Annotated in this window: 40 protein-coding genes (1 of these 40 running past the window's edge); 15 read left to right on the forward strand and 25 right to left on the reverse strand. The window is 60.6% G+C overall.

The features are described 5' to 3' along the window. Positions 1-54: 54 nt before the first annotated feature. Entirely contained in the window at positions 55-537 is a 483-nt protein-coding gene (coaD, locus tag JO015_08805) for a pantetheine-phosphate adenylyltransferase (protein ID MBV9999198.1), read from the reverse strand. 34 nt (positions 538-571) lie between these two features. Beyond that, positions 572-2155, reverse strand: coding sequence for a glutamine-hydrolyzing GMP synthase (gene guaA, locus JO015_08810; protein MBV9999199.1), 1584 nt, complete (start codon positions 2153-2155; stop codon positions 572-574). Positions 2156-2251: 96 nt separating this feature from the next. Between guaA and JO015_08815 the strand changes: the two genes are divergently transcribed. After that, positions 2252-2857 carry a leucyl/phenylalanyl-tRNA--protein transferase gene (locus JO015_08815; GenBank protein MBV9999200.1) on the forward strand — a complete coding sequence of 202 codons (606 nt, stop codon included), beginning with the start codon at positions 2252-2254 and terminating at the stop codon, positions 2855-2857. Positions 2858-2920: 63 nt separating this feature from the next. On the opposite strand, the gene JO015_08820 is transcribed toward JO015_08815, so the two are convergent. Next, positions 2921-4126, reverse strand: a complete 1206-nt coding sequence (locus tag JO015_08820; protein ID MBV9999201.1) for an MFS transporter — start codon at positions 4124-4126, stop codon at positions 2921-2923. A 187-nt stretch (positions 4127-4313) separates the two neighbouring features. On the opposite strand from JO015_08820, the gene JO015_08825 reads away from it, so the two are divergent. From JO015_08825 to JO015_08840, 4 genes are all read left to right on the forward strand, one after another. Beyond that, positions 4314-5126: an ATP-binding cassette domain-containing protein gene (locus JO015_08825; GenBank protein MBV9999202.1), complete on the forward strand. Its 813-nt coding sequence runs from the start codon at positions 4314-4316 to the stop codon at positions 5124-5126. A 393-nt stretch (positions 5127-5519) separates the two neighbouring features. Beyond that, the gene (locus JO015_08830) at positions 5520-6743 is read left to right on the forward strand and encodes an efflux RND transporter periplasmic adaptor subunit (protein ID MBV9999203.1); all 1224 of its coding nucleotides are present in this window, start codon (positions 5520-5522) and stop codon (positions 6741-6743) included. Between the two features lie 4 nt (positions 6744-6747). Continuing rightward, positions 6748-9894: an efflux RND transporter permease subunit gene (locus JO015_08835; protein MBV9999204.1), complete on the forward strand. Its 3147-nt coding sequence runs from the start codon at positions 6748-6750 to the stop codon at positions 9892-9894. 372 nt (positions 9895-10266) lie between these two features. Then, on the forward strand, positions 10267-10899 hold the full coding sequence (locus JO015_08840) for a histidine phosphatase family protein (GenBank protein ID MBV9999205.1): 633 nt from the start codon (positions 10267-10269) through the stop codon (positions 10897-10899). A 48-nt stretch (positions 10900-10947) separates the two neighbouring features. On the opposite strand, the gene serS is transcribed toward JO015_08840, so the two are convergent. From serS to JO015_08860, 4 genes are all read right to left on the reverse strand, one after another. After that, positions 10948-12225, reverse strand: coding sequence for a serine--tRNA ligase (gene serS, locus JO015_08845; GenBank protein ID MBV9999206.1), 1278 nt, complete (start codon positions 12223-12225; stop codon positions 10948-10950). Between the two features lie 340 nt (positions 12226-12565). Continuing rightward, positions 12566-13513, reverse strand: a complete 948-nt coding sequence (locus JO015_08850; protein MBV9999207.1) for a DUF72 domain-containing protein — start codon at positions 13511-13513, stop codon at positions 12566-12568. A gap of 12 nt (positions 13514-13525) precedes the next feature. Further along, the gene (locus JO015_08855; GenBank protein MBV9999208.1) at positions 13526-14305 is read right to left on the reverse strand and encodes a C40 family peptidase; all 780 of its coding nucleotides are present in this window, start codon (positions 14303-14305) and stop codon (positions 13526-13528) included. A gap of 362 nt (positions 14306-14667) precedes the next feature. Beyond that, positions 14668-15999: a dipeptidase gene (locus tag JO015_08860; GenBank protein ID MBV9999209.1), complete on the reverse strand. Its 1332-nt coding sequence runs from the start codon at positions 15997-15999 to the stop codon at positions 14668-14670. Between the two features lie 482 nt (positions 16000-16481). On the opposite strand from JO015_08860, the gene smc reads away from it, so the two are divergent. Further along, entirely contained in the window at positions 16482-20228 is a 3747-nt protein-coding gene (smc, locus tag JO015_08865; protein MBV9999210.1) for a chromosome segregation protein SMC, read from the forward strand. Positions 20229-20450: 222 nt separating this feature from the next. On the opposite strand, the gene JO015_08870 is transcribed toward smc, so the two are convergent. The 14 genes from JO015_08870 to JO015_08935 all read right to left on the reverse strand — a co-directional run bounded on the left by JO015_08870 (position 20451) and on the right by JO015_08935 (position 36468). Further along, on the reverse strand, positions 20451-21257 hold the full coding sequence (locus JO015_08870) for an ABC transporter ATP-binding protein (GenBank protein ID MBV9999211.1): 807 nt from the start codon (positions 21255-21257) through the stop codon (positions 20451-20453). Then, a complete protein-coding gene (locus JO015_08875) occupies positions 21251-22291 on the reverse strand; it encodes an ABC transporter permease subunit (protein MBV9999212.1) in 1041 nt (346 codons plus the stop codon). The genes JO015_08870 and JO015_08875 overlap by 7 nt, the downstream gene beginning before the upstream one ends. Next, positions 22288-23424, reverse strand: a complete 1137-nt coding sequence (locus JO015_08880) for an ABC transporter substrate-binding protein (GenBank protein MBV9999213.1) — start codon at positions 23422-23424, stop codon at positions 22288-22290. The genes JO015_08875 and JO015_08880 overlap by 4 nt, the downstream gene beginning before the upstream one ends. Positions 23425-23591: 167 nt before the next feature. Then, positions 23592-24317 (reverse strand): UPF0149 family protein, encoded by a 726-nt coding sequence (locus JO015_08885; protein ID MBV9999214.1) that lies wholly within the window; start codon positions 24315-24317, stop codon positions 23592-23594. A 100-nt stretch (positions 24318-24417) separates the two neighbouring features. Beyond that, on the reverse strand, positions 24418-26226 hold the full coding sequence (ispG, locus tag JO015_08890) for a (E)-4-hydroxy-3-methylbut-2-enyl-diphosphate synthase (GenBank protein MBV9999215.1): 1809 nt from the start codon (positions 26224-26226) through the stop codon (positions 24418-24420). A 3-nt stretch (positions 26227-26229) separates the two neighbouring features. Further along, positions 26230-27879, reverse strand: a complete 1650-nt coding sequence (gene rseP / locus JO015_08895; GenBank protein MBV9999216.1) for an RIP metalloprotease RseP — start codon at positions 27877-27879, stop codon at positions 26230-26232. Positions 27880-27891: 12 nt separating this feature from the next. Continuing rightward, entirely contained in the window at positions 27892-29049 is a 1158-nt protein-coding gene (locus tag JO015_08900) for a 1-deoxy-D-xylulose-5-phosphate reductoisomerase (protein ID MBV9999217.1), read from the reverse strand. After that, a complete protein-coding gene (locus tag JO015_08905; protein MBV9999218.1) occupies positions 29046-29909 on the reverse strand; it encodes a phosphatidate cytidylyltransferase in 864 nt (287 codons plus the stop codon). The genes JO015_08900 and JO015_08905 overlap by 4 nt, the downstream gene beginning before the upstream one ends. Further along, positions 29906-31633 carry a dynamin family protein gene (locus JO015_08910; protein MBV9999219.1) on the reverse strand — a complete coding sequence of 576 codons (1728 nt, stop codon included), beginning with the start codon at positions 31631-31633 and terminating at the stop codon, positions 29906-29908. Before JO015_08910 ends, JO015_08905 begins: the two co-directional genes overlap by 4 nt. Positions 31634-31665: 32 nt before the next feature. Further along, positions 31666-32523 carry a polysaccharide deacetylase family protein gene (locus JO015_08915; GenBank protein MBV9999220.1) on the reverse strand — a complete coding sequence of 286 codons (858 nt, stop codon included), beginning with the start codon at positions 32521-32523 and terminating at the stop codon, positions 31666-31668. A gap of 39 nt (positions 32524-32562) precedes the next feature. Further along, complete coding sequence (gene mtnP / locus JO015_08920; GenBank protein MBV9999221.1) at positions 32563-33426, reverse strand: S-methyl-5'-thioadenosine phosphorylase; 864 nt, start codon at positions 33424-33426, stop codon at positions 32563-32565. 413 nt (positions 33427-33839) lie between these two features. Then, positions 33840-34355, reverse strand: coding sequence for a dihydrofolate reductase (locus tag JO015_08925; GenBank protein MBV9999222.1), 516 nt, complete (start codon positions 34353-34355; stop codon positions 33840-33842). Positions 34356-34675: 320 nt separating this feature from the next. Continuing rightward, entirely contained in the window at positions 34676-35167 is a 492-nt protein-coding gene (locus JO015_08930; GenBank protein MBV9999223.1) for a tetratricopeptide repeat protein, read from the reverse strand. An 11-nt stretch (positions 35168-35178) separates the two neighbouring features. After that, positions 35179-36468: a glucose-1-phosphate adenylyltransferase gene (locus JO015_08935; protein MBV9999224.1), complete on the reverse strand. Its 1290-nt coding sequence runs from the start codon at positions 36466-36468 to the stop codon at positions 35179-35181. A 96-nt stretch (positions 36469-36564) separates the two neighbouring features. Between JO015_08935 and glmS the strand changes: the two genes are divergently transcribed. Beyond that, a complete protein-coding gene (gene glmS / locus JO015_08940; protein MBV9999225.1) occupies positions 36565-38415 on the forward strand; it encodes a glutamine--fructose-6-phosphate transaminase (isomerizing) in 1851 nt (616 codons plus the stop codon). Between the two features lie 676 nt (positions 38416-39091). Here glmS and JO015_08945 read toward each other — a convergent pair. The 4 genes from JO015_08945 to JO015_08960 all read right to left on the reverse strand — a co-directional run bounded on the left by JO015_08945 (position 39092) and on the right by JO015_08960 (position 43771). Then, positions 39092-39715, reverse strand: coding sequence for a hypothetical protein (locus JO015_08945; GenBank protein MBV9999226.1), 624 nt, complete (start codon positions 39713-39715; stop codon positions 39092-39094). 43 nt (positions 39716-39758) lie between these two features. Then, positions 39759-40187 carry a hypothetical protein gene (locus tag JO015_08950; protein ID MBV9999227.1) on the reverse strand — a complete coding sequence of 143 codons (429 nt, stop codon included), beginning with the start codon at positions 40185-40187 and terminating at the stop codon, positions 39759-39761. Between the two features lie 1724 nt (positions 40188-41911). Next, complete coding sequence (locus JO015_08955; protein ID MBV9999228.1) at positions 41912-42421, reverse strand: hypothetical protein; 510 nt, start codon at positions 42419-42421, stop codon at positions 41912-41914. Positions 42422-42715: 294 nt separating this feature from the next. Next, a complete protein-coding gene (locus JO015_08960; protein ID MBV9999229.1) occupies positions 42716-43771 on the reverse strand; it encodes a hypothetical protein in 1056 nt (351 codons plus the stop codon). A gap of 1665 nt (positions 43772-45436) precedes the next feature. On the opposite strand from JO015_08960, the gene JO015_08965 reads away from it, so the two are divergent. The 8 genes from JO015_08965 to asnB all read left to right on the forward strand — a co-directional run. Next, on the forward strand, positions 45437-46879 hold the full coding sequence (locus JO015_08965; protein MBV9999230.1) for an aminotransferase class I/II-fold pyridoxal phosphate-dependent enzyme: 1443 nt from the start codon (positions 45437-45439) through the stop codon (positions 46877-46879). An 11-nt stretch (positions 46880-46890) separates the two neighbouring features. Continuing rightward, entirely contained in the window at positions 46891-48888 is a 1998-nt protein-coding gene (locus tag JO015_08970; protein MBV9999231.1) for a polysaccharide biosynthesis protein, read from the forward strand. A 206-nt stretch (positions 48889-49094) separates the two neighbouring features. Continuing rightward, complete coding sequence (locus tag JO015_08975; GenBank protein MBV9999232.1) at positions 49095-51269, forward strand: polysaccharide biosynthesis tyrosine autokinase; 2175 nt, start codon at positions 49095-49097, stop codon at positions 51267-51269. Between the two features lie 59 nt (positions 51270-51328). Next, entirely contained in the window at positions 51329-52678 is a 1350-nt protein-coding gene (locus JO015_08980) for an oligosaccharide flippase family protein (GenBank protein ID MBV9999233.1), read from the forward strand. 1 nt (position 52679) lies between these two features. Beyond that, positions 52680-53876 (forward strand): glycosyltransferase, encoded by a 1197-nt coding sequence (locus JO015_08985; protein ID MBV9999234.1) that lies wholly within the window; start codon positions 52680-52682, stop codon positions 53874-53876. Positions 53877-53911: 35 nt separating this feature from the next. Then, entirely contained in the window at positions 53912-55465 is a 1554-nt protein-coding gene (locus JO015_08990; protein MBV9999235.1) for a hypothetical protein, read from the forward strand. Positions 55466-55486: 21 nt separating this feature from the next. Continuing rightward, positions 55487-56722, forward strand: coding sequence for a glycosyltransferase family 4 protein (locus JO015_08995; protein MBV9999236.1), 1236 nt, complete (start codon positions 55487-55489; stop codon positions 56720-56722). Between the two features lie 90 nt (positions 56723-56812). Next, positions 56813-57671 carry the 5' portion of an asparagine synthase (glutamine-hydrolyzing) gene (asnB, locus tag JO015_09000; protein MBV9999237.1) on the forward strand. It continues 998 nt past the right edge of the window, so 859 of the gene's 1857 nt are visible here — the first part of the coding sequence; it begins with the start codon at positions 56813-56815; its stop codon lies beyond the right edge, outside the window.

Consider the following 57671-nt stretch of genomic DNA (forward strand, 5'->3'; position numbering starts at 1 on the left):
CGACACCCTCTTCCATTTGTGGCATTTTTTCACTTGTGGCATTTGTGGCATTTCCTAGGATCTGAGTTTCGCGTCCAGGGCTTTGGCCACGCAGGACGGGACGAAAGCGTCCACGCTGCCGCCCAGACGTGCAATTTCCTTGATGAGGCTGGAGCTCAGGTAGGTGTACTCCTCGCGCGGCATGAGAAAGACGGTTTCGACGCCGGGTTCCATTTTACGATTCATGAGGGCCATCTGGAATTCGAATTCGAAATCGGACACCGCCCGGAGGCCCCGCAGGATGGCACTGGCCTCTTTCCGGCGCGCGAAGTCGACGAGCAACCCATCGAAGTGATCGACGACGACGTTCCGGGCCTCCCGGCACACCTGCTCGATGAGGTCGACGCGTTCGGCAAACGAGAAGAGGCTGGTTTTCTTTTGTTCGTTTGAGGCGACGGCTACGATCAATTCATCGAACAACCGGCTTGCACGGCAGATGACGTCGAGGTGCCCGTTGGTGATCGGGTCGAAGCTTCCAGGGTAGATGGCGCGACGCATGAAATGGGAATCGATGGGCGTCTTTTTCTTTTTATTACTCCCACTCGATCGTGCTGGGGGGTTTGCTGGAGATGTCGTAGCAAACGCGGTTTACGCCCTTCACCTCATTGATGATGCGGGTGGAGAGCCGGGCAAGGATCTCGTACGGAATCCGGACCCAATCGGCCGTCATTCCGTCCTGGCTTTCGACGATGCGCACCGCCACGGTGTTATCGTACGTCCGCTGGTCGCCCATTACCCCGACGGAGCGTATGGGGAGCAGAATGGCGAAGGATTGCCAGACCTTGTAGTACCAATCGGCGGCCTTCATCTCACTGACGACGATCTCATCGGCCTGCCGCAGAATGGAAAGCCGTTCTTCGGTGATTTCACCCAGGATTCGAACGCCGAGGCCGGGCCCTGGAAAGGGCTGGCGGAACACGATTTCGCGCGGCAGCTCAAGCTCGAGCCCGACCTGCCTGACTTCGTCCTTGAACAGCTGGCGCAGCGGTTCGAGGAGCTCGAAGTCCATCTTTTCGGGTAATCCACCGACGTTATGATGGCTTTTGATCAGGGCGGCCGGGTTGCCGGCGATGGCGACGCTTTCGATCACGTCCGGATAGAGCGTGCCCTGGGCCAGGTAATGGTAGCGGCCCTCCGGGCCGGAGTCATGCGCCTTTAATTCGCGCGTCGTCTCCTCGAAGACGCGAATGAATTCCTCGCCGATGATTTTGCGTTTTTGTTCCGGGTCGGTCACGCCGCGCAACCTGGCCAGGAAACGCTGGGAAGCGTCCACGTAGCGCAGTTTGATATGGAAATTTTCGCCGAAAACCCTTTGCACCGTTTCGGCCTCGCGCGCCCGCAACAACCCGTTATTGACGAAAATGCACGTCAGGCGATCCCCCAGCGCGCGGTGGAGGAGGGCGGCGGCCACGGATGAATCGACACCGCCCGATAGGCCAAGCACGGCCTTGTCCCGGCCAACGCGGGCGCTGATTTCGCGGCAGGTTTGCTCGATGAAGGAACCCATGGTCCAGTCGCCGCGGCAGCCGCAGATACGGTAGAGAAAATTCTCCAGGATTTCCTTGCCCAGCGGCGTGTGCGCGACCTCCGGATGGAACTGCAGGCCGTAGAGTCTGCGCTCGATGTCCGCGATGGCGGCATACGGTGAATTCTCGGTGACGCCGATAGCCGAAAATTCCGGGGGCAACGCGGTGATCTTATCCCCATGGCTGTTCCAGACCTGGAACTCGTCGGGTAATCCCTCGAAAAGGGGGTTCAGGCCGGTGGTCCTCAGGTGGCCCGGACCATACTCCCGGCGTTCCGAATACTCGACCCGGCCGCCTAGAAAATGGGCAAACAGCTGGACGCCGTAACAGATGCCGAGGATCGGCAGGCCAAGGTCGAAAATTTCCGGATTCAGCAAGGGCGCATGGGCGGAAAAAACGCTGGCCGGGCCGCCGGAGAGGATGATACCCTTCGCCCCTTTGTCGCGGATCGTTTTCGGGTTGGCATTAAACGGCAGGATTTCGGAATACACCCGGCATTCGCGCACCCGCCGCGCGATGACTTGCGTGTATTGCGATCCGAAATCCAGGATCGCCACTTTTGAACCGGAGAAAGCTTCGCCGCTGCTCATCGGAGAAAAGGATTACGGGTTACCCGTTACTGGTGTACCCGGTTCGCGCAAACGTTTTTGTTGATTGATTTGTTGGTCTATAATGGGTGCTAAGTAATGGGTGTTAAGTTGCGAGTAAGAGGAAAGTCTAAAGTGATTCCGCCTGCACTCCTTCTGGAAGGGTACTGCAGCGGCATTTTCCCGATGGGGACTGACCACGGCGAAATCGCGTGGTTTTCGCCGGACCCGCGCGGCATCATCCCGTTGGACGGGTTTCACATTCCGCACGGCCTCAAGCGAACCTTGAAAAAGGGGCTTTTTGAAGTGCGGATAAATCAGGCGTTCGAAGAGGTGATTCGTGCGTGCGCCGCCCGGAACGAGACGTGGATCAGCAAGGAAATCATTGCCAGTTACCTTAACCTGCACCAACTGGGTTATGCGCACTCGGTGGAGACCTGGCGGGAGGGGCGCCTGGCGGGCGGCCTTTACGGCGTAGGCCTTTACGGGGCATTTTTTGGCGAGTCGATGTTTCACTACGAAACCGACGCTTCGAAGGTTGCCTTGGTGGCGCTGGTTCACCGTTTGCAGGAGCGCCAATACCGGCTCCTTGATACCCAGTACATTACCCCTCACCTTCAGACCTTCGGTGCAGTGGAAATTTCCCGGACCAAGTACCTGCGCTTGCTCCGGCAAGCCCTGGTACTCGACTGCAGGTTTGTGTAACGCGTAACCGGTGCCAGGCGAAACCTTACGCCGCGTGCGGTCCTCTCCGAAACCCGCTACCCGTTACTCGTTACCCGTTACCTTCTTCTTCTCCAGCGGCCACCATATCCGGAAAGGCAGCGAGATCAGCAGGCTGATCGCGGCGATATGAATGGCGTTCTCGAGTCCCGCGGTCGTGGCCACGGCGGCCCAGATCAGGCCCCCTAATGCCATCGCCCCGCTGCCGGTCATCATCAGGATGGCGTTGATCCTGCCGCGTGAGGCGTCCGGGGTCGCCCGCTGGCCGACTGCCCAGATCTCGGTGGCCGCCAGCGTCCAGGAACCACCGGCTACGGCGGCAACCGCCAAAAAGAGAGCTCTCTGCCGGACGAAGCCGATCAAATAAAAGACGATGATCAACAAGGCGCACGCCACCACGGTGATGGCGTTGGGTGAGAGTTTCTTCTGCAGGATCGGCACCATGAGGATGCCCCCGACGACGGATCCGATCCCGAGCGCGGTAAAAAGCAGCCCGAGTTCGCCGGAACTCATTTTAAGCACTTGCAACGCGAAGGTCGGGAGCAACGCCGGGACGAGCGAAATGAAGAAGTTGAAGAGAAGGTTCCGAAAGAGCACCGTCCGAATCTGAGCGCGGCGCTCGATGACGCGTTTAACTTCCGCGACCGCCTCCTTCAGGGTAGGCGGATGTGCCGGCGGCCCTCTCCGCCCTTCCGGCAGGAATTTCATGGAAAGCGACACGCCCACGAAGGTCATGGCGCCGGCCAAAAAGATCGACCTGGGACCGAGTTGCGACAGCAGCAACCCGGCCAACGCCGGTCCCAGGATACCGGAAAGGTTAACCTGCACCCCGCTCAGGGCCACCGCCGCCTCCACGTCCGGTTCATCCACGATTTCCACGAACAAGGCCGCCCAGACCGGGGCACTCAAGGCCAGCCCGGCGCCGGAGACCAGCGACAAGCACAAGATTAATTGGGCCGGCAGGTTTGGAATCGCGCTGACGGCGGCAAGTATCGCCGACGCCAACCCAAGCCCAATGTAAACCAGACGAAGCAGCCGTTTTCGAGGCCAGCGATCAGCCAGGATCCCGCCTGGAAACGTGACCAGGAAGAACGCTATGGACGACACGCTCGGTATGATCGACAGCAGGAACGTAGAGGCTGAAACCCGGTGCACCAGCCAGCGCACCGCGACCTCCTGCGCCGACACAAGGCTGCCCGAAGTACAGCTGAACAGCCATAAAAGCCCGAAGGCCCGGTTCCTGATCGGCAACCAGGTATTCGCAGTTTTGCTGGGAGGCGGCGGAGGGTTTTGCGGATCAGAACGGTTCGAAGTGTCCAACGCCGGTCTGATCGTTTCTGGATGCTTGCAAGGTTTGGTGCCCACAGCCGGGAGCTGGTAACCGATCAAAATACCGTTACGCTCACGTGGTCATCATTTGCCAGCGAGAACCTTTGCTATGCCTATCATTTCCGTTCGCGACCTGCTTGTCCAACGAAGCGGCAACATCATTCTGGAAGGCCTGAACTGGGAGGTACAGGAAAACGAACATTGGGTGGTGCTGGGCGCCAACGGCTCAGGCAAGACCAGCCTGTTGAGCTGCGTTACGGGGTACCTGACGCCATCCCGCGGCAGGATCTGCGTTCTGGGCCGGGAATACGGCCACAGCGACTGGCGTGAACTGCGCAAGGAGGTAGGTCTGGTGAGCTCAAGCATCCGGCACTTTATTGAGGATGGACAGACGGCGCTGGAGGTTGTCGCCAGCGGCCGCACGGCGGAACTGAACCTGTGGCATAAGCCTAAGGCGGCTCTTCGCGAAGCCGCCTTATCGGTTCTCCGCCAGGTTGAGGCTGAACCGCTGGCCGGCCGTCCCTGGCTTTACCTTTCCCAAGGGGAACGCCAACGCACCCTGATCGGCCGTGCGCTGATGGCGCAGTTTCGAATCCTGATTCTCGACGAGCCTTGCGCCGGGCTTGACCCGGTGGCGCGGGAACGCTTCCTGGACTTCATCCGCCGCCTGGCCCTCGCACCCGAAACTCCCAACCTGGTCATGGTTACCCATCACGTGGAAGAAATTTTGCCCTGTTTCTCGAGAGCCCTCGTCCTGCACCGGGGAAAGATCCTGGTGCAGGGTCCGTCGAACAAAGTGATTACCTCGCCAGTGCTCTCGACGGCATTTGAAGCGGAGATCAAGGTGCTCCGGCGCCAGGCCCGCTTTGAATTGCAAGTGGGCACACGGCGGGCACAGCGGGAGAATGCGGGCACAACGTAAGAGTTCACACGGCGAACACGGCGAACCACGGCGACCACGGCGGGAAGACAAAATTACCCAGCACCCGATGTTCGGCCCCGAATTCGGCTCCCGGCAAGGATTACGCCGTCTTTGCCCCGGAGCGGCGGGCGCCTGGAACGTTAATGCCGAGTACGCTCGCCGCTCCGGGGCAAAGACGGCGTAGATTCTCGCGTGCCTGACGAGCCGCCCTCACTGCTGGCATTCCTCTTCCCTCCGTGTTCGCCGTGGTTCGCCGTGTTCGCCGTGTGAACTCTTACGTTGTGCCCGCCGGATCGCTGTGCCCGCCGTGTGACCGTGTGACCGACACCCTGCAAACTAAATCTTCGCAAAGGCTGCGGACGTAGCGCATCTTGCAACCCTATTGTGCGTTGTATGCTGCGCCCGCGATTCCCCCTGTTTTTGATTCCCCTGGCTCTCCTTCCCGGCTGCGGCGAGCGACCACCACCGGGCGCGACGGGCCAGGCACCGCCCCCTAAGAACGTGCTCGTGACGCAGGTCAGCACTCAGGACGTGCCGATCCAGTTGCATGAATTCGGCCGGATCACGTCGCCGGAATCAGTTGACGTAAAGCCGCAGGTGAGCGGGCGAATTACCGAAGTGCATTTCAAGGATGGCCAGGAGGTGAAAAAGGGAGACCCGCTTTTCGTCATCGATCCGCGGCCGTTCCAGGCTGATCTTGAGCAGTCCCAAGGCCAATTGGAGGCCGACCAGGGGCAACTGCAGCTGGCGCAGCGCAACCTGCAACGGGATGAGCAGATCGGCAAACAACGGTTTGTGTCGGAGCAGCAGATCGACCAGGACCGCACCCAGGTTCAGAACTTTCAGGGCGCCATAACCAAGGATCAAGCGGCCATTGAACTGGCCAGGCTCAACCTGGAGTACAGCCAGGTGCGTGCGCCGGTGGACGGGCGGACCGGCAGACGGTTGGTGGACATGGGCAATTACGTGGCGACGGGCGGGGCAACGCTGGTAAACATTCAACGGCAAGACCCGGTCTACGTCGACTTCAACATTTCGGAGAACGATCTGGCGCGGCTTCGAGAAAATCTGGCGGGCCATACCCTTAGGGTCGACGTGGACTCACCGGCGAAACCGGAGGTCACGAAATCGGGTTCATTAAGTTTTCTCGACAACGCGGTCTCGACGCAAGCCGGGACGGTGCTGTTGCGGGCGACGATCCCGAATGAAGACCGTTACCTCTGGCCGGGACAGTATGTGAACGTGGCCCTGACCCTGCAGGTGCTGAGAAGCGCCTTGGTGGTTCCGAGCCAGACGGTCCAGTTGGGCGGCAAAGGGCCTTTCCTTTTCGTGATCAAGCCGGATCATACCGCTGAGCAACGGCTGGTGACGCAGGGTCCGCATTTCGGCGACGCGACGGTGGTTTCGAAGGGCGTGCAGGCAGGTGAAACCGTGGTGGTTGAGGGTCAGCTCGCGCTCGCCAACGGCATGAAGGTTAACCCGGCGCCCTATAAGGCGAATGGGTCCGAAACGCCTCCTCCGGACGGGGGACACGACGTGACGGAAAACAATCCGGGCACCGGTCCTGATCAGCGGCCGAAACCGACCCCGGCCCAGGAGGTCAAGTCGGCGCTGTGAGCCTATGAACTTTTCCGAACTTTTTATCAGACGGCCGATCATGACGTTGCTGCTCACGATCAGCGTCACCGTTTTCGGTATCCAGGTCTTTCGCCAGTTGCCGGTCAACGACCTGCCGGCCGTGGATTACCCGGTGATCCAGGTCCAGGTGAGCTACCCTGGGGCGAGTCCGGAGACGATGGCCAACACGGTCGCTACGCCGTTGGAGAAACAATTTTTGCAAATCCCGGGGCTTCAGCTGGCGACCTCGAACAATCAGACGGGCCAGAGCACTTTGGTATTGCAGTTCGGCCTGGATAAGAGCCTGGGGGATGCCGCCACCGACGTGCAGGCGGCGATTTCGCGCGCAACAGGTTTTCTGCCGACCGACCTGCCGCAGCCGCCGTCGTTTCAGAAGACCAACCCGAACGACCAGCCGATCTTCTACCTTGCACTGGTGAGCGACACCCTCACCGAAGGCGCGCTTTACGACTACGGCAACACCCAGCTGGGCCAGCAGATCGCGATCATCAACGGGGTAAGTCAGGTCAACGTTTACGGCGCGAAGCGGGCGATTCGGATCAAGGTCGACGTCAACAAGCTTTCCTCCCTGAATCTCACGATGACCGACGTGACGAACGCGGTCGGCCAGAGCACGGCCTATCAGGGCGCCGGGCAATTTGACGGCAAGTACCAGACTTTTCTGCTCCGGCCGAACGGGCAACTCTCGACTGCAGTCCAGTACGCCGAAGTCATCATCGCGCGTCCGAATGGCCAACCGGTTTACCTTAAGGACGTTGCGCGCGTCGTGGAGTCGGTTGACGACGAGCGTATCAGCCGCAACTTCTGGGCCCGCAGCTACGGCGAGGCGCCGACCGAGGTGGTCCTGGCGGTCAGCCGGCAAGCCGGCGCCAATGCGGTTGAGGTGGCCCGCAAAGTCAGGGAGTTGCTGCCGGCTTTCGAAGCCCAGTTGCCCGGTTCGGTCAAGCTGATTCCGCTCTACGACCGCTCCAAGACGATTGTGGCCAACGCGGAGGAAGTCGAGCGCACCTTGATGATCGCCTTCGCCCTGGTCGTGATCGTCATTTTCGTCTTTCTCGGGCGCGCGACGGACACGCTGATTCCCTCCGTGGCCTTACCCCTTTCGCTGCTCATCACGTTCATCGTCATGGGCGCGCTCAACTTCAGCCTGAATAACCTGACGCTGATGGCGTTGACGCTGGCGATCGGGTTCCTGGTCGACGACGCGATCGTCTTTCTTGAAAACACGGTGCGGCTGATCGAAGGCGGCGAGAAGCCGATGGACGCGGCGATCCACAGCGCCCGCCAGATTACCTTCACCATCATTGCGATGACGGTGTCGCTGGCGGTGGTCTTCCTGCCTTTGGTGATGGTGACGGGCATCATCGGGCGCATTTTCCGGGAGTTCTCCGTGACCATCATCGTGGCGATCTTTGCCTCGGGACTCGTGTCCATCACCCTCACGCCGATGATGTGCTCGCGGATCCTGGGCCAGCGCAGCCACGAGAACAAAACCTGGATGGAACGCCATGTCGGCGGCCTGTTTCGCCGGATTGCCGAAGGCTACGGGCGGACCCTTTACTTTTTCCTGCACCACCGCTGGATTTCAGCGGTAACCTGGGTGGCGTGCCTGGGGCTCACGGTCTGGCTGTTCGGGCTTTTGCCCAAAACGTTTATCCCGCCGGGGGACAGCAGCTTCATCCGGGGGGTAGGCATCGCCGTCGAGGGGATTTCACCTAACCGCATCAAGCAAATCCAGCGTCAGGTCGATGCCATTTTGCGAAAGAACGATGCGGTCGACGAAACCTTTACCCTATGCGGTTTTTCAAAAGGTTTGCCGTCGAATCAGATGCTGATCCTGGCATTCTTGAAAGACCCGGGTAAGCGTCCGCCGATCAATGCGGTCGCCGCTGACCTGATGCGCGACCTGCGCCAGATCCCGGGCATCCTTCCGCTGCTCCGACCGGACCCGGTGTTGCAGATCAGCACGGGCGCAACCAAGAACAACCAGGGCCAATACGCTTACGCCATTTCCGGCGTTAACGCAGACCAGGTCTATGCGGCGGCCCAGCAGTTGGTGGCGAAGTGCCGCGAATTCCCGGGGTTCCAAAATGTTTCGTCGGATTACTTCGCGAACACGCCGACCCTGGGCATCGACGTCAATTTTCTTCAGGCGCAATCCTACGGTCTGAACAATGCCGACATTGAGCGGCTTTTGAAAAACGCGTACTCCCAGAATTACACCTACCTGATCAAGACCCCCATTGACCAGTACCAGGTGATCGTGGAAGCGGCGGACCGGGAGCGGGCCGAACCTTCGAATCTCAACCAGTTGTACTACAAGCCGGGTTCAAGTCAGGTCACCATCCCGAATGAAACGGTGGTCAGCCCGTCGCCTTACGTCGGGATGCTTTCGGTCAATCACATCAACCAGTTTCCGGCCGTCACGCTGTTCTTTAACTTAAAGCCGGGCGCCTCGACGGGCGCGGCGACCGAATTCATTCAGCGGGCCGGGGCGGAGATCCTGCCGCCGACGGTTCGCGGCCAGCTGCAGGGCGAAGCGCAGACGTTCAGCGAGACTTTCTCGCAACTGAGCGTGCTTCTGCTGGTGGCGGTTTTCATCATGTACGTGATCCTGGGGATCCTGTACGAAAGCTGGTTTCACCCGATTACGGTGCTGTCATCACTTCCGGTTGCTACCGTGGGTGGTTTGCTGACCTTGTTGCTGTTCCACTCGGAACTTTCCCTTTATTCGTACATCGGGCTGTTCATGCTGATCGGGATCGTGAAGAAGAACGGCATCATCATGGTCGACTTCGCGATCGAACAACGGCGCGCCGGCAAGACGGCGGTCGAAGCCGTGCATGAAGCCAGCGTGGAGCGGTTTCGGCCCATCATCATGACCACGCTTGCCGCCCTGATGGGGGCGGTACCGATCGCCGTCGGCATGGGTGCCGATGCGTCCTCGCGCCAGCCGCTGGGGTTGGTGCTCGTGGGCGGGTTGATCGTATCCCAATTCATCACCTTGTACGTGACTCCCGCGCTCTACCTGTACCTCGAAGGGGTCCAGGAACGGCTGAACGCGCTCTATGACCGGTTGCGGCACGCTGGAGCCCGCAGTCCGGTCACACGGCAGCCGCAGCAGGCTTAGCGGGCACGGCGATCTGGCGGGCACAACTTAAGAGTTCACACGGTCACACGCCGGCCGCAGCGGAGGAGGGCGGGCACGACGTAAGAGTTCACACGGCGAACACGGCGCGCCACGGCGAACACGGCGAACACGTAGAAGGACGCAGAAAAGAGACAAATCGTCCACAGATTACGCAGATTACACAGATTCAAGACATCCAAACCCTGCCCGCGTGAGGTATGGATGCCTTCCTTTGCGTGTTCTGCGGATGATTCCTGTCTTCCCGCCGTGTTCGCCGTGGTCCGCCGTGTTCGCCGTGTGAACTCCGTCGCCGTGCCCGCCAAATCGCCGTGGTCGCCCAATCCGTTTTGACCGCCGTGTCGAACCACGTGAATGGCAGAACAGTCGAGCAACCAGCAGGTCTACTTGATCCGGCATGGCGAAACGGAATGGTCGCGGACCGGACGTCATACCGGCCGGAGTGATATTCCCCTTACCGAGACAGGAAAGGAACAGGCAGAGTTCCTCAGGCCCATTTTTGAAGGCGTCAGGTTTGTAAAAATCCTAAGCAGCCCTTTACAACGAGCGCTGGCGACGGCGCACCTGGCTGGATTGGTCGACCGGGTGGAGACGACGGATGACCTCACGGAATGGGACTACGGGGATTACGAGGGGATCACGACCAAGGAGATCCGAAAATCGGTTCCGGACTGGACGGTGTGGACGCATCCGTGCCCAAACGGTGAAACGATTGAACAGGTTGCGGCGCGTGCTGACCGGGTCGTGCAGAAAGTCCGGGAGGTTAAAGGCGACGTTGGGCTATTTTCCCACGGGCATTTTCTCCGTGTGCTGGCAGCGCGCTGGCTCGGGATGGATCCGGCGGCCGGGAAGCATTTGGTTCTTGATACCAGCACCCTGTCGATCCTGAGCTACGAGCACGAAGATCCGGCGCTCAAAACGTGGAACGGACCGCTTGTCACTGCGGCATGCGCCGTGCCGTGGACAGAGGCGAGCGCCGCGCGCTAGAATCCTTGAGAAGCAAGATTCAATCGACCGTACATGAGTCACCCTTGCTCAGGCGGCGCGAATTTCCTTGGCCCGCACGTAATCGCGCAGTGGTTCCGGAATGATCACGGAACCGTCCGCCTGCTGGTAAGTTTCGAGCAATGCCACGTAGAGACGGGCGAGGGCTGTTCCTGAACCGTTCAAGGTATGGCAAAAGCGGTTCTTACCCTCCGCATCCTTGAATTTCAGATTCATCCGGCGTGCTTGGAAATCCTCGCAATTTGAGCAGCTGGACACTTCCAGAAACCGATTCTGGCCGGGAGCCCACACTTCGAGGTCGTACGTCTTCGAGGCTGCAAAGCCGATGTCGCCCGTGCAGAGTTCGATCACACGGTAGTGCAACCCGAGCAGCTGCAGGACCCGTTCGGCGTCAGCCGTCATTTTCTCGAGCTCGGCAAAGGAGGTTTCGGGTGTAGTGATTTTCACCAGTTCGACTTTGTCGAACTGGTGCACCCGGATCATGCCGCGGGTGTCTTTGCCCGCAGATCCCGCTTCACGCCGGAAGCAAGGCGTATGCGCCACGAAACGTTTCGGCAACTCGCCGGCGGACAGGGTTTCTTCCCGGTGGAGGTTGGTCACCGGCACCTCAGCGGTAGGAATCAAAAAGAGCTGGCTATCTTCGGTGGCATAAGCGTCCTCTTCGAATTTGGGGAGCTGGCCGGTGCCGATCATGCAATCCCGGCGGACCAGGTAAGGCGGGCTTACCTCGGTGTAGCCGTGCTGGACAGTATGAAGGTCGAGCAGAAATTGGATCAGCGCGCGCTGGAGCCGCGCGCCGAGACCATGGAAGAACACAAAACCGGTGCCGCTGAGCTTGGTTGCCCGCTCGAAATCGATCAGCTTTAGCCGTCCGGCAATTTCGACGTGATCGGACGGAGTGAAGGGATAGCGCGGCGGCTCGCCCCAGACCCGGACAACGGGGTTGGCGCTCGCGTCGGCACCGACCGGCGCCGCCGGGTAAGGTAAATTCGGAAGGATCAACAGCCGCGCGCGCTGGCGTTCATCCGTGGTGGTTACCTCCACGTTCAGAGCCGCGATCTGTTCGCCGAACGCCCGGACCTGCGCTTCCAATTCGCCGCTCGGTTCCTTCCGGGCGCGTAATGCACCGATCGCTTTGCTCAAACGGTTGCGCTCGGCATTCAGCTTCTGCAGCTCGGTTTCAAAACGGCGCCGCTCGGCATCGATGGCCAGCACGGCATCGACCTGGTCACCCAGTCCCGGTTGGCGTGCATTCAGGCGTTCCCGGACGTAGTCGGGTTTCTCCCGCAGCAAACGAATGTCGAGCATGCCAACGCCTAAACCTGAATGTAACGGGTGTCGAGTGTCGGGTGTCGGGTGTCGGGTCAGATGGCGCCACGGCGGAACACGGCGACAACAGCGAGAAGATTAAATCATCCGCAGAACACGCAGAGAACGCAGAAAAGAGAAAACATCCACAGATTACACAGATTAAGAGGACCCGGCGGGCTCAATATTTGGCGGCCACTCTAAGGCTGACACTCGCACCCCTCAGGATGCCATTCCGAACTCTTTCCCCCCTCTTCCCGCCGTGGTCGCCGTGGCGCGCCGTGGTCGCCGTGTGAACTCTTACGTTGTGCCCGCCGTGTGACCCGACACTCGTTACCCGTTACTCCTCCGTCAGAAACCAGATGGTTCGCAGGGCGTTGCCCTCCAGCCGGTTGTTGATGTAGACGAAAACCGGCTTTCCCTCCCGTACGGCCGCATCCCAGATGAGGGTACGGGCGGCGCGCCGGGCGGAAGGATCGACCACTTTGGTCTCGGTGTAGGGACTAAATTCCTGGACGGCTTGCTCGTACGCGCGCCCCGGAGTCAGGAGGAAACGGGCGGCCGCGAAATCGGCGGTCGCATTTTTCGGGAGCTGCAATTGTTCTTCAGCGGTGGGCATCCGGGTCCATTGGTTGTAAACGTGGGTGACGTTATGCCGGTGAAGCACGCGAAAGTAAGCCGGGTCGAGGTATGATTCGTTCCGAATTTCGACTCCGTAACGCCACCCTGCCGGAAGCGCGCCCAAAAATTCGTCGAGCGCAGCAAAGAAATCTTCCGGATGCCGGAAATCGGTTTCGCGGAATTCTGAGAATTCGAAGATGAGAACCCCGGTCTGATCCCGAAACGGTTGCAGGGGCGCCAGGAAGCGTTCCCGGAAGAGGTCGGCATTTAAAAAATGCTCGTTGAACTGGCCCTGCACCTGGCCGAATCGGGGCAGGCGAGGAAACCGTCTGATGGTGATGGTATCCGTAACCTTGAAGGTTAACCGGAAACCCGGGTCAACCTGGCCGAAGAGCTTGTCGAGGTACGGAGGATCCGGGAATTTGTAATACCCCGCGTCGACGCAGACCGAGCGGAAGAATTGCCCGTATTCGGCCAGGCATTCGTCCTCAAACCGTTTTTCCGAGTAGCGACCGCGGTTTTCGTAAAGGGACCGGTCGTAGAGCATGCCGAGCCATCCCGGATACTTCCAGGAAGAAGTCCCGATAAACGCCCCTTTGGCCGCCAATTTGAAGAGGCGGTCGCGCAGCGCTTCCCGATCAAAGTTCAGTCCGAACAGTTCCAGCATGTCGCGCCGGTTTCAATCGGCATGTGGGCGCCGTTTATGGTGGTGGGCGGAAGGTGAGGGAGACGGCGTTGGGGTTGGCGCCGGCGATGGCGATGGCGATGCCGCCGGGGCCGGTGCAGGCGGTGAAGCTTGAGCTTGCGTCTGATTGTTATTACGCGCCAGGTTCGACGGCCGCAAACCGGGGATGCTGGCGTACCCATCAAACCTCGGCGTCCGGGCCGGGTCATTTTTTGACGGCTGCCCGTTCGGCAACGTGAAGTCAAACACGCTCACGCCGTAACGCTGCATGCTGTTGTAGGTTCGGCCGTCGCTCGCCCCGACCATGAGCCGTTTGCCCGATTTCCTCTCTTTTCCCAGATAAATCATGACGTGCGTCACCGGTACGTCCCGATTGACGCCGTAAGTACCGGACCAGAACAGGAGATCTCCCGGTTGGAGCTCGTCGAGTTCGAAGGTGTCCTGGCGGCGGCTGAGCACCGCGTGGAAATCGCTGTATCTGCGCACCCAGAGGTACTGCTCGCTCGAGTCGCGCGGCGCGTCACGAAAACCGACCTGCCGCAGCACGTAATAAATGAACCCGGAACAATCCATGCCGCCGTTTGCGGGGTCGTTGGAACCGTAGGTGTACGCGAGATTCTTCTCGGTGAGGGCCAGGGATTCGCGGATCAATTCCTGAATCTTGGGCGGCTGTGATGCATATTCCTTAAGGGCATCCGGCGGCAAGCTGCTGACCTGCGCAGGAATGGGCGTCGAGTTGGGGGTTGCGCCCGGGTTTCCGGCGGCATCGGCCATAGAAGTCCGGGAGCGCGCCGAAGGCGTCGGACTCGGCTCGGGTTCGGGCGTGGGGGTTGGGGTTGCTTTCGGGTGTCCGGCCGAGGCCGGCCTTTTACCGGTCTTGGTGGAGTCCTCGTCCTGGTCATCCTGATCTTCCGTGTGCACCCGGTTTTTGCGGTGCGAGGAGACCCGGTGTTTCCGGGAATGTTTCGAGGTGCCGGAATCGTCGTCTTCTTCGTCGGTGAGCAGGCTTTTTACGCCGTTGCTGAACGCGTGCAACGTCCGGGACAGGTTGCGCCCGAGGTCGTTACCGGCCCGGGCGGGCAAACAGGAGAGAATCATGCTGGTCGCAGCGGTGACGGCCAGGCGGTGGGGGAATTTCATGCGACGCGCGCAAGCTCTTCGAGCAGGTTCTGATTCAAGCGAATCCCGGCATAGAAGTTTTCAAGCAGAAAATTTTCATTCGGCGAATGGGCCTTGCAATCAGGGAGCGCCAACCCGAGCAACAGGGTGTCGGTACCCAGCACGTCTTTAAACGTCTGGGTGATCGGGATGCTGCCCCCTTCGCGGATGAACGCAACCGGTTTATGGAACGTGCGTTCCAATGCCGTCTGCGCCGCCCGGCCATGGGGGGAATCCGGGCGTACCAGGTACGGTTTGCCTTCGTGTTGGGACACCGTTTCCATAGACACCGATGCCGGGCAAAGGTCGCGCAGAAAATCAGTCACCTGGCGACGGACCTTTTCCGGATCCTGATTCGGGACCAGCCGGAAAGAGAGTTTCGCAACGGCGCGGCTCGGCACGATGGTTTTAGGGCCTTCGCCCTGGTAGCCGCTGGCCAACCCGTTGATTTCGGCCGTGGGCCGAGCCCAGACGCGCTCCAGCGTGTTGAACCCTTCCTCACCGGCCAGCTGCTTTGCGCCGGTGGTGCGGAGCCACATTGGGTCGGTCAGGGGCAGTTTCGCCCAAAGGTTGCGTTCCCATTCTTCCAGAGGCATCACGTCATCGTAAAAACCGGGAACGGCGACGCGGCCGTGGCTGTCATGCAGCGCCGAAAGCATCCGGCTCAGAACCGTCGCCGGATTGGCCACGGAACCGCCGAAGATTCCGGAGTGCAGATCCATTGCCGGGCCCTGCAGGCGCAGTTCCAGGCAGAAAATCCCGCGCAGCCCGTAAGTGAAGGTCGGCGTAGCGGGGGCAACCATGCCCGTATCAGAAACTGCCACAATGTCCGCCCGAAGCGCCTCGCGGTGGTCCCGCAGGACCTGCTCCAGGTGACCACTGCCCACCTCTTCCTCGCCCTCAATCACAAAGACAACGTTAACCGGCAGATCGCCCTTTTCCCGCAGGGTCGTTTCAACCCCCAGGATATGCGCCAGGATCTGACCCTTGTTATCCGTTGCACCCCGAGCGTAAATCCTGCCGTCCTTGACAACCGGCTCGAACGGAAGTGAGTCCCACAACGCGAGCGGATCGACCGGTTGAACGTCATAATGACCATAAATCATGACGGTTTTGCGATCCGGATGGTGTTGGTTCCGGGCAACCACGACCGGATGGCCCGGGGTTGCCAACCGGTAAGCCTCAAGGCCGGCCTGCGTAAGCCGGTGGCATAACCACTCGGCGCACGTTTCCATCTCGTTTTTGAATTGCGAGTCGGCAGAGATCGAAGGAAACCGGAGGAAGGTAAAAAGATCTTCGAGAGGATCCATAGCCAGGCTAGAAACAATACATAACCCGCCGGAAGAGACCAGGGGGAAAGGTGTCGGGTGTCGGGTGTCGGTCACACGGGCACACGGCGGGCACAACGTAAGAGTTCACACGGCGAACACGGCGAGCCACGGCGACCACGGCGGGAAGAGGGGGAAGGGAAAAGAGTTCGGAGTTCGGAGTTCGGAGTTCGGAGTTCGGAGTTCGGAGCGGCAGCATGGGGGGTGGGTGCGAGTGTCAACCTTCGAGTTGCCCAGGTCTTCTTAATCTGCGTCAATCTGTGTAATCTGTGGATGTATTCTCTTTTCTGCGTTCTCTGCGTGTTCTGCGGATGATTTAATCTTTCCGCCGTGGTCGCCGTGGCTCGCCGTGTTCGCCGTGTGACCGCAAGATATTGGGGTATTTACCTTGGCTCGTTCTACACGTGGTATTTTTACTTGAGGGACTTCTGCAGCCTCGCTAACCTGCACGGGCGCCGTCGTTTATGTACCTGAAATCGCTCGAGCTCATCGGCTTCAAATCGTTTGTCCACAAAACCACGCTGAACCTTCATCGAGGTGTGACGGCGATCGTCGGGCCGAACGGCTGCGGTAAATCGAACGTGCTGGATGCCATCCGCTGGGTGCTTGGCGAACAATCGGCCAAGGCGTTGCGCGGCGGCGAAATGGCCGACGTGATTTTCAGCGGCACGGATAGCAAGCAGGCGGTCGGGATGGCGGAAGTGTCCCTTACGTTTGCCGACTGCGAAAAAGAGTTGGGTACAGATTACCACGAGGTCTGCGTTACGCGCCGGGTTTACCGTGACGGGGGTTCGGATTATTTGCTGAACAAGACGGCGTGCCGGCTGAAAGACATCCAGATGCTGTTCATGGACACGGGGATCGGCCGTTCGGCTTACTCGATCATGGAACAGGGCAAGATCGATCTGATCCTGAGTTCACGCCCGGAAGATCGCCGCGCGATTTTCGAGGAGGCGGCCGGTATCACGAAGTACAAGGCGCAGAAGAAAGAGGCGCTTCGCAAGTTGGAATTCACGGATGCGAACCTGGTGCGTTTGGCCGACATCATGAAGGAGGTCAAACGCCAGATCGGCTCGTTGCTGCGGCAGGCGAACAAGGCGCGTCGCTACAAGGCGTTGCTTGAAGAAGTGCGGGTGCTGGATCTGCACCTTTGCCGGCGGAACCAGGACGAACTGGCGGCGGCGATGGCGCAAGCGGAACAGGAAGCCGCGCGACTGCGCTCGCGGCAACGCTCCCTCGAAGAGCAGGTGGAATCGGAGGAGTTCGGCCTGGCTGAACAGCGCCGGGTGCTCGAAACGGTGGAGCAGCAGGGGTTGGAAGCGCGCCAGCGCATGCAGGACATCAAGGGCCAGATCGACGCTTCTCACGGGCGAATCGAGTTTAACGAGGAACGGATCCGGGAGGCGGGCCAACTGGCGGAGCGTTACCAGGCGGACGCGGCGGCGGCGGAAGAAAAGCTCCAGGTCCAGCGGGTCCAGCTGGATGAAACGGATCAGCAGCTGGCCGGGATCTTTGCGACGTTAAAGGGGGAAGAGGAACAGCTGCAGGCTCAGCAAACCGAGGTGAGCCGGTTGCGCTCCCAACGGCTTGAACGGGAGAAAGCAACGCAGGAGTTACAGCGCCAGATCCAGCAGAAGGAGAACCGGGTGGCATCGCTCCGGGGTGACTTGTCGAGCATGGTCAACCAGCGGGAAGCGGGTGAGACGCGCCTGGGGCTGCTGCAGCAGGAGCTTAACCAATCGGCTGCGACCCGGGACCATCTCGCGGCGCAAACCGCAGAGACCCGTGTGCAGCTCGAACAGGCCCAGGGGCAGGTGCAACAAGGCCGCGATGACCTGAAAGACGCCGAGCACGAACTTGCCAACGCGCAAAAGGAGCTGCAGGCCCTCGAGCGGGAATCGGGTGCGACGCAGCGGAGCCTGGCCGAGCGCCAGTCGAAGCTCGAGGTGTTGCGCCAGCTCAACGAAGAAGGCGCCGGTCTGGGGGCCGGTTCACAGGCGGTGCTCAAAGGGTTGGATAACCCGCAGCTTTACCGGGCGGCCATCGTGGGCGCGGTGGCGAATTTTCTGGAGGTTCCCGGCGACCTGATTGCCGCGGTGGAAGCGGCGCTCGGCCAGCATATGGAGGCGATTCTGGTCGCTGACCCTGACGTGGCGGAGGCGATGGCCGGGAGCCTCGGTAAAGGGAGAGTGGGGCGGGCCGCCCTTCTTCCGCAGGCCTTCATCCAACGACACCAGTCGGTTCAGGTGGAGGCATTGCCGGAAGGCAGCCTGGGTTGGATCCTTGACAAGATCAAGGTGCACCCGCCGGTGGCCTCACTGGTTAATCAGTTGCTCGGCCGCGTCGTGCTGGCCCCGGACCTGGGGACGGCTTTCCGGATCCGGCAGAGCGCGCCGGACCTGGCCGTGGCGACCCTGAACGGCGAGTACATTTCCCCGGCCGGCCTGGTGTTTGCCGGGCAGGCGGTTGAAGCCAATCAATCCATCTTTCAACGCAAGCTCCAGATCCGGACGCTTGAAGGGGAGTGCCGGGGAATCAAGGACAAGGCGGCTGAACTTACGCGAAAGCGGGACGCCGTTGCGGAGCAGCTCGAATGCATCCAGGGCCGTTTGAAAGAGCGCCGCGAAAACGCGCAGCGGGCCCAGGTGCATGCGTCCAGCTTGCAGGGCCAGCTTTTGCTCCTGGATCGCGAACTTCGGGAAGCTGAAGGCAAAGTAAAGAGTTTAAGCTGGGAGAAGAACAACACCGAGCAGCGTCTGAAAACCGCGGCCGAGCGGGTCCGGGTGGTTGAAGCCGACCTGAACGCCAATCTTTCGCAGGCCGGCGACTTGCAGGAGCGCTTGGCGGCCATGGCGGCTGAGGCCGATGCTTTGCGCTCCCACGAAGATTCACTGACGGAGGTTCTCAACGAACTCAGGGTCCGCGTGGCCACCGAGCGCCAGCGCAAAGAGAACCTTCAGCGCCAGCGCCAGCCCATCGCGGTGCGGCTGAATGAGCTCAACGATCTGCTGGCAAGCCGCCGGCGCGACATTGCGAATTATCAGGAACGCGTGCAGCGGCTCCGGCAGGAAAACGAACAACTAGGCGCCCGGCTGATCGAGCTGGAGTCCGCGCAAGCGCAGGCGGCGGCCGAGGTGGCAAGATTCCAGGCCGACAGAACCCAGCGCATCGAGATGGCCGAAGGGGTGGAGTCGAGTTTGCGACGTCTGCGTAAAGAGGTGTCCGAATGCCAGGACAGCCGGGGCCAGGAAGAAGTTAAACATACCCAGCTCGGGCTCCGCCTGGAGCGGGTGCGCGAGCATGTCACGCAGCGTTATCAGCTGGACCTTTCGCTGTTTGAGCCTGACTGGCATGCCTTTCGTGTGGCGATACGCGAACAACGCCAACGCCTGCAACAGACCGAAACCGCGGGTGACCCCCTGGTTTCCACGCCGGAAACCGATTGGCCGTTCGTCGAGCAAGCCGTGGTGGAAATGACCGAGCGCCTCGACGCGATGGGGCCGGTAAACCTGGAAGCGATTCAGGAGTACGACGAACTGGAGGAACGGCAGCGCTTTTTAAATGAGCAACAGGACGACCTGACCAAATCCAAGGCCGAGTTGCTCGATGTGATCACGAAGATCAACGCGACCACCAAGGAGCTGTTTGCCGGTACTTTCCAGCAGGTCCGCAAGAATTTTCAGGAGATGTTCGTGGAACTGTTCGGCGGCGGTAAAGCGGACCTCCTGCTGGTGGATGCTGCCGACCCATTGGAAAGCGGCATCGAGATCATCGCAAAACCGCCGGGAAAACAACTGCAATCGATCTCGTTGCTTTCAGGCGGCGAGAAGACCATGACGGCGGTGGCGCTGCTCTTTGCCGTCTATATGGTGAAGCCGAGCCCGTTCTGCGTGCTGGACGAGATGGATGCACCGCTCGATGAATCGAACATTAATCGGTTCATCAAGATCCTGGACCGGTTCGTCTCGCAGAGCCAGTTCGTCGTCATCACCCATAACAAGCGAACGATCGCCAAGGCCGACGTGCTCTACGGGGTAACCATGGAAGAGCACGGCATCAGCAAACTCGTCGGGGTGCGGCTCACGCGGCGTGAAGATGCGGACGGGCAGCAACTTGACCTGATCGGGTCCGGGGTGGAAGGAGAGCCCGGCGCCACCCCGAGCATTGCGGAGAGCTTCGGTAAATCGGGCGATCTCCACAGCGAGGCCTAGCAAATGCCACAAATGGGGGAGGGTTATGAGTGCCGAGTGCCGGGTGCGGGTAACGCGTAACTTGTAGCTGGTAACTGGTAACGGGTGGCATTCGGCCACACGGCGGGTGCGGCGGAACACGGTGACCACGGCAGGGAAGACTATGATTGCCTCTCGAAGCCGGGGCCTGACACGCGGCACCCGGTGCTCTGACGCCACCCGTTACCAGCTACGAGTTACGCGTTACCCGTAACCCGCCACCGAGTTTGTGGCATTCCTAAGGATCTCGCTGCGCAGGCGGAGGAATTCGGCACTGGTGCGGTCCCGGGGACGATCAAGTTCTACCGGAATGACCCGGTCGATGCGACCCGGACGCGGCGTCATGATGAAGATGCGGTCGCTCATGTAAATGGCCTCGTCGATGTCATGGGTGACCAGGAGCATGGTGGTGACGCGGGCCTGCCACAGGCGGAGCACCTCCTCCTGCATGCGCATGCGCGTGAAGGCGTCCAGAGCACCGAGAGGCTCATCGAGCAGGAGGACCTTGGGATGGGTGATGAGCGCCCGCGCCAGAGCCACGCGCTGGGCCATGCCCCCGGAAAGGTGGTGAGGGTAAGCGTCGGCGAACCCTTCAAGCCCGACGAGGCGGATGAATTCGTCCACTTCATGCCGTTTCCGTTGGACCACGCCCAGGGCGACGAGCCCGGATTGAATGTTGCGGCGGACGGTGAGCCATGGGAACAGGTTCGGATCCTGAAACACCAGACCGCGTGCGGCGTTCGGGCCGGTGATGACCTCCGTTCCGGCCCGAAGTTCGCCCGAGTTCGGCAGGTCGAGCCCGGCGATGAGGCGAAGCAAGGTGGATTTGCCGCAACCGCTCGGTCCGACGATCGAAACCAGTTCGCCAGCTTCCACAACCAGAGAAATGCCGTCCAACGCGCGGGTGCGCGCTGCGGCGCCGTCTCGTGCGACGAAATCCTTCGTCACATGGCGTACGCATACCGAGGACCCTTGGGCGACATCCCCATCGACGGATTGCAGTCCTACCATTTGATGGTCCCTTTCTGCCAAACGAGCACACGGTCGCGGACCTTGAACAGCGCCGTCATGAGGGTAGAGAAGAAGGCGGCCATGATCACCAGGGCGGCATAGACTTTTCCGTACTCCGCCCAGCCCTGGGCCCAGCTCACGTACCAGCCCAGGCCGGCCTTCACGCCTACGGTTTCGGCGACGACGAGGGTTAAAAATGATGCACCGAGTCCCATGAACAAGCCGATAAAAATGCTCGGCATCGCGGCCGGGATGGCCACATGGAAAATGAGGTAGGCTCGCCCGGCGCCGAGCGTGCGCGCAACATCCAGGTAGGAGGCACGGGTGTTGGAAACGCCGGAGGCAGTCAGCATGGTCACGGGAAACCAGACCGCCAATGCGATCAGCGCAACCGCCGAGAACAGCGCGGAGGGAGAAACGACCATCGCGAGGGGAATCCACGCCGTCGCGGGAATCGGGCCGACGATCTTCAACAGGGGCATGCCCCAGTAGCGCGCCCGGGGAAACCATCCGATGCAGATGCCGCTGAACAACCCGGCGGCGACCCCGAGGGTGTAACCGCCAAGGAGCAGCAACAACGAATGCCAGGCGCTGTCAAAGAGGACGTCCCGATCGAGCACCAGGCTCTGCAGGACACCCGCGGGGCTCGGAAAGTAAGGCAACGGGAGCCAGCGAACACCGGAGGTCGTCAACTCCCATCCGGTCAGAAACAACAGCGCGACGGCAATGAGCGGGCAGGTGTCGCGCATCCATCGGTGCAGCCCGGACCAGAACCGCTGGAGGGCTGCCGCCACGACGGCGGCAGCGAGCAAGCCGCTCAGGAAACCGGCGTAAAGCCGGGTTTCATCCGGCGGTTCCTGCCTGGCCGCAAACACGTGGACGGCGAGCGCAACCACAGTAGCCAGGGGAACAGCCGCCAGCATCTGCCATGGTGCTTTGGATGCGGCCGGCTTCGCAGCTACCCGGTTTCGAAGCGATTGCCCCGCTGCGCCGTCTCGCTGAGGCCGGTCTTCGACCTGCGCGATTCCGTTCATTTGGTTTCCGCGGAACAGCAGGATGCGACGTGGAGGGGGCCCCGGACCGGTGCGAACGCCGCGGCCACCCGGAGGGCTTGCTCCGGAGACACCTGGCCCGCCGTCAGTTTTTCCACCTTCACCGTCTGAAGCCACTCATCGGACACCCCTTCCAGGCGAGCAAAGGCGCGCTTCGCAAGTTGGGAAACGTCCGTAGTCGGGTTGAGCATTCCTGCATTCTTCATTTCTGTGGCCGCCGAGTTTACCGCGGCCTCCGCTCCGGAAACGCTCGGCACATAGGACAGGTGCGACAGCGCCAGGGCATTCAGATCCGGGTTTGAGGCGAGATATTTTTTCTCGACGGAGAGTCTCGCCGCGGCTGCCGGATTGGCCTCGACCCACTTGGCGCCTTTGAGCAATGCCCGGGTCGCGGCCGCCGCGGCCTTCGGATGGCCGGCGAGGAATTTGCCGTTGACCACCACCGCACAGCAGTATTCGCCTTTGTAGGGCGGATCGTTGGCTTGGTCGGCGACATTGCGCACTTTACCCTGGGCCAGCAGCAGGGTGCCGATCGGCTCGGAATCCGCCACTGCATCCACCTCGCCTTTGTCCAGCGCCAAGCCAAGCTCTCCGGCCGGGAATACCTGCCAGGTAATCTCGCGGATGGCGTCAATGCCATTGGAATGCAGAACGCGATTAGCAAAGATGAAGGGCGGCGTGCCCATCCCCGGCACGCCGATGCGCTTCCCGCGAAGGTCCTGGACCGTTCGGACGCTGCCGTTGACGGCGGCCTGAACCCGGAGGCAACCCCGATGGATGCCGCCGGTAAACTTCACGTCGAGCCCCTGCTCGAGCGGCTTGAGGAAGTACATGACCAGGTGATGGGTGATGTCGAAACCCCCGAGCGCGAGCACGTCCTTGTATTTGGACCACTCGCATTTGACCAATTCCACCTCGAGTCCTTCCTCCTTGAAGAAGCCGTTCTCGACGGCGCTGAAAATCGGGGCTTCGCACGTGATGCCGATGTAGCCGACCCGGACCTTCATGGGGTTGTCGCCGAGGGCCGGCGAGTTGGGTTCGTTTTTCTTACAGCCCGCCGTGAAGAGCAGTACGGCGCTGAGTGCCGCCGCGGTGATGAGTTTGAATCCAGACATGGTTCGATGAAGGTGCGCTGACGCAGACGCAAAAATGGTACCAGATCACGAATCGAGAAAGACGACCACGCTCCTTACATGATTGTTGAAGCCTTGTCAGCAATTAGATTGGCGGCGGTGGAGGCCGCTCCGGCCGGGTTTCACCGTCGAGCGCCGCGTCTGCGCTCTCAGTGAGGGGCGCTTTTCCCGCAGCAGTGCTTGTGTTTCCTGCCTGAACCGCAAGGACAAGGTTCATTGCGCCCGGTCTTTCGCTCGGCCGGTTGTGTCTTCCCGGCGACAAAACCCACGTCCAGCCCTCGATCGGAGGCAAAGTAGCGATGAATCCGGGTCACGCAGGCGGCGAGGTGCACCAGCAGGTCTTCCCGGCGTTTGGCATCGATCGGCTCCCGGTAGGGGCGCAGTGCCGGTTCGGGATGATTTTCGTAAGCCAGGATGAAGATGGGGATCAGTAAGGCGCCCTGCTCTTTATCGTCGAACAGGGCTTGCCAGCTTTCCTCGTTGAAACCCATGCCCCGCATGAACCCCCGCGCCCAATCATTACCGTGAGCGACCCCATTCTCATCCTCGACCAGGAAAGGCAGAAACACCTCCCCGTCATTGAACATGGGGACCATGCTGTTCCAATGCTGCAAGAGCAGGCTCAGGAAATCCTGAACTTCCTCCCGGCCCGCAAAGGGTACCTCGCAGGGGACCTCGTCGCTCGGTTCTGCACCCCAGATTTCGGGCATGAAGTCGCTGAACGGGACGGGATACGGTCCGCAGATCAAGGCGGCAAAGAACCCGTCAATTTCCTCCAGATTCCGCATCGCGTGCTCGTTATGCACCCGCGCGAGCATCTGGTCGAGGCGCTCACAATCGGCCTCACTCAAGGGGTGACTTGGCGGACGAGGCATAAGGATGGGCTGCGGGCTACGATTTTTGGGGACCAAGCCGGTCCCGAAGCGAGTTCCCCCCTGGCAATCGAGCCGGCATCGCGCCCGCGCCCGTGACGGGTTACTCGTTACTCGTGACGAGTTCCGCCGGGGCGTCGACCCAACGCCCGTGCTCACGAATCAGGTCAACCAGGCGGCCGACGGCTTCACCCTCGGGGATGTTGAACTTCACGGCTTGTTTGCCGACGTACAGGTTCACCTTGCCGGGGGCACCTCCGACGTAGCCAAAATCGGCGTCGGCCATTTCGCCTGGGCCGTTAACGATGCAGCCCATGATGGCGATTTTTACGCCCTTCAGGTGGTTCGTGGCCGCCTTGATCCGGGCAGTCGTCGTTTGAAGGTTGAATAGGGTCCGCCCGCAGGAGGGGCAAGCCACGTAATCGGTCTTGAAGACACGGGAACCGGCTGCCTGGAGAATGTTGTAGGCCAGACGCAGCGATTGGCCGGGCGCCTCTTCTCCCTGGATCAGCACGGCGTCGCCGATGCCGTCACAAATGAGTGATCCCAGGTTGGTGGCCGCCTCCAGCAAGGTGGTGACGAAAGGCCGGTGAGGGTCGGTTGGAGGTTGTAAAGTATCCTTCAACAGGATCGGATGGCGCGCGTTTACCTCCAGGGCAAGCAGGCGGAACGCGGTGATCATCGAAAGGTCCAGGCCATCGCGCACCGTCACGAACACGGTGTCAGACCGGCGGTTAACCGCCTCCACTTCGGCCGCCTCGCGCGGATCGATGGCAACAATTTCATTACGTTCGACCACGATCTCCGGCTGAAAATCGCCCATTCGGTCGAGCTTGTGAGCGATCTGATCGAACGTCTTCCGGCGCACGGCGACCCGGATCGTTTCGCGGCCGCCGGCCGGAACTCCGCCGGCCGTTTCAACGGTCTGACTCGCCCGGCGTGCATACGTGAACGGGTCGTAGGGCAGGGGAGCCGGCGGAGCCTTGACGGCGTCCGCGTCCGTCCGCTGCGCCTGAGGGTTCCGATTGTATTTGGCGACGAGGGCCTGCGCGACCGGGATCTCATGTACGCTGTCTTCGGTCAACGAAACCCGGATCGTGTCACCCAGACCATCAGCAAGCAAAGAACCGATGCCGATGGCGCTCTTGATCCGGCCGTCTTCGCCGTCGCCGGCCTCCGTCACTCCGAGGTGCAGGGGATAATTCCAATCCGGACCCGCTTCATACAGGCGCGCCGCCAGCAACCGGTAAGCGGAAATCATCACCTTCGGGTTGCTGGCTTTCATTGAGAAAATAAGATCGTGGAAGCCGAGGTCACGCGCGATGCGGGCGAACTCGAGTGCGCTCTCGACCATGCCGAGCGGCGTATCGCCGTACCGGTTCATGATGCGGTCGCTGAGGGAGCCGTGGTTGGTCCCGATGCGCATGCTGATGCCCCGTTCCCGGCAGAGTTTCACCAGGGGGGTAAAGCGCTCCCGGATTCGTTCGAGCTCCGCCGCGTACTGTTCGTCGGAATACTCTTTGACGGCGAATTTTTTGGAATCGGCGTAATTGCCGGGATTGATCCGCACTTTGTCCACCCATCGGGCCGCCTCCAATGCGGCCTCCGGCTTAAAATGGATGTCGGCCACCAAAGGGACGTCGCAGCCGCGTTCCAACAACCCTGCTTTGATTAACTGCAGGTTCCTGGCATCCTTCACCGTTGGGGCGGTGATCCGGACGATCTCGCAGCCGGCATTTACCAGGTCCAAGGTTTGCCGGATCGCCGCCGCGGTATCCATCGTGTCGCACGTGATCATCGATTGGACCCGAATCGGACAAAAACCCCCCACGCCGGCCTTGCCCACCTTTACCTCGCGGGTAAGGCGGCGCCGGTAGACGTACGGGTCCGGACAGTAGGAAAGGTTGCTCATTTGTTAATCGTGAGCCGGCGCCGGTTTGGCGGGCGCGCTGAATTTCGGCTTCTGGTTACTATTCCAGGGCAGGTCCTGGACATCATAGAACGAGATGTAAAGCATGAAGCCGATCAGCAGGATGGCGCAGGCGCCCTGCAGCGTTTCCAGCACCCGCAGGTTGATCGGCCGCCGCCGAACGGCTTCGACGAGTGAAAGCAGGATATGGCCGCCGTCGAGCACCGGGATCGGGAGGAGGTTGATGATGGCCAGGTTGATGTTGAACACGACGCTGAACCAGAGCGCCAGCTGCCAGCCGACGTCGCTCTGAAAGAGCAGGTAATAAGTCCGCATGATCATCACCGGACCGCTCATGTGCTGGAGTTTGATGTCGGACTGAGGCGACATGAGGGCGCCGATGGTGTTGCTCAGCGTCTGAACCGCCGCCGAGATCTGCTCGATGGGCGAGATGTGGGCCACGGTCATGCGACCGCCGGCATCCCAGGCGACGCCGCCCGTCGATTCGGCGCTGAACTCAACGCCGATGATCGGTTTGGTGCGCCCGTCCGGAGCGGCCGGCAGCAACCGGACCGTGCGCGGCGCTTCCTGGCCGCTGACGACCACGAGAGAAAAGGAGCGGTTCGGGTTTTCCTCGATGAAACGGACCACCTCGGAGGGATCATAAATCGGGCGGTCGTTAAGGCCGAGCACGCGGTCACCGGGCTTGATTCCCGCCACGTCCGCCGGGCTGTTCTTGATTACCGAAGCGATGACAGGCCGGCTCGGCTCCATCGAAAGGTGCAAGGTTCGACCGGCCCTGATTACGCTGAGATCCAGCGGTTTGCCCGGGTTTTTCTGAGCCCATTCAAAAATCTGCTGCGGGTAATAAAGCCGGACACCGTCAACTTCCGTCACCTCATCGTTCGGCTCCAAACCGGCCCGGGCGGCCGCGGAACCTTCGGTCACCTTGGCCACAACGGGCGTGATGGCCGGTTGTAACCCGACCTGCCGCAACGATTTTCGTTCCCACCCTTTTGTCTCCGGCCTGGTGTAGCCCGATTCCAAGGTCAGAATCTTGCCGTCACGCTCAATCTTGAAGGGGATCGTTTCACCCTCGCTGCGGACGATGTACCACGTAACGCTGTTCACCATCCCGGAGAACCGGGTAACGGGGTGACCGTCCACTTCCAGGATCTTATCGCCCGATTTGAACCCGGCCTTGGCGGCAGGCTGATCGGGAGCGACGTAACCCACGACCGTCGTGGCCTCGGCTTCAGCCGTCGGGCGACCGACGACCCACACCACCGTCGCAAAAGCAAGCGCGAGCAGGAAACTGAAGAGCGGACCGGCGAACGCCACGATGATCTTATCAAGAGGCGAGATCGGGGGCAGGTCGGCGCGGGCCGTGCCTGACTTGCCTTCAACGGCATCCATCGGCGCCATTTGCGGCAGCAGCACAAACCCGCCGGCCGGAATCCATCCCAGACTGAATTCTACGCCGCGGAAAGTACCTTTGATGAGCGGACGTCCGAACCAGATCCCGAATTTCTCGACGTGGAGTCCGCGCCAGCGCGCCGCCAGGAAATGTCCGAGTTCGTGGACGATGATCAGAAGGTTGAAAATCAGGATGACCTCAAGAAGGATCAAGGCCACACGAAAAATATTTTCTACCATGACGATGACGTATTAGAGATAGGTGAGCAAGTTTTGTGCGTGCCGGCGTGCCTGGGCATCGGCCTCAAGTATATCATCCAAGGTTGGCGACGCCAACTGGGGCGCCTGTTCCATGGTTTCGGCAACCAGCCGCCAGATGGCGGGAAAAGGAATCCGGCCTTGTAAAAAGGTTTCCACCGCCACTTCGTTGGCGGCGTTGAGTACGGCCGGCAGGGTGCCGCCCTGTTCACCGGCCGTCCGGGCCAGGTTCAAGGCCGGGAAGACGTCGTAGCGGGGCTCTTCGAATTCCAGGCGGCGCAACTCTGAAAGCCGTAGCGGTTTCAGGTTGTTGGGTACACGATCCGGCCACGTAACCGCGTATTGGATGGGAAAGCACATGTCGGAATGGCTCAATTGGGCCAAAACCGAGTTATCGGCAAATTCCACGAGGGAATGAACGATACTTTGGGGGTGCACCACGACCTGGACCCGCTCCATGGGCACATTGAAGAGCCAGCGCGCCTCAATCATTTCGAGCCCTTTATTGAACAGCGTGGCTGAATCGACGGTGATCTTCGGCCCCATCGACCAGGTGGGGTGCTTCAGGGCGTCGGCGGGAGTGACCCGGGCAAGGTCTTCGGCCGGCCAGCACCGGAAAGGGCCGCCTGAGGCAGTCAGGATGATGTTTTGAATCTGCTCGCTCGGCCGGTTTTCCAGGCACTGGAAAATTGCGTTGTGCTCGCTGTCGACCGGCAGGACGACGCGGCCGAGCCGGGCGGCTTCTTCCATAACGATGGCGCCGGCCATGACCAGGATTTCCTTGCTGGCCACCGCAAGGTCCTTGCCCGCGCGCAGCGCCGCCAGGGCGGGACGCAGGCCGGCGGTTCCCACGATGGCCACCAGGACCAGGTCTGCTTCCGGGCGGGTTGCCAGTTCGACCAGGCCGTGTTCGCCGGTGTGAATCTCGGGAGAGTACGCCAGGAGCGCTTTCAGTTGCCTGGCGGCTTCGCCATCCACGGCGCACACTGCCGGGGGCCGCAGCCGGTTGGCCTGCTCGGCCAGCCTGGTCACATTACGGTGGGCAGCCAGTCCCACGATCTCCATCCGGTCCGGGATACTGTCGGCCACTTTGACCGCGCTGGTTCCGATTGAGCCGGTGGCTCCCAGGAGGATGACTCGGCGCTTTCTCATGTGACAAGGAGCTTGAGATAAAAAAACATCAATGGTGCTGTAAAGAGCAGGCTGTCAATCAGGTCAAGCATTCCGCCGATCCCCGGCAGCAGGCTGCCGGAATCTTTGACGCCGGTACTCCGCTTGATCATCGATTCGCTGAGATCACCCACGACCGCGGTGATTCCGATAAGGAAACCTAGAATGGTGCCGTGCAGCAAGTTCAGATAGCTGAGCTTTGCCGGCAGCAGCCAAATGAGCATGTAACTGCCGAGGATCGAGAACACAAACGAGCCGACGAAACCCTCCCAGGTTTTGGCCGGACTGATGTGCGGCACCATCGGGTGCCGGCCGATCCGGCTGCCCACGAGGTAAGCGCCCATGTCGCTGAATTTCGTGACCACGACGAGGTACAAAACGTAGAACTGGCCGCGCGGCACGCCGTCGGGACCGCGCGGCACGACGTAGACGATTTTGGTCAGGAAATTGAAAAGCCAAGCCACGTAGAGCAAGCCGAAAAGCGTGTAAGCCATGGCTTCGAGCGGCGCGCGGCCGATCACCGGACGGAATATCTGCCGGGCGAACACGCCGATCACGAACACCAGGAGCGTGGCAATTTCGAAATCGTAGGCGGCCTCCGTTCCTCGGGCGTGGAAAAACAGGAAACTGCCGATGAAAGATGCCGCGCCGCAAAGCAGACCGAACCGTTTGAAGCAGCAGAGGCCGGCCTGGCGGATCATGGAAAAATATTCCCACAAACCGGCAAACCCGAGCGTGCCGATGAGAAGGATGAAAACGATCTCGTTTCCCGAGAAGATCACAAACAGCGCGATTACCCACATCGCCATCGCGCTCGCCAATCTAGGGAGGAAACGGCTCATTTACCCTCAGTGGGGCGAAGCGCCAACAATTGCCTTTCGATTTCATCCAGTTGCTGCCGGATGGGTAGATGCCGTTGTGCTTCAGCGGTGCAGAAGCTCTCGAGTGGAGCAAAGATCTGGCTAACTTCCTGATAATAAAAATCGACGGCCTGGCGGAGTTGTTGTTCGACGGCCGCGGTCAGCTGCACCCGTTTTTCGTCCATCTGGCGCCGGTATTCGCGCAGGGTTTTGCGACGGCGCATGACCGCGTACAAAGTTCCGGTGAGGGCGGCTACCCCGGCCAGGGTACCGGTAACGTCGAGAATCGCGGTATGAGTCAGGGCGGCGATAATCGTAAAGACCCCGCCTGCAGCGGCCACGCCGGTCGGGATGCGCAGCCAACGGGTGGTCTCCCCGAACAGGCTTTGCAGTTGTTGTTTGATCTTTGCGTCTGAGGTTTGTTCCAGGAGCGTCAGTTCGAGCCGTTGCAACAGGTTCTGCCGCTGGGACAGAAAACCGGGCATGACGGTTCGCCTCGCCAGGTTCGGGTCGGCTTCAAACTGGGTGCGGACCCGTTCCTGCAGGTCCTGCCAGATGGAGCGCAGGTCCGACTCAAGCAACGCTACGGCGTGTTCGATCTGGTCCTGGACCTTGGTTTTGACTTCTCTTTGGACCTCGTCCTGGAATTCTTTCTCGGTGCCGCCGGCCCCGATCAACATCTTCAAGGTATGTCCCACGCTCAACCGCTCTTCGAGCAGCGTTTCGCCCCGTCCGCGGCATTCGTCGTAGGCGATCTCGATCTCTCGAACAAATCCGCCAAGTTGCCGCAGCGTTTGCCCCTTGCGCGCCTCCAGGCCGCCTCGAATCCGCGCAAGTTTCTCCTGGTCCGAGCGCAACATCTCCAGGGATGCCTGGAGCCGCTTCCGGAGCGAGTCGAGCAGCACCTGCGCGGTTTGCACGATGGATCGGATCTTCCCGCCGCGCGCTTCGCTTTCCTGCACCGTTTGCGTGATCCAGGATTCCAGGGCACCGAACCGGCTCTCCGTCCACCGGGGATCCTCGTCGAGCGGCCGGCCGGCCAGCTTGGCTTCTAGCGCTTTTTTGGCTGACACCGCGAAAACGGGCCGGCTCGACCCCAGGATCTGCAGGGTTGTCTGCTCGAGGTAACGAATGATGGCGGCCACCTCGCCCGGCTCCCGCAGATCGGCCTGTTGCAGGATGAAGACCAGGTTTTTGCGCCATTGCTGGCCGATCAACCGCAACATGTCCCACGCGGAGGCAGCCCAGGGGTTGGTGATCGAGAAGACAAACAGGATCAGGTCGGCTACCGGGATGAAGTTTTCGGTGATGGCCTGGTGGTGAGCCACGATGGTATTGGTGCCCGGGGTGTCGACGACCTGAAAATCCCGCAGAAACCTGACCGGCAGATAACGTTCGGTCAGGTGCTCTGAGACCGGTATATCCCGCGCGGGTTCCCCGTATTTGAACACGTAGACCTTGTCGGTGGCGGGAAGGACGTCAGCCTTGCAGAACTCCTGGCCGAATAAGGCGTTGAGCAAAGACGATTTGCCGGCTTTGACCTCGCCGACCACGACCAGGGTGAGGGGTTCGGTGAGGCTGGAGAGGAGATCACGCAGGTGCTGCGTGATCTCGGGAGGCGCATCCGTCCGTTGGGCAAGCGCGATCAACGAACCAAGCACCGCCGTCAGTGCGGATCGCTGTTCCAGGTATCGCTCGCCAATCATCCGGGTTCAGTCGCTCGTGCCTGCCGTATTGATTAATGGTCCTGGCCCGGTTCGCCCGGCCTCTCGGGGGCGGGGGAAGGCGTCTGAGCCGATGAGGGCTTGGCCGTGGCCGGATCGGTCTGGCCGGTCGCCGGAGCGGTGAGGGGCGCTGAGGTTGCGGCCATCGCCGCTACCTTTGCCGGCGAGGAGGCCGGCTTCGGGTGGTTCATGGCGATGAGCTGGCTTACGGTCACAAATTTATAGCCCTTTTTGATCAGAGCATCCAGCGTGGCGGGCATGGCGTCGACCGTTTGCTTATGAATGTCGTGCGACAGCACGATCGCGCCCGGTTCCGCGCCGCTCAGGATGCGTTGTTCGATGACCGATGCACCCGGCCGTTTCCAATCGAACGGGTCAACCGACCAGAGGATCACGTTTAACCCGAAATGGCTCTCGATCCATTCCCGCTGGCGCTGGGTGACCGCCCCGTAAGGTGGCCGCAGCAGCGTGGGAGTGTAGCCGCCGGCTTCCTGAATTGCATTCTGCGTCTTGACGATCTCGTCGGTCACCCGGTCGTCGCTCAGCTTTGAGAGCTGCGGGTGCGTCCAGGAATGGTTGCCGATCTCGTGACCTTCCGCGAGGATTCGCTTCACAATTTCGGGGTGTTCGGCGGCGTTTTGGCCGATGAGGAAAAAGGTCGCCTTGATGCCCCGTTCCTTCAACATGTCGAGGAGCCGCGGGGTATTTTCAGCGCTCGGCCCGTCATCAAACGTCATGGCGATGTACTGGCCGTCGACGTGGCAGGAGCTGTAGGTGGCCGGCTTGGCCGCCGGATGCGCGACGGGAGTTTCCTGGGCGGATGCCACCCAGGGAAGGAGTAGGGACAAGGCGAGAACAGATCGGATAAGCATTTCTTCAGTAGGGCAAAAAGCGATTGAGCTTACTTGGACTTAGATAAATCGATTCAGGATAACCTCTAATTTTTTAACCGCGGCGTCAGGCCAAAGTTTCCGCGGGGTGATTAATGCCGTATCCAAGGCCCGGTGTTCCGGCCAGGCCGGTTCCTCGGGAATTCTGGCGATTACCTTGGGCAGAATCCGGCGAGCCGCTTCCGCGTTGGCCTGCAGGTGATCGATCACCGTCTGCGCCGTGACCGGTTCATCGTCGACTTTCCAACAATCGAAATCGGTGACGAAACTCATCGAGGCAAGCGCGATTTCCGCTTCGCGCGCCAGTTTGGCCTCTGCGACGTTGGTCATCCCGATCACGGCGAATCCCATGCGACGGTGAAATTCGGACTCTGCCCGGGTTGAGAACGCCGGGCCGTCCATGTTGACGTACGTCCCGCCGTTATGCACGGTGTACCCCAGGGCGGCCGCTTCCTCGGCGATGATGGTCCGAAGACCGGTGCTGACCGGATCAGCAAAGGCGATGTGGGCGACGATGCCGTCGCCGAAAAAGGTATGGTCCGAACGCCGGCTGGTCCGGTCAAAAAACTGGTCGGGCAGAACGATGTGCCTGGGACGATGATTCTCCTGCAGGCTGCCGACCGCCCCGATGCTGATGATCCAGCGGACCCCGAGAGAACGCAGGGCGAAGACGTTGGCCCGATGGTTGAGTTCGGTGGGCAGGATCCGGTGGCCGCGGCCGTGCCGGGGAAGGAAATAGACCCGCCGCCCGTGGAACGTACCCGCCGTCAATTCGTCCGACGGAGGGCCGAAAGGGGTCTGGACGGTCACGGATTCGGTGCCTTCAAGGCCCGTCATCTGGTAAAGCCCACTGCCGCCGATGATGCCGATTGCGTTGTCTGCCATGCCGCCGAGCACTCTCCGCACGTTCCGGCGAAACGCAAGAAGTCCACAGAACGGAGAGAAAACATCCACAGATTACACAGATTGACACAGATTAAGGGCACACGGTCACACGGCGGCCGCAGCGGGTTTGGCGGGCACAACGACTGAGTTCACACGGCGAACACGGCGGGCCACGGCGAACACGGCGGAAAGAAGGGGAAAGAGCTCGGCGTTCGGCGTTCGGCGTTCGGCGTTCGGAGTTCGGAGCGGCAACGTGACCCTCGCGGGAGATCGGACCTGGTTCTACGACGCCTCCGAGCTCCGAACCCCGAACTCCGAACTCCAAACTCTTTCCCTCTCTTCCCGCCGTGTTCGCCGTGTTCCGCCGTGGCGCCGTGTGAGTCTTTTACGCTGTGCCCGCCGTGTGGCGGAACTCATTTGGCCACGTCGTAGCGCAGATTCAACACGCCCGACGGCAGCGTGACTGAGCTCGTCAGGTTCAGACGCCGGCCCTGTCGCGTATCGAACAAGGGAATTCCGGTCCCGAAAAAAGCCGGATAAACCATGAGTACCAGATGGTCGATCAGGCCCGCTTGCAACAGTGCGCTGTTCAGCCCGCAGCCGCCAAGGATCCAGAGATCGCCGCCCGGCAATTCTTTGTGCTGCGCCACGAACCGTTTCGGGTCGCGACGGATCAGGGTTGCTCCCTTGGGACAGCACGCACCGTTACGACGGCTGAACACGTACGTCGGCTTGCCCAGGTAAGGCCACGGCCCAATCGAGAGGATCCGTTCCAAAGCCCCCCGGCCGACGAACAGCGCGTCAACCTGCGCGTAGAATTCCTGGTAGCCGGCATCGGCCTCGGTAATCACCCAGTCAAGTTTGCCGTCCACTCTGGCGATAAACCCGTCGACGCTCGTGGCAGTAAGGAGGGTGACTTTACGTGGCATAAGTACGCGGGCGTAACGTTCTAAGGAACGGACCGCTCCCGCCACGCGTGCCATTCCCTTTGTGAATGCTATATTACGTATTGAAAGTGCGCTGCAGGGCGAGAAAATACTTGTTTCACCCTGCACAGCTGACCGCGCGCCTGGTTTCCCGCGGCTGAAATCAGGGCGCCATCCGTCGGCCCGCATCTTTGATTTGCCTGCGCGTCCCCCGGCCGTAGCACGCCGCTCAGGGCGGCCTGAGCGGCAAAGCGCACCCCCGATCCGTTCCCCCGATACGACGGAACCGTCCGAATGGACGGGTCGCCCCGGCCGTTTAGGCGCTAGTTATCCGGTTCCTGCGTTGCTGCCCGAAGCGGCGCCAGGTCCGGGTCGGTTTCCGCCAGCGCGGTCAGCTTCGGATCGAGTTCGAGGGCGCGACGCGCCAGCGTCGCCGCCTCAGCCAGGTTGCCCAACTGCGCGGCGTAACAGGCTAAATTGTACTGGATCAGGGCAAAATTCGGGAAATGGTCAAGACCCTCCGCAAGGATGCGTTGCGCCTGCACGAGACCAAGGCTGCGACGGGTGGCGTAGGCCAGGGCAATCACCCAGTTGGGTTCTTCAGGATCGATTTCCGTCAAACGTTCGGCGACCGTCCTGGCCTCCTCCCATTTCTGCCAGGTTTGATACAGATCCGTCCAGCCAGCCAGGACCGGCACCGTTTGTTGGGCGTCCTTCGCAATGGCCTCCATTTCGTCGACGGCTTCCTGAAACAGGCCCAGTTCAGTGTAGCCCGAGGCGGCGAGTAAATGGCGTTGCTGAACTTCGTCCAGCATGATTGCAAAGGTCAGATCCAACTTCCGTCGGGAATTACCGCGTTCTTAGGCACCACCACCACCCCGTCACGGATGAAAAAGTTCTGCCCGTCCACGTTGGGCGCCTTACCATCCGGCGTGATCACCACCCCCTGGCCGATACGGGCGTTCTTGTCGATAATGGCCCGATCGATTACCGAGTTGCGACCAACACCCAGCGGGGGATCGCCTGCCGACCTTCCGGTGGTCGCTTCATCCTCATAAAAATCGGCCCCCATGAGTACCGAGTTCCGAATGGTTGCGCCGCTGTCGATGACGCTGCGCACGCCGATCACGGCGCGCTCGATATGCGCGTCGGAAATGATGCAGCCGTCTGAAATGATCGCGCGCCGGACGGTGGCCGCGTTGATCTTGCTGGCCGGCAGAAATCGCGGGTGGGTATAAATCGGCGCAAGCCGGTCAAAGAAGTTATACGGCGGCAGCGTGTCCGTCAGCGCCAGGTTGGCTTCGAAAAACGCCCGGATCGTCCCGATATCCTCCCAGTACCCCTGGAAGATGTAGGCGAAAACCTTGCGTTTCTGCAGTGACGCCGGAATGATGTGCTTGCCGAAATCGTCATAGTCATTGTTGAGCGAATCGATCAGAACCTGCCGATTGAAGACGTAGATGCCCATTGATCCCTGGTAAAGCTCGGCCTTTTTCGACAGCCCGAGGTCCTGCAGCAGTTCGGCCGGGATCATCAATTCGGACAGCAAGGCAGGGTCTTTCGGCTTTTCCTCAAACCGGAAAATGCGGCGATCCTTGTCGCTGTGCATGATGCCGAAGCCGGATGCCGCCGCCCGATCGACCGGCGTGGTGCCCAGGGTGAGGTCGGCGCCCGATTCGACGTGGCGCCGCAACAGGTCCCGGTAATCCATTCGATAGAGTTGGTCGCCGCTCAGGATCAGATAGTAGTCGTACGGCCCTTCCAAAAAGTAGCGAAGGTTCTGCCGCACGGCATCCGCCGTTCCTTGGTACCAGCGGGCCCCTTCCGGCGTTTGTTGCGCCGCCAGAATCTCGACGAAACTCTTGGTGAAATTGTCGAATTTGTAGCTCGCGTGAATGTGGCGGTGCAAAGAGGTGCTGTTGAACTGGGTCAGTACATAAACTTGCCGAAGGCCCGAGTTGAGGCAGTTGCTGATCGGAATGTCGACGAGGCGGTACTTGCCGGCGAGCGGCACGGCGGGTTTGGAGCGATCCTTGGTCAGGGGGAACAACCGGCTGCCGGCGCCACCGCCCATGACGACGGCCAGGGTGCAATTTTGTAGGGATGACACGTCCATATTCAGACAAGTGAACCAGGTCCGTACAAGTGATGTCGGTTCGTTGCCCGTCATCTTGCAAGCCGCGGAAATCTTTGTCACGATGGTTTTTTCTTTATGTGTGGCATTATTGGATACGTAGGTTCAGAAGACGCGACGCCCATACTTGTCGACGGGTTGCGAAAACTCGAGTACCGCGGGTACGATTCGGCCGGAGTTGCGCTATTGAACGGCCATGGCCTTCAAGTCAGAAAGCGGGCGGGCCGGATCAGTAACCTGGCGCAGTTGCTCCAGGAACGACCGGTTCACGGCACCACCGGACTCGGTCACACCCGCTGGGCCACCCACGGCGGCGTCACCGATGCCAACGCCCACCCGCACCTGGACCAGAGCGGCAAGCTGGCCCTCATCCATAACGGCGTCATCGAAAATTTCCAGGCGCTGCGTGATCAGCTCACCGATCAAGGCGACACTTTCCGGACGGAGACCGATACTGAAGTCCTGGCGCATCTGATCGGCGGCATTTTCGACAGAATGCCCGGCCCCCGCGACAAAGCGACCCTCCTTGAAGCGCTGCGTTCGGCGCTCAAACAGGTGTCCGGCACGTACGGGTTGGCCGTTATGCATGTCGACGTGCCCGGAGTCATCCTCGCCGCCCGCAGGGGCAGCCCGCTGATCCTCGGCATCGGCAAAGGGGAACATTTTGTCGTCAGCGACGTCAGCGCCATTCTCGGGCACACCCGGGACGTCGTTTACCTGGACGACTACGATCTGGTGACCATTGAACGGGACTGCTTCGACATCACTTCCCTGGCCGGCGCCGGCACCCGCTTTGAGGTCAGTAAGGTCGAGTTCACGAGCGAGGACGCCGAACGGGGCGATTTTCCGCATTTCATGCTCAAGGAAATCTTCGAGCAGCCCGAATCGACTCGCGATGCCATGCGCGGCCGGCTCTCGGACCAGGAATCAACCGCCAAACTTGGCGGACTGAACATGACCTCTCGCGAATTGCGGGACATCGAACGCATCGTGCTCACCGGTTGCGGAACGGCATTCCATGCCGGCCTGGTCGGCGAGTACCTCATCGAGAGCCTCGCGCACCTGCCCGTGGAATGCGAGTTTGCCAGCGAGTTCCGGTACCGTAACATGCCGATGGAAAAAGGTACGCTCGTCTTCGCCATCAGCCAGAGCGGCGAGACCATCGATACCCTCGCGGCCCTCCGCGAGAGCAAACGCAAAGGCCACCGGACCCTGGGCATCTGTAACAACGTCGGAAGCACCCTGGCGAGGGAAAGCGACGGAGGCGTCTACATGCACGCCGGACCGGAGATCGGGGTCGCCGCGACCAAGTCGTTCACCTCGCAGGTCACCGTGCTGGCCTTGCTTGCCCTCCTGCTGGGTCGTATCCGTCACCTGTCGAGTGCGCAGGGAATTGAGGTGATCCAGGCGTTGGAGACCGTGCCGGACAAGATCCGCCAGGTGCTCGCTGAGACCGAAAAAATCAAATACCTGGCCGAGAAATACGCTGATGCGGCCGGGTTTCTGTTTTTTGGCCGGCAACAGAATTACCCCATCGCAGTCGAAGGCGCGCTGAAACTCAAAGAGATCAGTTACAAATTCGCCGAGGGACACCCGAGTGCCGAACTCAAGCACGGCATCATCGCGCTGGTCCGGCCGGAGGTGCCGTCCGTCATGATCATGCCGGATGATGCCGTGTTCGAAAAGAACGTCAATAACCTGGAGCAGATCAAGGCCAGAAACGGCAAGGTGATCGCGATCGCCACTGAGGGCCGGAAAGATCTGGCGAAAATCGTCGATGACATCATCTATATTCCAAGGTGCCCGGATTACGTCGCGCCGATTCTAACCGCGATCCCGTTGCAGCTCTTCGCTTATTACCTCGCCGTGCATCTCGGCTGCGACGTCGACAAGCCGCGTAACCTCGCCAAGAGCGTCACGGTGGAATAGAGATAGCCAGGCAGCCAGATAGATAGATAGATAAGCGGCCGGCCAAACACGGCGCGACCCTCGACGCCAAAAACCCGAACGGCTCCCCACCGTTGACGCCCGCTTGGCTTGGCGCACGCCTTCAGGCGTCCCGAGGGGACGCAACCCCGGAGGAACGCCCGCACAGCACAGGGACTGAAGTCTCTGCCTAACCTCAGCCGTCCCTACGGGACCAAGGCCACGCCCGTCCGTCCGTCCTTAACTATTGACCTTCAGGAAAGCAAAGTCTCGAGCAGAAGGTGCGTTAGACTCAGAGCTACCCTTTCCAAATACGGATATTACTTAACTGAAGATCAATAAATGGCAGTGGGGTGAACTCTGGGCTAAGGTCTCCCGGCCCATTGGGTCTAAGAACCGACTCAACCCCCTGCGGATCATCCTCCGGCGTGCCTTCTATTGGGCCTTCACTGATAGAATCAGATCCGGCTAGTTGCGGCAACTGCCGGTAAAATGCCGGGTTAGACTACACCATGCTTTAGCGATCCTATCCCTTAAACCTCAACAATGCTAATGCCGGAGACTTCATCAACGATACTGAAGGCAAAATTGCATCGAAGAAACGGAGGGGTGAGGTCCAGTGACTTGACCCGGAAACAGCCGGGGATCTTTGGATGGCGCCCTGCCGCCCTGGCCGGCCTCATACCGGTTCGACCCGTCCGATGGCGATCGCTAAAGCGGTGAACCCTTCAGAAGGCGCAAACTGGAAAGCGACGGGATTACCCGAGGGATTAACCTTGAAATTGATGAAGCCCGAGCCGATGCCGGATGCAGATTTGCCGTCCCCGGTTGCGCGCGTGTCATCAAAGTGCGGCCGGTCGGCGGAATCGTACACGCGGACAGAATAAATTCCGGAATCGTTGGCGGCCGGCGTTTCGGCGACGAAGAGCACGTGCCCCGTGTTATGCCCTGGTTCGATTTGTGCGAATCGCCACGCGATGAGGTCTCCCCGGCGCGCGTCCCGCAGGAAATCGATTTTATGCCACCCGCCCGTTGATTCCGGGGTCAGCGAATTGAAGAAATCATAGTACTTGAATGCGCGCGGCCGCGGTTGGTTCGTCTCCTTTGGGACCTGCGCGTAATGGTCAGGTGCGGCCCGCTCCAGAACGAAGCCCACGAACCCGTTGCAATCGCAATCGTAGATTCCCCTGTCCACGTCGATGCGTTCGTGGTGCTGGTAGTCGGTCTGCTGCAGGTTGTTCACCACGAACTCGGCCTGCTCAGCGATCTGCCCGGAGAGCGACTCTTTTGACGTCGTTGTCATATGAAGATCCCACTGGTGACCTGAATAGAAGGAAGTTACCCGTTCAGTCCGGTAGGGCGGCGATTCGTGCCGAGCCCTTAAGCGGCACGAGCGTGTATTTGCGTTGCGCCCCGTCGGCGGTTCCCCCGGTGGTGGTTGCGGTCTTGATTCCGAAGCTGCGGAACGGCTGTTTCTTCGTTTCGCCCATGTTCACCGGCGGCAACGCCAAAGAGAATTTCAGAAAATGCTCGGTTCCTCCGAGGACTTCGACCGGTCCTAACGTCACGCTGATCAGCGATCCGACCGGCGCGTCCTGGACCTCGATTTTGTCACTGAAAAAGGCGAAACTGCCTTCCGGCCCGTTGTAAGTGAGCTCGGGGCCGGTTCCCGGCTGACCCGGGAGGATGGGGCCGGGCCGATCAGGGTAGTAGGTTATCACCGTGGTACCCTCATCGTGCGTGAAGGTAAATTCATTGGCTTGTGGTGTGTTCATGCCTTTAACGTTCCAGGTTAGATTGATGGTAGGTGCGCCAGGTCGGCTTTTGTACCTTCCCCAGCCCCCTCCCGGTGAACCGGGTGGGTTTGGGCTACCGTCGCGGCCGTCCTCAGCGGCGCACCCGTCCCTTTGGGAGACGGTGGCGGCGCGTCGTCGGCACGCGCCCGGCGAGCAAGACGCGCACGTGTTCACCCCGTACAACGTGAACACAGGTCCCGGGTTTCATGCCGGTTGGGAAAAATCGAAAAATGCGTACCGACGGTGATCAGGATCGGCAAATGCCCCACGATCGAGAGCTGAGGGAAAGCCGGAAAGACGCTGACCGATACCTGCAATACCCGCTTCAGAGAGCGGGCAGGGGGTCAGATCTCGATTCTGGAGCTTTGTACGCGTCTGCATGGTCGGGTGCAGCGCACGCTCGGCCGTCAGTTATGGCGCGATCCTTGCCCACCGGGGTACTCCAGGATGTTGAAGATTGAGGTTGTCGGCGCGGACGGGCACTTGGGTGCACGCCCGTGGGATTGACCGCGGGGCGCGCGCTGCGGATTTGGCGCGCTTCGGCCACCGGCCCCGGCCCGGAAGGCGGCGGCCGTTGACCGGTTTTCCTGGGGGGTCACGCTTCCTTTCCTGGATCGTCGGCTTCCGGCACCCCATCGTCGTGGTTCCAGCCGCACGCGCGGCAGGGGGCCTGCCTCTCGTCTTCCGGGTTGAGGCCCTGTGGATCGCCGCACCGATGGCAGGTGCCGGCGGGCAGGGCGTCGCAGAGCCTGTGGGTCCCTTCGCCGGTCTCCGCATTAGCGTAGCGGAATACACCCCAGCCGCCGCAGGCCTTGCAGTGGTGGGGCCAGCGGGCCATCCAGGCTTCAGCGGGGCTCTCTTGCGGCTGTTCGCATTGGTTGCTCATGGACGTTTGTTTTTTCCATGCTCGCGGGCCGACCGGTTAACGGTTGTTGTTGGACAGTGACGGGCGTGGAGCCTGATACCATTTACACGATTATCTCGGTAGAATTCCGGCGGGAGGAGGTGCTGCCGGATGCTCCGCACAGCGTTACATCGGTCTTAGGCCCAACGGGCCGGGGGAACATAGCCCAGGTTTTACCCTGGGTAACCGTAAAATCACGGTCGAGCCCTGAAAGGGCGGCAGAACCCGTAAGCAACGCCTTGTGCCGCCCCTTCAGGGCTAATTCGGGGGGAAGGAAAACGCCTTCTCAGGGTAAACCCTGGGCTATGTTCCTTTGGCCCTTCAAGCCATCAAACCGGCACCCGGCCCGTTGGGCCTCGGCTGTTTATACGGTTTACTAGGTGTAACTCCGGCAGAACGCCTGGCGAGGAAGACAAGATTTTACCTCCATGGCCGTCGAAATGGTATGAGATCGATTCAACCGGCCACGGAGCATCCTCCGGCGCCGGCACCCCCCCCTGAGCCGGCATTCTACCGGAATACCTCTCTGAATGGTATAAGGCGGATCGGCAGCCGGCGCCGGTAAACCCTTCCGGCGCTTCCGCGTTCAGCTGATTTCAAAGGAGAAAGCGCGGTTCATTCTACGCATTAGATAACAATAAGAAACGCTGTTTTAAACGTATCGAATTCGACGGGATGATACCAGGTCCCGTAATGAACCGCCGAGTTTGAAATTGCACCCCGACATCACCTCACCCGCGTGGGCCGGGCCATCTTCCCCGGGACGGCTGGCCCGCGGGGCCAACCACCGGCCATGGCGTTACCGGGTTGCACGAGGCTCATGGCCATCGCCCGAGCTCTCGTCAGGCGAGGAATGATCCGAACGGACCTTGAGTGAGGAGTCTGGTAACGGCCGGGCATGGCCGTCAATGATGATGGCTCCGGAATCACCGCGTCCAGAATCAGGGCCGCCGGCGAGTTCGGGTGACGCCGCCATTTCCTGCTTGAAAGCGGCAAGGTCGGTCAGATACGTGGCTGCCATGGGATCGCCGGCCAGGCGCTCTTCCAGCGCCTGGCGCTCCACTGGATCTGCAACTTCGCCTTCAAGCTTGGCGACGATATCGTTATAGCGAGTAGCGTGATCGAATTTTGGAAGACGCCCCTGGCCGGTCTCGGCCAGCCGGTGTCCAGTCATCAGCTCGAGCTTGAGACGGCGCTCCTCGGGGTGCTTGGCGAGATAATCGCTGAGCGCTATGAACTCGTCGGGGTTGAGCTCCCGCCGGTAGTAGCGCCGGAGTTGATCGTCCGTGGGTGCAAATTCTTCAGGCATGTAAAGAGAAACGGCCTTTCAGCACGACACGTCAGCGCGCAGGCTACGCCCCCAGGAGGGACGCAACGCGATAACGAATCTGCAAGGCCTCTGGTTCGGAGAACAACCCGCCCATGATTTCATATCCCTGGTCCCCACCGGAGTTTCCTTTCGGCACCGGACGTGCAATATGAAATTTTATTATCACCAGATTCCCCTCAGCGCAAACGTTTGCCGTCGGCCGGTCCAAGACCAACCGCTAATTTCTATCATTACTGTGAAGAGTGGGAACCGTCCACCATATTGGTGAAATCTTTACGTCCGGCCAATCCACAACCGCCAGCGCCGCCCCAAAGTGTCGCGGGCCATCCGGCGCAGGTTGATCACCTGCTGGCGCTCCAAGCCAAGCAGTTGGGCCGTGCGGCGGTCATCCAGCGGCAGAGCTTTCCAGAGGCCCGCCACCTCTTCGACCGGACGTTCAAGCAGTCCGGCAAGCTGACGAATGCTCAGGAGCCCGTTGAATTCAAACTCCGCCGTCGCGGTGGAGTGCAACAAAAATGCGGTGCGCTGGCGCAAGGGCAAGCCGGCAACCTCGGCCGCCAGCCAGGCGAGGTATTCCCGCCATTTGGCTTCATCGCTGGGCAAGGGCTGCGCATCTACGAGGCTCGGCGCCCCGAGTAGATTCCCCTCAGGCGGTAAGGGGGCTGGGGTCTCGTCCAAAACTTCAAGCACTTCGGCAACCGCCACCGCGAGCGTGTGTAACTCAACCGGCGTCCCTAACCAGCTCAGCAGCCCGGCGGTTAGCCGGGGCAATCCAAGGCGCTTCGGTTCGCCCTCGGGGAACGCTTCCGCCGCAGCACGTCCCGGAGCTTCGAGCAAACGCGAGCGCCGGGCATTACGGCGGGCCGCATCGAGGCCCTGCTGATCCCAGCCCGCGAAACCGCACCACATCTCACCGTCGTCACCCTCCCAGAGGGCAAAACCCTTTTGGCTGGTCCGGTTCTCCAACAGGTATTGAAGCCGGTAACGAATTTTGGTCAGTCCCGGGCAACGGGTATGGGTATAATCGTTCCATGCCGCATACGCGACCTTGGCGGTGTAAGCGGCGAGGTTGCCGACCCCGTTGGCGTTCGGCTGCTGGCGCAGGCGCAGCAGGCGAGTGATCAAGCCGGTTCGAGCGCTGCTGCAAACGTCTTCAAAATCCCAGTCTGATCCGATCCGTCCTGGGAGTTGGGCGAACTTAGCCTTAAGGATTTTCCTGATCAGGGGAGAGGCCGTTTCCTCTATCAGAAATTCTAGAACCTGGTTAGCTTGATCTTCGGTCGTGGCTTGGCAGAAACGCTGCAACACAGGATCTATCGCACCCTCCACTTCTTCCTCCTCCAGAATGTCAAAACTGCGCTCCTACTAATAATGCCGCATCAGACCGGACGCAAGCATGCGTTAGTTATGGATTGTTATGGACGGTTCGGTCAAGCGTGAAACTTACCCGATTTCAACCGGTGCGGGTCCACGCCGCCTGACCTGTATACTGCCGGGATACCTGCTCGGAAAAGAATTTGAAACAATTTACCAATATGGACAAACGCTCCCGGTCTTGACCAGTAGACAAAACCCTGAATGGGCTGGCAACGAGAGGCCTTACCCCCCGGAGGATATATCAGTTCTCGATACTAAATCATAATTATAGTTTTTGTTAACTCGCGGCCTCGCCGCGTAAAGCCCCAGGCGGCTTCGGGAATCAACGGCCGGAATACACCGGCCTCTGATTCCCGGATCCCCCACCCGGTTCCGGATACAGAATCGTTGCGGGGTTCAGGACCAGGGACGGCGTACCCAAGTGGTAATTTTAGAAGCCAGGGATGTGGCTTTAGACTCCAGGGCCAGGCCGGCTTCTGAAGATCAAGCGAAACGCAGCCAAGGGCGGCAGCCTGTCTTGAACCGGCGGCGTGAGACGATCCCGATGGACACTGCACCGATGCAAATTGGAACAAAACGGGTTTTTGGTCAGCGATGATGAAAGCAGGCGTCCTACCGTCTGCTGCGACCGAAAGATCTCTTAGATCGTAAACCGGACACGATAAAGCGGCACCTTGTTAGCACAGAGACCGTACCCGGGATCACAACCGGCTTACAGGTGCATAAGGTGCTGCGCACATGAGTTATCACTGCTGATTTAGGTAGTATATATATACCGGCGGGTTAATGGAAAAGGCGTTATTATCAAGTAGGTCTACGAGCGCTCCCGAATTCCGGATTCTCCGGACCGAACAGAGTCAGGAATGGAAAGAGTTGTTGGAGCGCGTCGGTCTGCACGACTTTCATCACCTGCCGCAGTACCACCACCTCGAGGAGCTTCGCCTCAGCGCCAAGGCGCACTTGTACGCGTATCTTGACGGCGATCACCTTATTGCACTCCCCCTGTTGCTGCGCCCGGTCGGAGACGGCCCGGCGGAACTGAGTGACGGAACCTCGGTCTACGGTTATTGCGGGCCGGTCGCGTCCCACGAAACGATGCCCGAAGCAGTCGTGCGCCGTTTTCAAGCGGCGCTCAGGGAGGCGTTGGCGGAAAGCAACGTCGTAGCGGCATTCTCGAGATTGCACCCGTTGGTTCCGCAGCAGCAGCACTTGCTTGCAGGGTTGGGTGAGTGCCGTGTGATTGGCCAGACCGTCTCGATCGATCTCAGCCAACCGCCGGACCGCCAATGGGCACAGTATCGCAGTACCTGCAAACGGCAGATCAAAGGCCAGCGACGGGATGGCATCGTCACCTGCCTGCACGACCGGGAGGGACGTTACCTTGGCGACTTCGCCAGCATCTACGGAGAGACCATGCGGCGTGTACAAGCGGCGCCGGCCTATTTTTTTAGTGACGACTACTTCAACCGGATGGCTCGTGAATTAGGGACGGTGTTGCAACTGTTCATCGCTTTCGTCGGGGGCGAAGCTGCCGCCGCCGGCTTGTTCACGATCTGTGATAACGTCGTGCAGTACCACCTGGGCGGGACGCGGGACAAATTCCTCAAGCTCTCGCCAATGACCTTAATCTTTGACGCGGTTCGCCTCTGGGCGAATGAGGCCGGTGCACGCGTCTTTCATCTGGGAGGCGGCGTTGGCGCGAGCCAGGATTCGCTGTTCCATTACAAAGCGGGATTTTCCGACCGGCGGCATGACTTTGCGATCTGGCGCTGGGTCGTCCAGCCGGGGTTATATCGTGAATTATGCGCGCGGCGGGCCCGCGTACATGAACTGCAAGGGCTCGAACCGGCGTCACCGGATTACTTCCCGGCCTACCGTTGCCCGGTCGTCGCGCGTACTCCCGCTAGCACAGCCGGTACCGCAGCCGGCCGGACGGAGCCGCGCATCTATCTGTCCCCGCCCCACCTGGGTGACGCGGAGTTGGAGTTCGTCAAAGATGCGTTCGCGTCGAACTGGGTTGCGCCGCTCGGACCGCATGTGGATGCTTTTGAAAAGGAGGTTGCCGAATACGTCGGCGCGTCACATGCTGCCGCGCTGTCCTCCGGTACGGCAGCGATTCATCTCGCGCTGAGGCTGTTCGGGCTGCGGCCGGGTGATGAAGTCATCTGCTCTACCCTGACCTTCGCCGCGACCGCGAACCCGATTGTCTATGAGGGTGGTACGCCGGTCTTTATCGATTCCGAACCCGGCAGTTGGAACATGGACCCGGACCTCCTGCGCGAAGAGCTCGAGGCGTGTGCCGCGCGAGGGCGTCTGCCGCGGGCGGTGATCGTCGTAGACCTCTACGGACAGAGCGCCGATTACGACCGCATCGTCGCGGCCTGCGCGCGTTACGACGTGCCGGTCATCCAGGATTCGGCGGAAGCACTCGGAGCGACGTATCGGGAACGGCGGGTCGGCACGCAGGGCCGCTGCGGCGTCTTTTCATTCAACGGCAACAAAATCGTCACCACGTCCGGTGGTGGGATACTCGTTTCCAACGATCGTGCGTTTATCGAATGCGCGCGCTTCCTGGCAACGCAGGCGCGTGACCCGGCGCCGCACTATCAGCATTCGACCATCGGCTTCAATTACCGCATGAGCAACGTCCTGGCCGCCATCGGCCGCGGCCAACTCCGGGCCCTCAGCAACCGCATCGCGGCCCGGCGCCGAAACTTTGAACGCTACAAAGCTGTGCTCGGCCCCTTGCCCGGCATCGAATCCATGCCGCTTGCTTCCTACGGCCAACCCAATTACTGGCTGACTTGCATCACCATTGATCCGGAAAAATTCGGCGCCACGCGCGAAGACGTGCGCGTCGCTCTGGCGAACCATAACATCGAGGCGCGTCCGATCTGGAAGCCGCTCCACTTGCAGCCCGTCTTTACGCATTGCCGGTTGCGAGGCGGCCGCGTCGCCGAAATCCTCTTTGAACGGGGGCTCTGCTTGCCCAGCGGATCCAATCTCTCGGACGCCGATTTCGATCGGGTCTGTGCGATTGTGATTCGTGCACAAAAGTAGCCTGAGACCTTATGACTCGATCCGTCGTTCGATGCATATTGGAGTTCACGTGGAAGGACCGCACCCGGAACCGTGCCATTCGCGCCGTCGTCCTGATGCTCCTCTACGGGAGTACGGTCGCGCTGTGCTTCTGGATGGCGTACCTGATCCGATTCGATTTCGACGTGCCTGCAAATTTCGAGGCCTGCTTCCTACCCGTTGCCTTGGTAGTGATTGGTGCAAACCTCGTTGCTTTATTCGCTTTTCACCAGTTTGATGGACGGCTGACTTATTTTGCAAAGCCCGACTTAAAGCGCCTCGTCCTCGCGTGTACGGTCGGCTCGCTGCCGCTCGCCGCGATCTCCGCAGGTCGCTTCTTCACTTCCGCACCGCCGCGCGGAGTCGTCCTCATCTATCTGGTCCTCTCGGTGATTGGGCTCGCGAGCGTCCGGCTGAGTTTTTGGCGGGTGCGGGCGTTTGCCCTCTCGTCCCAGCAGGCGTCGAGACGCCGGCCACGGCGCGTGGGTATCGTTGGAGCCGGTGATGCAGGTGCACTCCTCGCCAGACACATGATGGAGGAGCCATGGTTGGGGCTTCAGGCCGTCGCGTTCTTCGATGACGATTGCGGCCGCCACGCCAGCGTGCACGGGATCCCGGTGGTCGGAACCCCACAGCGTATCGGCGAATCCAAATCGAAGTTACAGATCGAAGAGGTCATAATTGCCATGCCGTCCGCGCCGGCCAGACGCCTTCGCCAGGTATGGGAACTGGCGCGCGCCGCCGGACTGGAATGCAGGACCGTGCCTTCACTCGGCCAGCTCGCGACGGGGCACGCAAGCATCACGACGTTGCGGCCCGTTAAAATCGAGGATCTGCTGGGCCGCGTGCCGGTCCGCGTCAAAACCGATACCGTCTGCGACCGGCTTACCGCGCGCAACGTGATGGTCACGGGGGCCGGTGGCAGTATCGGAAGCGAACTATGCCGCCAGGTTCTCTCGTTCAATCCTGCCACGCTCCTGCTCGTCGAACGTTCTGAACCTCACCTCTTCACCATCGAGCAGGAGCTGCTCGGCTTATGCAATCGCACCGTGATCATGCCGCTGGTGGGGGATGTTACGAGTGCCGCGCGGATGCGAGACATCTTCAGGCGGTTCCGGCCGCAGGTAATCTTTCACGCGGCTGCTCACAAGCACGTGCCGATGATGGAGCACCAGCCGGCCGAAGCCGTCCGAAACAACCTGCTTGGAACCGTCCTCATCGCTGAAATGGCAATCGAGCATAACGTTGAGCGTTTCGTTTTCATCTCCACCGACAAAGCGGTTAACCCGAGCAGCGTGATGGGCGCAACGAAGCGGTGCGCGGAGATCTACCTGCAGTCCCTGATGACGAAGCCGCACGCAACCAAGTTTACGGCCGTACGATTCGGCAACGTGCTCGGCTCTTCCGGCAGCGTGGTGCCGATTTTCGCAAGGCAGATCGCCACCGGTGGTCCGCTAACCGTGACGCACCCCGAGGTCTCACGTTTCTTTATGACCATCCCGGAGGCGGTGACGCTGGTCTTGGAGGCCTTCGCGCTCGGCCAAGGCGGTGACGTCTTTATGCTGGATATGGGTAAACCAGTGAAGATCGTCGACCTCGCAAGACAGATGATTATGCTCAGTGGATTTGAACCCGAGGATATCGACATCGTGTTCACCGGGCTTCGACCGGGTGAGAAGTTGGAAGAGGTGCTGAACTACAGCCGCGAACACGTCACCGCAACGGAGCATCCGCAAATCACGCGGTTGGTTTCGACGGTACAACCCTACGACGCAGTGCGGCCCCTCATTGATGAGCTTGCGTCTGCCGTTGAAGATCCCGACCTTTCGGCCAAGGATATAAGGGCGTTAGTCGTCAAGGTCGTTCCGGAATATACCCCTTGTACGCCACCCCTTGCCGAGACGCCTTCCAACGGCGCTTACAGACCCGTATGCGAGCGGGATGCGGGCCTGTTACCCGTGCTGAACCGGCTCGCCCCGGATCATCGCTGATCCTGCCGGGCCGGAGTGCACCCGCGCCGAACGGACCTCACCGCAGGCGCATAGCACCGCGTTAGTTACCAAACCGTCGATGACGATTCACTCGTTGACCGCAAGTCCGCAATGGTCGGGATCCCCGGAGGCACGGGGTGCGATCAGAACGCCCGCACCCCCACTGCGCCCGCCTGCATCCCACCGCCCACAGGAGGTATTCTGATATGAACAGCACCCAACCGCGAAGCCTGGAACCATCCTTCGCTTCGGATTTTCGAGGGGCCCTTGCCCTTTTACGCGAGAAGGCATGGTTGCTCATCCTGTGCGTTCTGGCGGGAACGAGCGCCGGCGCGCTTTACCTCGCGTACAGCCCCCGACGTTATGCTACCCAAGCGGTCGTTCAGGCCGTGATGCCGACTGAACAGGATGAACAGAAGGTCCTGAAGGCCGATAACGGCGACACCCAGGAGGTCAAAGGGGAGGAGATTGCGAAAAACACTGAGCAAAGTCTGACTAGTCCCGAGCTTTTGCTGAACCTGATCGAGAGCGCTGAGCTGAACAAGGATCATGCGTTCCTGCCGAACCTGAAAAGACCCGTTTCGAACAGCAAAATGGTCGAAGAACTTGCCAAGTGCATCTCCACACAAGTTCGGCGCGGGACGCGGTTGATCGACATCCGAGTGGAGGATCAAAGCCCGGTCATGGCGCAGAAAATTGCCGACCTTCTCATCAAAGAATACATCAACGAGAACTTCAAACGACACATTGAAGCTTCGCAGACCGCCTACAACTTCCTTCTCCAGCAGGCGGAACGGCTGAAAGCCAGGCTGGCAAAATCCGAAGACGAACTGCAGGCCTACAAAGAGCAACACGGCGCCGTTGCCCTGGGCGAGAAAGACAACATCGTGGTCGACAATCTCCTTGAACTGAATCGCATGGCCACGGCGGCAAAAGGGACGCGGCTAAAGCTGGAGGCGGATTATGGCCAGATCAGGAACCTTGGTAACGGCACGCCGACCGCCCTGCTCGCGGTCCCGGCGATCGCGAGTTCGCCCGGTGTGATCGAACTGCAGAAGACGATCACGCAGAAGGAGGCCGAGGTAGCCACGCTCACCCAGATGTACAAGGCGGGACATCCGATTCACAACGCCGCATTGAAGCAACTGCAGGAGCTGAAAGCCGGTCTCGACCGGATGATTCTTAAGGCCGCCGATGAGGTGACCAGCGCGTATGAATCCGCGGGCACGACGGAGAAGCGACTCCAGGAGGCTCTGGAAGACCAGGAGAAAAAGGCACTGGCGCAAAATAAAACCGCTATTTCATACAAGGTGTTGCACCAGGAGGTGGAGTCGAACCGGGCGCTCTACGAATCGGTGCTCACGCGGATGAAGGAAACCGACCTGACCAAGAGCGTCGCGCGGGACGTCATTCGTGTGATTTCACATCCGCTTTTGCCCGAACAGCCCATCTGGCCCAGCAAGTCACGCGTCATGCTCTTGGGCGTTTTCGGCGGGTTTGCACTCGGCGGTGGGCTCCTGCTGCTTACAAGCGTGCTCGACGGCTCGCTCAAAACGGTCGACCTGGCCGAGCGGCAGTTAGGCCTGTCGGTGCTCGGGGCAATTCCAAGATGCGGCCGGCCGAAGTGGCTGACCGATGACCTGCTGCTGATAGAACGGCCGGGTTCGGTAACGGCGGAATCTTTTCGCAGCCTGCGGGCCTCTTTATCGCTGATCGGAAAAAATGCCGGGCACAAGGTATTCCTGTTTACCAGCGCGGTAAAAGCGGAGGGAAAAAGCTTCTGCGCAATCAATTGTGCGGTGGCCTTCGCCCAACAGGGCCTCAAAACTCTGCTGATCGATGCCGATCTTCGATCGCCATCAATGGAAGGAATATTCTTCGGCAGGACAGCCGTTCCGGGTTTGAGCGATGCCATAACAGGTGACGTCGATCCGGACGCCGCCGTTCGGATGACCAACATTCATAAGCTCTCCCTGTTGTGTGCGGGAACCCAGCTCGACACGCCCGCAGAGTTGCTCGCCGGAGAAGCCTTCGGCCAGCTTGTGAAGCAGATGGCGGCGCAATTTGATCGCGTCGTCATCGACAGCACACCGGTAGAGCCGGTGAGTGACACCTTGCTGTTGGTTGGGCACGTGCACGCAACCTGCCTTGTCGTCTCGACCCGGACCTCAGCGGAACTCGTGGGCCAGACCATCCGGAAACTTCGGAATGCAGATTCAACGCTCGTCGGGTTCATCTTCAACGGCGTCTCAGGGCGCGGGGGCGCCGGGCACAGTTACCGCGTTTACCGGTCGGCGGACGATCGGGCGCGCGCCGAAAGCGGCCAGAGACCGCCTCAACCGTCCCTGCCGTCGCCCGGGCCTGTCTTGCAGGAATCGTAACGTCGCTGCCGGCGCTCAGGGTCCGAAAACGAGTGTTAGTCGCCGCGGCGCCACCCTCCATGCTTTCCACCTACTCGAGCGATGCCGATGACGCGCCGGAGTTCTGTCGGGCGCGACCGGGGGCGCCTCCCCGCCGGTTGAGGCTGCGAACGAATTTTTTATGGACGCTCAGCGGCAACATCACCTACGTGGCCTGCCAGTGGGGAATCCTCGTAGTTCTTGCCAAGCTCGGTACGCCGCAAATGGTCGGCCAATTCGCGCTGGCCCTGGCCATCACGGCGCCAGTGATCATCGGCGCAGGGATGGCGTTGAGAAGCGTGCAGGCAACAGACGCGGCCGCCGAATACCGCTTCGGTGACTACCTGTTGCTGCGCCTGTTTATGACGGCCCTGGCCGGGTTGGTTATACTCGGGATCGTCTGGTTTTCCGGGTACGACCGGCATACCGCCTCGGTCATCCTGGTCGTGGGTCTGGCCAAGGGCCTCGAGTCGATCAGCGACATTTTCTATGGGTTGCTGCAACAGCACGAAAGAATGGACCGCATCGCCGTGTCCATGATGATTAAAGGGCTGCTCTCGCTGGTTGCCGTCGCGTGTGCGGTCTGCCTCGGTCGCGACCTCCTGCTCGGTTGTTGCAGCCTCGCCGCGGCGTGGGCCGTGATCCTCGTCGTGTATGATGTTCGTAGCGGCGCGAGCGTATTGCCGCCTTCACAGGAGGCAGGCCGCGCAGCGGCCGCCGCCCGTGCAGGCATGGCGCGCCGGTTGCACCTCCAATGGCGTCCTCGGGCAGTGCTTCCGTTGACGCTGCTGGCCCTGCCCGTCGGGGTCGTCATGGCCCTGCTTTCATTCAATGCCAACATACCGCGGTATTTTATCCAGCACTACCTCGGCACGCGGGAGTTGGGCATCTTCGCTGCTCTGGCTTACCCGCTCACCGCAGGTACAACGGTGATCGGTGCCCTGGGCCAGTCCGCGTCTCCGAGGTTAGCCCGACACTACGTCCAAGGGGACTACCGGGCGTTTTCTTCGCTTCTGCGAAAGCTCGTGTGCCTCAGTTCACTGATCGGACTAGTCGGAATACTTCTGATCTGGCTCGCCGGCCGCCCGATCCTCCTGCTGCTCTACCAACCCGAATACGCCGATCAGGTGACCGCCTTCTTCTGGCTGGCAGTCGCGGCGGGAATTGGCTACGCCGCGTCCCTTTTGGGCTACGGCATGACCGCCGCCCGCTACCTGCGCGCGCAGGTGCCGGTGTTCCTGGCCGTCACTCTGGTTACGGCCGCCGCCTGTGCGGTTCTCGTGCCGGGCCACAAACTTTCGGGGGCGGCAATCGCGATGATGTTGGCAACGGTGTGTCAGATCGCAGGAAGCAGCGTGGTTATCGCTCACGCACTCCGGAGCCGAAACTAACATGAAAACCGCCAGATCACCTCATCACGTCCGCATCCTTCACGCCGTCGGCGGCATGGGACGTGGCGGAATTGAAACCTGGTTGATGCACATCCTGCGCCGCAATGACCGGGAGCGGTTTCGAATGGATTTCATGGTACATACGGCGCAGGCGTGCGCCTATGATGACGAAATCCGTGCTCTCGGCAGCCGTATCCTGCCCTGTTTGGACTACAACCGGCCCTGGCGGTACGCGAAGAACTTTTCCCGCCTTGTCAGGATGCATGGTCCGTACGACATCGTGCATGGCCATCTGCACCACTACAACGGGTATACGCTCCGTCTGGCGGAGCGCATGTGCATCCCCGTGCGAATCGCCCATAGCCACTGCGGTACCTCCGTGCAGGACGCTTCACCGGGTCCGTTACGATCGGTTTACCTTTCCACGATGAAGCGCTGGATCCATCGGTTTGCAACGATCGGTCTGGCGGCCAGCGGGAAGGCGGCGGAGGCTTTGTTTTGTCCTCGGTATCGAACCAGCCCGCTTTGCAAACTGCTCTACTACGGGATCGACCTGGACCCGTTCCGCGAGCACCCGGACAGATCACTCCGGGCCGCGCTGGGTCTTGCCGCCGATGCTTTTGTCCTTGCTCACGTGGGTAGGTTCGACGAGCAGAAGAACCACGGTTTTTTGCTCGAGATTTTTCGCACCGTCGCAAAGGTCGAGCCGAGCGCCCGGTTGCTGCTGATCGGTGATGGTCCGTTGCGGACGGTAATCGAGCGACGCGCAGCGGAAACGGGCCTCGCGGGGCGGATCGTTTTCGCGGGGGCTCGGTGCGATGTGCCACGCCTGTTGCTCGGTGCAGTGGACGTGTTTGTGATGCCGTCCTTGTACGAAGGACTGCCCTTGGCCGGGCTCGAGGCGCAGGCGGCCGGACTGCGATGCGTCTTCGCGGACTCGATCACGACCGAGCTTGACGTCGTTCCCCAGTTAATCACGCGATTGTCTTTGTCGCAGTCGCGTTTCACATGGGCGAGAGCCATCCTCGCCGGACGCCGTCGGGCGCCGCCCGTTACCAGGGATGACGCGCTCGCTGTCATGGAAAGGAGCCCGTTCAACATCCGCAGATCAACGGCGGCCTTGGCGCAACTTTATCAGACCGCAACGTCCTTGCCCCGGCAAGGTCCGGAACTTTCCCTCAAGCTGCCCCCAGGATAGGCGTTTCGACGCGCGATCCCACGTTTAACGTATTTGTGATCGAAACATTTGAAATAACCGTGCCGGCGGGTCGTGCCGCGCGACCCGTCTCGAGCCTTTGTCTCTCGATCTGGTTTTGCACCCTTACGGCGTGCGGCTTCCTCATCGCCTCCGAACGGATCGCGCACTGGTTTCTTGCCCCGGTATGGTTTTGTGGAGTTTTAATGGGGTGCGATGCCGTCGATTGGTTTCGTGGACGCGTCAACCTCTTCGACCCGGTTGGCATCATCGGCCTGCTGGGGGTACACTTCTTCTTTACCGCACCGCTGCTTCACGTTGTGTGGAACTCGTGGATGCTGTACATCGACCCGCCCCCCGACTGGCGGGATTGGCTCGGGTGTATGGCGATCGTGAATGCGATCGGGCTGGTGCTCTACCGCTGCGCAAAAACCAGGGCTGCAGCGTGGAAACCGTCCGCCGCAGAGGAGACGTTCTGGCAACTGAGCCGCGACCGGTTCCTGGTGGCTGCCGGATGCGGGTTGGTTGTCAGTGGTGTCCTTCAAATCGGGGTCTATGCTCAATACGGTGGGATCACTGGTTTTGTCGAAGCCTACAGCGAATCGATCGGGCTTTACCCCGGGTCCGGTGCGCTCGAAAATACGGGCTGGATCTTTACGCTGTCGGAAAGTTTCCCGATCCTGGCGATCATCTATTTCGCCGTTTTTAGCGACCGCCCGAGAAGCTTGCCGGCGATCAGCCTCGTACTGCTCGGGTTCTTTGTGCTCCAGATGTTGTTCGGGGGCCTGCGCGGCAGCCGGAGTACTACCATCTGGGCATTATTTTGGGCGGCTGGGATTCTCCATTTCTGGACTCGCCCGTTAGATAGAAAATTCGTGTTTGTAGGTTTGGCCTTCGTGATGGTTTTCATGTACCTGTACGGCTTTTACAAAGAACTGGGTCAGGATGCCGTCGTTGCCGTTCAAAAGGGCGCGAAGACGTCTGAGTTAAGCGAAAAGACGGGGAGGACCTTCGACGTCCTGCTCCTGGGAGACCTGGCGCGAGCCGACGTGCAGGCGTTTCTGCTTTATCGGCTCACAAAACCGGATCGGGATTACCAGTACGCCTGGGGGAGGACCTATCTCGGGACGGCTGCGATCCTCGTCCCGAAGTTTTTCTGGCCCGCCCGGCCTCCGACCAAGGTTAAGGAGGGAACTGACGCACAGTTTGGGACCGGATCATGGGACTATGACAAGTGGAGTTCATCACTGGTCTACGGTCTGGCCGGAGAAACGATGTTGAACTTCGGGCCGATACCGGTTCCGTTCGCGTACGGGATTTTCGGTTTCGCGGTCGGCATCTTACAGCGCTCCCTTTATACGTTGCGCCGGCGGGACACACGGTTGCTCCTGTACCCTTTTTTCGTCAACCTGTGCTTCTCGGTGCTGCAAGGCGACTCCGACAATCTCTTGTTTAACCTTATTAAGGGCGGGGCGGTGCCCATGCTCGTTATTTGGTTGGGATCGCACGTGTCGACTTACTCGAAAGTGGAGGAATACGATACTCCGGCGGCCACGGTTCTGACCGGCGCCTGCCCGTTGGAAGTCCGCTGAGCATCCGGGAACAATCACGCAATGAACGTCCTCGTCACTTGCGAACAACACTTCACCCGTACTGCGGACGGCCGGGTTTGGACCGACGGACAATTCCCTTACTCGTTCTGGACAAGGTACCTGGCTGTGTTTGATTCCGTCCGAGTACTCGCCCGCGTGCGCGATGCGGCAACGCTGCCCGCGGCGCACCAGCCTGCGAGCGGCCCCTGGGTCACGTTTTCGGCAATACCGGATTACCTGGGACCGCAACAGTTCGTGCTGCAGCTACCCGGGATCGTCGACGTCACTGCAAGAGCGGTCCAAAGGGGTGATGCGGTCATCTTGCGGGTATCCAGCCCGATCAGTTGGTGCATCGAGCGCCGCTTACGCAAGGAGAAACGTCCTTATGGGGTCGAAGTGGTGGCCGATCCATACGACGTTTTTTCGCCGAACGGCGTCAGGCACCCCCTCCGTTCGTTTTTTCGTTGGTGGTCAACCCGCTGCCTGTGCCGGCAGTGCGGTGCCGCTTGCGCTGCAGCCTACGTCACGGAGCACGCCCTTCAACGCCGTTATCCGCCCGGGCCGGGGACATTCGCGACGCACTATTCGAGTGTGGAATTACCACCTGCGGCCTTTGTCGACACTCCACGTGCCCCCATGCGCGCCGCTCCTGCCCGACTGATTTTTGTCGGTACCCTGGCTCAACTCTACAAGGCGCCCGACGTGCTCATCGACGCCGTAGCAGCCTGCGTGCGGGATGGAATGAACCTGGAGTTGGTCATCGTCGGCAGCGGACGACATCAGCCGGAGTTGCAATCGCGCGCAGCGGCGCTGGGATTGGGCGGCCGCGTGCACTTCCGGGGTCAACTGACTACCCCCGCCGCCGTGCGGGCAGAACTGGATCAGGCCCAGCTCTTCGTCCTTCCCTCCAGGCAGGAGGGCCTCCCACGGGCGATGATCGAGGCCATGGCGCGCGCGTTGCCCTGCGTGGGTTCAACCGTGGGCGGTATACCGGAACTTGCGGCCGCGGAGGACCTGGTAAACCCCAATGACGCGGCTGCCCTGGCCGGGAAAATTTCTGAAGTGTTGGCCGATCCCGCCCGTATGGCACGAATGTCCGCTCGCAATCTGGCGAAAGCCAGGGAGTACGGGGAGGCACTCGGACAGCGGCGGAAAGCATTCTACCACTACGTTGAAATTCAGACCGCCGCCTGGGTGCGAGTAAACGGAAACCGCTCCGCGTCCACCTACGCCCGGGCGCCCCTCCGGAGCCGTTGACTGCGGCACGCACGAGAATCAACCATTAACCACGATTCATCGCAGGGTATGTGTGGCATTTACGGTCAGATAACGAGTTCTGAACTTAACGTGGAACGCGCTGAGGCAAGCACCGATATACTGGCTCACCGCGGCCCTGATGAACGCGGCACCATGCTGCGTGGAAGCGTCTTCCTGGGGATGCGACGCCTGAGCATCATCGACTTGAGCAGCGGGCAGCAGCCGGTCTGGAACGAGGACCAGAGCTGCTGCATCGTCTATAACGGCGAGCTGTACAATTTCCTGGAATTGAGGCCGGAACTGGAATCGCGAGGTCACGTTTTCCGGACCCGAAGCGATACTGAAGTAGTTCTGCACGCGTATGAAGAATGGGGCACGGACTGCCTGCAGCGGTTCAACGGGATGTTCGCCTTTGCGATCTGGGACCAGGGGGCCGGCCGCCTGTTCGTCGCACGCGACCGGATCGGCGAAAAGCCTCTCTACTATTACCAGGGTAATCAGAGGTTGATCATCGGTTCGGAGATCAAAGCCATCCTTGCCGATCCGATTGTCCCAAGACGCATAAATCCACGGGGCCTGGTCAATTTCCTTACTTTCGGTCATGCCGTTGCCCCGGAGACTATCTACGAAGGTATTTATAAACTCCTGCCGGGACACTACCTCATTGCCGCGGACGCGCAGGTTCGTGTCAACCGCTATTGGGAGATCGGTGATGAACCGCGATTGCCGGTCGGACCGGTACTCAGCGAGGCCGAGTACGCTGCGAACCTCCGGTCGCTGCTCGACGATTCCGTCCGCCGCCGGATGGTTGCTGACGTGCCGCTTGGGGCATTCCTGAGTGGCGGTGTTGACTCAAGCGCCATCGTCGCGCTGATGAAGCGGCATGCCAGCGGGCCTGTAAAGACGTTCTCGCTCGGCTTCAGCATCGGCGGCAGATACTACAACGAAC

It is taken from the genome of Verrucomicrobiota bacterium (assembly GCA_019247695.1).
Classification (GTDB): domain Bacteria; phylum Verrucomicrobiota; class Verrucomicrobiia; order Chthoniobacterales; family JAFAMB01; genus JAFBAP01.

Bases quoted from the DNA above. Each gene is read 5' to 3' on its own strand.
- JO015_08875 (MBV9999212.1), bottom strand. From the start codon at position 22,291: ATGAACGGAATCGCGCAGGTCGAAGACCGGCCTCAGCGAGACGGCGCA.
- JO015_08830 (MBV9999203.1), top strand. From the start codon at position 5,520: ATGCTGCGCCCGCGATTCCCCCTGTTTTTGATTCCCCTGGCTCTCCTT.
- JO015_08910 (MBV9999219.1), bottom strand. From the start codon at position 31,633: ATGATTGGCGAGCGATACCTGGAACAGCGATCCGCACTGACGGCGGTG.
- JO015_08965 (MBV9999230.1), top strand. From the start codon at position 45,437: ATGACCTTAATCTTTGACGCGGTTCGCCTCTGGGCGAATGAGGCCGGT.
- rseP (MBV9999216.1), bottom strand. From the start codon at position 27,879: ATGGTAGAAAATATTTTTCGTGTGGCCTTGATCCTTCTTGAGGTCATC.
- JO015_08985 (MBV9999234.1), top strand. From the start codon at position 52,680: ATGAAAACCGCCAGATCACCTCATCACGTCCGCATCCTTCACGCCGTC.
- JO015_08955 (MBV9999228.1), bottom strand. From the start codon at position 42,421: ATGCCTGAAGAATTTGCACCCACGGACGATCAACTCCGGCGCTACTAC.
- JO015_08870 (MBV9999211.1), bottom strand. From the start codon at position 21,257: ATGGTAGGACTGCAATCCGTCGATGGGGATGTCGCCCAAGGGTCCTCG.
- ispG (MBV9999215.1), bottom strand. From the start codon at position 26,226: ATGAGCAACCTTTCCTACTGTCCGGACCCGTACGTCTACCGGCGCCGC.
- smc (MBV9999210.1), top strand. From the start codon at position 16,482: ATGTACCTGAAATCGCTCGAGCTCATCGGCTTCAAATCGTTTGTCCAC.
- JO015_08825 (MBV9999202.1), top strand. From the start codon at position 4,314: ATGCCTATCATTTCCGTTCGCGACCTGCTTGTCCAACGAAGCGGCAAC.
- JO015_08900 (MBV9999217.1), bottom strand. From the start codon at position 29,049: ATGAGAAAGCGCCGAGTCATCCTCCTGGGAGCCACCGGCTCAATCGGA.
- JO015_08860 (MBV9999209.1), bottom strand. From the start codon at position 15,999: ATGGATCCTCTCGAAGATCTTTTTACCTTCCTCCGGTTTCCTTCGATC.
- mtnP (MBV9999221.1), bottom strand. From the start codon at position 33,426: ATGGCAGACAACGCAATCGGCATCATCGGCGGCAGTGGGCTTTACCAG.
- JO015_08885 (MBV9999214.1), bottom strand. From the start codon at position 24,317: ATGCCTCGTCCGCCAAGTCACCCCTTGAGTGAGGCCGATTGTGAGCGC.
- JO015_08835 (MBV9999204.1), top strand. From the start codon at position 6,748: ATGAACTTTTCCGAACTTTTTATCAGACGGCCGATCATGACGTTGCTG.
- JO015_08815 (MBV9999200.1), top strand. From the start codon at position 2,252: ATGGGTGTTAAGTTGCGAGTAAGAGGAAAGTCTAAAGTGATTCCGCCT.
- serS (MBV9999206.1), bottom strand. From the start codon at position 12,225: ATGCTCGACATTCGTTTGCTGCGGGAGAAACCCGACTACGTCCGGGAA.
- JO015_08980 (MBV9999233.1), top strand. From the start codon at position 51,329: ATGCTTTCCACCTACTCGAGCGATGCCGATGACGCGCCGGAGTTCTGT.
- coaD (MBV9999198.1), bottom strand. From the start codon at position 537: ATGCGTCGCGCCATCTACCCTGGAAGCTTCGACCCGATCACCAACGGG.
- JO015_08970 (MBV9999231.1), top strand. From the start codon at position 46,891: ATGACTCGATCCGTCGTTCGATGCATATTGGAGTTCACGTGGAAGGAC.
- JO015_08925 (MBV9999222.1), bottom strand. From the start codon at position 34,355: ATGCCACGTAAAGTCACCCTCCTTACTGCCACGAGCGTCGACGGGTTT.
- JO015_08915 (MBV9999220.1), bottom strand. From the start codon at position 32,523: ATGCTTATCCGATCTGTTCTCGCCTTGTCCCTACTCCTTCCCTGGGTG.
- JO015_08850 (MBV9999207.1), bottom strand. From the start codon at position 13,513: ATGCTGGAACTGTTCGGACTGAACTTTGATCGGGAAGCGCTGCGCGAC.
- JO015_08840 (MBV9999205.1), top strand. From the start codon at position 10,267: ATGGCAGAACAGTCGAGCAACCAGCAGGTCTACTTGATCCGGCATGGC.
- JO015_08930 (MBV9999223.1), bottom strand. From the start codon at position 35,167: ATGCTGGACGAAGTTCAGCAACGCCATTTACTCGCCGCCTCGGGCTAC.
- guaA (MBV9999199.1), bottom strand. From the start codon at position 2,155: ATGAGCAGCGGCGAAGCTTTCTCCGGTTCAAAAGTGGCGATCCTGGAT.
- glmS (MBV9999225.1), top strand. From the start codon at position 36,565: ATGTGTGGCATTATTGGATACGTAGGTTCAGAAGACGCGACGCCCATA.
- JO015_08905 (MBV9999218.1), bottom strand. From the start codon at position 29,909: ATGAGCCGTTTCCTCCCTAGATTGGCGAGCGCGATGGCGATGTGGGTA.
- JO015_08975 (MBV9999232.1), top strand. From the start codon at position 49,095: ATGAACAGCACCCAACCGCGAAGCCTGGAACCATCCTTCGCTTCGGAT.
- JO015_08855 (MBV9999208.1), bottom strand. From the start codon at position 14,305: ATGGCCGATGCCGCCGGAAACCCGGGCGCAACCCCCAACTCGACGCCC.
- JO015_08880 (MBV9999213.1), bottom strand. From the start codon at position 23,424: ATGTCTGGATTCAAACTCATCACCGCGGCGGCACTCAGCGCCGTACTG.
- JO015_08935 (MBV9999224.1), bottom strand. From the start codon at position 36,468: ATGGACGTGTCATCCCTACAAAATTGCACCCTGGCCGTCGTCATGGGC.
- JO015_08950 (MBV9999227.1), bottom strand. From the start codon at position 40,187: ATGAACACACCACAAGCCAATGAATTTACCTTCACGCACGATGAGGGT.
- JO015_08945 (MBV9999226.1), bottom strand. From the start codon at position 39,715: ATGACAACGACGTCAAAAGAGTCGCTCTCCGGGCAGATCGCTGAGCAG.
- JO015_08995 (MBV9999236.1), top strand. From the start codon at position 55,487: ATGAACGTCCTCGTCACTTGCGAACAACACTTCACCCGTACTGCGGAC.